At 53.9% G+C, this 57,671-nt stretch carries 52 protein-coding genes, 3 rRNA genes and 1 pseudogene (2 of these 56 cut by a window edge); 24 read left to right on the top strand and 32 right to left on the bottom strand.

Features of this window, described 5'->3' with window-relative positions; genetic code table 11:
* Window positions 1-433, bottom strand: partial view of a helix-turn-helix domain-containing protein gene (locus BWI76_RS00575; protein ID WP_024360593.1) — the 5' portion only. Its footprint begins 116 nt before the window's first position; 433 of the gene's 549 nt are visible here — the first part of the coding sequence; the start codon lies at window positions 431-433; its stop codon lies beyond the left edge, outside the window.
* Between the two features lie 100 nt (window positions 434-533).
* Here BWI76_RS00575 and BWI76_RS00570 point away from each other — a divergent pair, with 100 nt between their 5' ends.
* Together BWI76_RS00570 and BWI76_RS00565 are read left to right on the top strand one after the other, a co-directional pair.
* A complete protein-coding gene (locus BWI76_RS00570; protein ID WP_004870653.1) occupies window positions 534-1,193 on the top strand; it encodes an AzlC family ABC transporter permease in 660 nt (219 codons plus the stop codon).
* A complete protein-coding gene (locus BWI76_RS00565; protein ID WP_004870654.1) occupies window positions 1,193-1,516 on the top strand; it encodes an AzlD domain-containing protein in 324 nt (107 codons plus the stop codon). The genes BWI76_RS00570 and BWI76_RS00565 overlap by 1 nt, the downstream gene beginning before the upstream one ends.
* Before the next feature lie 90 nt (window positions 1,517-1,606).
* On the opposite strand, the gene BWI76_RS00560 is transcribed toward BWI76_RS00565, so the two are convergent.
* From BWI76_RS00560 to BWI76_RS00530, 7 genes are read right to left on the bottom strand one after another with little or no spacing between them, the layout of a single operon-like run.
* Entirely contained in the window at window positions 1,607-2,161 is a 555-nt protein-coding gene (locus BWI76_RS00560; RefSeq protein ID WP_004870655.1) for an AAA family ATPase, read from the bottom strand.
* The gene (locus BWI76_RS00555; RefSeq protein ID WP_004870656.1) at window positions 2,158-2,595 is read right to left on the bottom strand and encodes a PTS sugar transporter subunit IIA; all 438 of its coding nucleotides are present in this window, start codon (window positions 2,593-2,595) and stop codon (window positions 2,158-2,160) included. The genes BWI76_RS00560 and BWI76_RS00555 overlap by 4 nt, the downstream gene beginning before the upstream one ends.
* Window positions 2,596-2,604: 9 nt before the next feature.
* Entirely contained in the window at window positions 2,605-2,874 is a 270-nt protein-coding gene (locus BWI76_RS00550; RefSeq protein WP_004870657.1) for a hypothetical protein, read from the bottom strand.
* A 56-nt stretch (window positions 2,875-2,930) separates the two neighbouring features.
* Window positions 2,931-3,773 carry a class II fructose-bisphosphate aldolase gene (locus BWI76_RS00545; protein WP_004132840.1) on the bottom strand — a complete coding sequence of 281 codons (843 nt, stop codon included), beginning with the start codon at window positions 3,771-3,773 and terminating at the stop codon, window positions 2,931-2,933.
* Window positions 3,760-5,127, bottom strand: coding sequence for a PTS sugar transporter subunit IIC (locus BWI76_RS00540; protein ID WP_004132841.1), 1,368 nt, complete (start codon window positions 5,125-5,127; stop codon window positions 3,760-3,762). Before BWI76_RS00540 ends, BWI76_RS00545 begins: the two co-directional genes overlap by 14 nt.
* A complete protein-coding gene (locus BWI76_RS00535) occupies window positions 5,120-5,434 on the bottom strand; it encodes a PTS sugar transporter subunit IIB (RefSeq protein WP_004127154.1) in 315 nt (104 codons plus the stop codon). The genes BWI76_RS00540 and BWI76_RS00535 overlap by 8 nt, the downstream gene beginning before the upstream one ends.
* An 11-nt stretch (window positions 5,435-5,445) precedes the next feature.
* Complete coding sequence (locus BWI76_RS00530; RefSeq protein WP_004132843.1) at window positions 5,446-6,426, bottom strand: 6-phosphofructokinase; 981 nt, start codon at window positions 6,424-6,426, stop codon at window positions 5,446-5,448.
* Between the two features lie 548 nt (window positions 6,427-6,974).
* Here BWI76_RS00530 and BWI76_RS00520 point away from each other — a divergent pair.
* From BWI76_RS00520 to BWI76_RS00490, 7 genes and pseudogenes are all read left to right on the top strand, one after another.
* Complete coding sequence (locus BWI76_RS00520; protein ID WP_004132849.1) at window positions 6,975-9,578, top strand: sigma 54-interacting transcriptional regulator; 2,604 nt, start codon at window positions 6,975-6,977, stop codon at window positions 9,576-9,578.
* 175 nt (window positions 9,579-9,753) lie between these two features.
* Window positions 9,754-10,236 (top strand): PTS sugar transporter subunit IIA, encoded by a 483-nt coding sequence (locus tag BWI76_RS00515; RefSeq protein WP_024360599.1) that lies wholly within the window; start codon window positions 9,754-9,756, stop codon window positions 10,234-10,236.
* Window positions 10,233-11,411: a glycoside hydrolase family 88 protein gene (locus tag BWI76_RS00510; RefSeq protein WP_004132851.1), complete on the top strand. Its 1,179-nt coding sequence runs from the start codon at window positions 10,233-10,235 to the stop codon at window positions 11,409-11,411. The genes BWI76_RS00515 and BWI76_RS00510 overlap by 4 nt, the downstream gene beginning before the upstream one ends.
* 13 nt (window positions 11,412-11,424) lie before the next feature.
* On the top strand, window positions 11,425-11,922 hold the full coding sequence (locus BWI76_RS00505; protein ID WP_004132852.1) for a PTS system mannose/fructose/N-acetylgalactosamine-transporter subunit IIB: 498 nt from the start codon (window positions 11,425-11,427) through the stop codon (window positions 11,920-11,922).
* 11 nt (window positions 11,923-11,933) lie between these two features.
* A complete protein-coding gene (locus BWI76_RS00500; RefSeq protein WP_004132855.1) occupies window positions 11,934-12,737 on the top strand; it encodes a PTS mannose/fructose/sorbose/N-acetylgalactosamine transporter subunit IIC in 804 nt (267 codons plus the stop codon).
* Window positions 12,718-13,572: pseudogene (locus tag BWI76_RS00495) on the top strand (PTS system mannose/fructose/sorbose family transporter subunit IID). Before BWI76_RS00500 ends, BWI76_RS00495 begins: the two are co-directional and overlap by 20 nt.
* Before the next feature lie 222 nt (window positions 13,573-13,794).
* Window positions 13,795-14,493, top strand: coding sequence for an oligogalacturonate-specific porin KdgM family protein (locus tag BWI76_RS00490; RefSeq protein ID WP_004132856.1), 699 nt, complete (start codon window positions 13,795-13,797; stop codon window positions 14,491-14,493).
* Window positions 14,494-14,541: 48 nt separating this feature from the next.
* On the opposite strand, the gene BWI76_RS00485 is transcribed toward BWI76_RS00490, so the two are convergent.
* The 3 genes from BWI76_RS00485 to fdhD form a co-directional block, all read right to left on the bottom strand.
* A complete protein-coding gene (locus tag BWI76_RS00485) occupies window positions 14,542-16,053 on the bottom strand; it encodes a glycoside hydrolase 43 family protein (RefSeq protein ID WP_004132857.1) in 1,512 nt (503 codons plus the stop codon).
* 144 nt (window positions 16,054-16,197) lie between these two features.
* On the bottom strand, window positions 16,198-16,410 hold the full coding sequence (locus BWI76_RS00480; protein ID WP_004127125.1) for a YdgH/BhsA/McbA-like domain containing protein: 213 nt from the start codon (window positions 16,408-16,410) through the stop codon (window positions 16,198-16,200).
* Window positions 16,411-16,538: 128 nt separating this feature from the next.
* Window positions 16,539-17,375, bottom strand: coding sequence for a formate dehydrogenase accessory sulfurtransferase FdhD (gene fdhD, locus BWI76_RS00475; protein WP_004132858.1), 837 nt, complete (start codon window positions 17,373-17,375; stop codon window positions 16,539-16,541).
* Between the two features lie 156 nt (window positions 17,376-17,531).
* Between fdhD and fdnG the strand changes: the two genes are divergently transcribed.
* The 4 genes from fdnG to fdhE all read left to right on the top strand — a co-directional run bounded on the left by fdnG (window position 17,532) and on the right by fdhE (window position 23,402).
* Window positions 17,532-20,582: a formate dehydrogenase-N subunit alpha gene (gene fdnG, locus BWI76_RS00465; RefSeq protein WP_098140182.1), complete on the top strand. Its 3,051-nt coding sequence runs from the start codon at window positions 17,532-17,534 to the stop codon at window positions 20,580-20,582.
* A 12-nt stretch (window positions 20,583-20,594) separates the two neighbouring features.
* Complete coding sequence (gene fdxH / locus BWI76_RS00460; protein WP_004122548.1) at window positions 20,595-21,497, top strand: formate dehydrogenase subunit beta; 903 nt, start codon at window positions 20,595-20,597, stop codon at window positions 21,495-21,497.
* Window positions 21,494-22,129: a formate dehydrogenase cytochrome b556 subunit gene (gene fdoI, locus BWI76_RS00455; RefSeq protein WP_004132860.1), complete on the top strand. Its 636-nt coding sequence runs from the start codon at window positions 21,494-21,496 to the stop codon at window positions 22,127-22,129. Before fdxH ends, fdoI begins: the two co-directional genes overlap by 4 nt.
* 343 nt (window positions 22,130-22,472) lie before the next feature.
* On the top strand, window positions 22,473-23,402 hold the full coding sequence (gene fdhE / locus BWI76_RS00450) for a formate dehydrogenase accessory protein FdhE (RefSeq protein WP_004132861.1): 930 nt from the start codon (window positions 22,473-22,475) through the stop codon (window positions 23,400-23,402).
* 37 nt (window positions 23,403-23,439) lie between these two features.
* On the opposite strand, the gene BWI76_RS00445 is transcribed toward fdhE, so the two are convergent.
* Together BWI76_RS00445 and BWI76_RS00440 are read right to left on the bottom strand one after the other, a co-directional pair.
* Entirely contained in the window at window positions 23,440-23,814 is a 375-nt protein-coding gene (locus tag BWI76_RS00445) for a type II toxin-antitoxin system VapC family toxin (protein WP_049086919.1), read from the bottom strand.
* On the bottom strand, window positions 23,811-24,050 hold the full coding sequence (locus tag BWI76_RS00440) for a CopG family transcriptional regulator (protein ID WP_077265771.1): 240 nt from the start codon (window positions 24,048-24,050) through the stop codon (window positions 23,811-23,813). Before BWI76_RS00440 ends, BWI76_RS00445 begins: the two co-directional genes overlap by 4 nt.
* A gap of 205 nt (window positions 24,051-24,255) precedes the next feature.
* On the opposite strand from BWI76_RS00440, the gene BWI76_RS00435 reads away from it, so the two are divergent.
* Window positions 24,256-25,173, top strand: coding sequence for an alpha/beta hydrolase (locus BWI76_RS00435; RefSeq protein WP_024360706.1), 918 nt, complete (start codon window positions 24,256-24,258; stop codon window positions 25,171-25,173).
* A 17-nt stretch (window positions 25,174-25,190) separates the two neighbouring features.
* Here the strand turns inward: BWI76_RS00435 and fabY are convergent, their stop codons facing one another.
* From fabY to typA, 5 genes are all read right to left on the bottom strand, one after another.
* Complete coding sequence (gene fabY, locus BWI76_RS00430) at window positions 25,191-26,132, bottom strand: fatty acid biosynthesis protein FabY (RefSeq protein ID WP_004127112.1); 942 nt, start codon at window positions 26,130-26,132, stop codon at window positions 25,191-25,193.
* A gap of 44 nt (window positions 26,133-26,176) precedes the next feature.
* Window positions 26,177-26,614, bottom strand: coding sequence for a D-aminoacyl-tRNA deacylase (gene dtd, locus BWI76_RS00425; RefSeq protein ID WP_004132870.1), 438 nt, complete (start codon window positions 26,612-26,614; stop codon window positions 26,177-26,179).
* Window positions 26,611-27,471: a virulence factor BrkB family protein gene (locus tag BWI76_RS00420; RefSeq protein WP_004127107.1), complete on the bottom strand. Its 861-nt coding sequence runs from the start codon at window positions 27,469-27,471 to the stop codon at window positions 26,611-26,613. Before BWI76_RS00420 ends, dtd begins: the two co-directional genes overlap by 4 nt.
* On the bottom strand, window positions 27,465-28,064 hold the full coding sequence (gene yihX, locus BWI76_RS00415) for a glucose-1-phosphatase (RefSeq protein ID WP_004132872.1): 600 nt from the start codon (window positions 28,062-28,064) through the stop codon (window positions 27,465-27,467). Before yihX ends, BWI76_RS00420 begins: the two co-directional genes overlap by 7 nt.
* Window positions 28,065-28,197: 133 nt before the next feature.
* A complete protein-coding gene (gene typA / locus BWI76_RS00410; RefSeq protein ID WP_004132874.1) occupies window positions 28,198-30,021 on the bottom strand; it encodes a ribosome-dependent GTPase TypA in 1,824 nt (607 codons plus the stop codon).
* Between the two features lie 378 nt (window positions 30,022-30,399).
* Between typA and glnA the strand changes: the two genes are divergently transcribed.
* From glnA to BWI76_RS27975, 4 genes are all read left to right on the top strand, one after another.
* The gene (gene glnA / locus BWI76_RS00400) at window positions 30,400-31,809 is read left to right on the top strand and encodes a glutamate--ammonia ligase (protein WP_004127100.1); all 1,410 of its coding nucleotides are present in this window, start codon (window positions 30,400-30,402) and stop codon (window positions 31,807-31,809) included.
* A 188-nt stretch (window positions 31,810-31,997) separates the two neighbouring features.
* On the top strand, window positions 31,998-33,047 hold the full coding sequence (gene glnL / locus BWI76_RS00390) for a nitrogen regulation protein NR(II) (protein ID WP_004127098.1): 1,050 nt from the start codon (window positions 31,998-32,000) through the stop codon (window positions 33,045-33,047).
* A gap of 8 nt (window positions 33,048-33,055) precedes the next feature.
* The gene (gene glnG, locus BWI76_RS00385) at window positions 33,056-34,465 is read left to right on the top strand and encodes a nitrogen regulation protein NR(I) (RefSeq protein ID WP_004107350.1); all 1,410 of its coding nucleotides are present in this window, start codon (window positions 33,056-33,058) and stop codon (window positions 34,463-34,465) included.
* A 111-nt stretch (window positions 34,466-34,576) separates the two neighbouring features.
* Complete coding sequence (locus tag BWI76_RS27975; protein WP_004127096.1) at window positions 34,577-34,687, top strand: YshB family small membrane protein; 111 nt, start codon at window positions 34,577-34,579, stop codon at window positions 34,685-34,687.
* Between the two features lie 36 nt (window positions 34,688-34,723).
* Here BWI76_RS27975 and hemN read toward each other — a convergent pair whose 3' ends face one another.
* Both hemN and yihI read right to left on the bottom strand, forming a co-directional pair.
* Complete coding sequence (gene hemN / locus BWI76_RS00380) at window positions 34,724-36,097, bottom strand: oxygen-independent coproporphyrinogen III oxidase (protein ID WP_004132876.1); 1,374 nt, start codon at window positions 36,095-36,097, stop codon at window positions 34,724-34,726.
* A gap of 188 nt (window positions 36,098-36,285) precedes the next feature.
* Complete coding sequence (gene yihI / locus BWI76_RS00370; protein ID WP_004132878.1) at window positions 36,286-36,792, bottom strand: Der GTPase-activating protein YihI; 507 nt, start codon at window positions 36,790-36,792, stop codon at window positions 36,286-36,288.
* Between the two features lie 583 nt (window positions 36,793-37,375).
* Between yihI and yihA the strand changes: the two genes are divergently transcribed.
* Entirely contained in the window at window positions 37,376-38,008 is a 633-nt protein-coding gene (gene yihA, locus BWI76_RS00365; RefSeq protein WP_004127091.1) for a ribosome biogenesis GTP-binding protein YihA/YsxC, read from the top strand.
* Window positions 38,009-38,357: 349 nt separating this feature from the next.
* Here yihA and polA read toward each other — a convergent pair whose 3' ends face one another.
* Window positions 38,358-41,147 carry a DNA polymerase I gene (gene polA / locus BWI76_RS00355; protein WP_049086923.1) on the bottom strand — a complete coding sequence of 930 codons (2,790 nt, stop codon included), beginning with the start codon at window positions 41,145-41,147 and terminating at the stop codon, window positions 38,358-38,360.
* A 396-nt stretch (window positions 41,148-41,543) separates the two neighbouring features.
* On the opposite strand from polA, the gene BWI76_RS00350 reads away from it, so the two are divergent.
* On the top strand, window positions 41,544-42,443 hold the full coding sequence (locus tag BWI76_RS00350) for an acyltransferase (RefSeq protein ID WP_049086924.1): 900 nt from the start codon (window positions 41,544-41,546) through the stop codon (window positions 42,441-42,443).
* 49 nt (window positions 42,444-42,492) lie between these two features.
* Here BWI76_RS00350 and dsbA read toward each other — a convergent pair whose 3' ends face one another.
* The 3 genes from dsbA to BWI76_RS00335 form a co-directional block, all read right to left on the bottom strand.
* Window positions 42,493-43,116 (bottom strand): thiol:disulfide interchange protein DsbA, encoded by a 624-nt coding sequence (gene dsbA, locus BWI76_RS00345; RefSeq protein ID WP_004871955.1) that lies wholly within the window; start codon window positions 43,114-43,116, stop codon window positions 42,493-42,495.
* 27 nt (window positions 43,117-43,143) lie between these two features.
* Complete coding sequence (locus BWI76_RS00340; protein WP_004871954.1) at window positions 43,144-44,130, bottom strand: serine/threonine protein kinase; 987 nt, start codon at window positions 44,128-44,130, stop codon at window positions 43,144-43,146.
* A 75-nt stretch (window positions 44,131-44,205) separates the two neighbouring features.
* Window positions 44,206-44,475, bottom strand: a complete 270-nt coding sequence (locus BWI76_RS00335) for a YihD family protein (protein WP_004127077.1) — start codon at window positions 44,473-44,475, stop codon at window positions 44,206-44,208.
* 71 nt (window positions 44,476-44,546) lie between these two features.
* Here BWI76_RS00335 and mobA point away from each other — a divergent pair, with 71 nt between their 5' ends.
* Complete coding sequence (gene mobA / locus BWI76_RS00330) at window positions 44,547-45,128, top strand: molybdenum cofactor guanylyltransferase MobA (protein WP_004871949.1); 582 nt, start codon at window positions 44,547-44,549, stop codon at window positions 45,126-45,128.
* Window positions 45,125-45,631, top strand: a complete 507-nt coding sequence (gene mobB, locus BWI76_RS00325) for a molybdopterin-guanine dinucleotide biosynthesis protein MobB (protein WP_004871947.1) — start codon at window positions 45,125-45,127, stop codon at window positions 45,629-45,631. The genes mobA and mobB overlap by 4 nt, the downstream gene beginning before the upstream one ends.
* A 124-nt stretch (window positions 45,632-45,755) precedes the next feature.
* Here mobB and rrf read toward each other — a convergent pair.
* The 3 genes from rrf to BWI76_RS00310 form a co-directional block, all read right to left on the bottom strand.
* Window positions 45,756-45,871: ribosomal RNA gene (gene rrf, locus BWI76_RS00320) — 5S ribosomal RNA — on the bottom strand.
* Window positions 45,872-45,941: 70 nt separating this feature from the next.
* Window positions 45,942-48,848: ribosomal RNA gene (locus BWI76_RS00315) — 23S ribosomal RNA — on the bottom strand.
* Between the two features lie 206 nt (window positions 48,849-49,054).
* A 16S ribosomal RNA gene (locus BWI76_RS00310) occupies window positions 49,055-50,594 on the bottom strand.
* The 16S, 23S and 5S rRNA genes sit together here, the layout of an rRNA operon.
* A 480-nt stretch (window positions 50,595-51,074) precedes the next feature.
* Here BWI76_RS00310 and BWI76_RS00305 point away from each other — a divergent pair.
* Together BWI76_RS00305 and mdtD are read left to right on the top strand one after the other, a co-directional pair.
* On the top strand, window positions 51,075-51,785 hold the full coding sequence (locus BWI76_RS00305; RefSeq protein WP_004871943.1) for a FadR/GntR family transcriptional regulator: 711 nt from the start codon (window positions 51,075-51,077) through the stop codon (window positions 51,783-51,785).
* A 3-nt stretch (window positions 51,786-51,788) separates the two neighbouring features.
* Window positions 51,789-53,186: a multidrug transporter subunit MdtD gene (gene mdtD / locus BWI76_RS00300; RefSeq protein WP_004871941.1), complete on the top strand. Its 1,398-nt coding sequence runs from the start codon at window positions 51,789-51,791 to the stop codon at window positions 53,184-53,186.
* Here the strand turns inward: mdtD and rbsR are convergent.
* The 5 genes from rbsR to rbsA all read right to left on the bottom strand — a co-directional run.
* The gene (rbsR, locus tag BWI76_RS00295; RefSeq protein ID WP_004871939.1) at window positions 53,183-54,175 is read right to left on the bottom strand and encodes a ribose operon transcriptional repressor RbsR; all 993 of its coding nucleotides are present in this window, start codon (window positions 54,173-54,175) and stop codon (window positions 53,183-53,185) included. The two genes, mdtD and rbsR, sit on opposite strands and share 4 nt — an antisense overlap.
* Before the next feature lie 3 nt (window positions 54,176-54,178).
* Window positions 54,179-55,111, bottom strand: a complete 933-nt coding sequence (gene rbsK, locus BWI76_RS00290; protein WP_024360526.1) for a ribokinase — start codon at window positions 55,109-55,111, stop codon at window positions 54,179-54,181.
* A gap of 98 nt (window positions 55,112-55,209) precedes the next feature.
* A complete protein-coding gene (rbsB, locus tag BWI76_RS00285; RefSeq protein WP_004871935.1) occupies window positions 55,210-56,100 on the bottom strand; it encodes a ribose ABC transporter substrate-binding protein RbsB in 891 nt (296 codons plus the stop codon).
* A 27-nt stretch (window positions 56,101-56,127) separates the two neighbouring features.
* The gene (gene rbsC, locus BWI76_RS00280) at window positions 56,128-57,093 is read right to left on the bottom strand and encodes a ribose ABC transporter permease (RefSeq protein WP_004855792.1); all 966 of its coding nucleotides are present in this window, start codon (window positions 57,091-57,093) and stop codon (window positions 56,128-56,130) included.
* A gap of 5 nt (window positions 57,094-57,098) precedes the next feature.
* Window positions 57,099-57,671, bottom strand: partial view of a ribose ABC transporter ATP-binding protein RbsA gene (rbsA, locus tag BWI76_RS00275; RefSeq protein ID WP_024360528.1) — the 3' end only. 933 nt of this gene lie beyond the right edge of the window; 573 of the gene's 1,506 nt are visible here — the last part of the coding sequence; the start codon falls outside the window, past its right edge; it ends in the stop codon at window positions 57,099-57,101.

Raw genomic sequence — 57,671 nt, 5'->3', positions numbered from 1 at the left:
CCGTCAGGCCGACCCGCGCCCGCCCCTGGGTGACAATAATATGCTCCACCGAACCCGGCGGATGGGGGTGGGAAATGCGGTCCGCGCCCGGCTGAGTCAGCAGAAGATAGATATCGCGCCGGGCGCCCGGCGGGCAGGCGGCCAGCAAAATCGCCTGATAGTTCGCCTGCTCGGCGACCACCTTCGTCCCCTCGCCGCGGCGGATCACCTGCGTGGTGTTGACCTGCGGCTCCAGCAGCCGGGCAAAGGGAATATCAAGAGCCACGCACAGCGCCCAGAGGGTTTCCAGGCTCGGGTTGCCGTTGCCGGATTCCAGCTGCGATAACGTTGATTTGGCAATTCCCGCCCGCCGCGCAACTTCGGCAAGGGAAAGGCCGGTGCGCGCGCGCTCACGTACCAGGCTTTTGGCAATCAGGCTAATTGGCTGAGTCATACAGCCCTCCGTGTTTTTTATAACGAACGATTCGTTCGTCTTGAAATGCAATTCTGTTACGTTCATTATAATGGAAATTCGTTCGATATGGCTAAAGAGTATGAAACAGCACTTCGCCGCGCTTAAGGGCGACACCCTCAGAGCAATTGTTTTAGTCTGCCTCGCGGTAGGCATCGTCGGGATGTCCTACGGCTCGTTGGCCGTCGCCTACGGCTTCCCGATTTGGGTCCCCTTTGTGCTTTCGGTTTGCGTCCTGGCGGGCGCTTCAGAGTTTATGTTTATCGGCATTGTCGCCAGCGGCGGCAACCCGCTGGCGGCGGCGGCGGCCGGGCTGCTGGTCAACGCGCGCCATATTCCCTTCGGCGTAACGGTGCGCGACCTGGTCGGCCAGCGCGCCGCCAGCTTCCTCGGCTGCCACATCATGAACGATGAAAGCGTAGTGTTTGGTCTGTCGCAGAAAACCCCCGAGCAGCGGCGGGCCGCCTACTGGCTGTGCGGCTTGGGCGTGGCGCTGATCTGGCCGTTGGGCGCGTTGTTAGGCGCGGGCGTCGGCAAGCTGCTCCCGGCGCCGGAGACCATTGGCCTCGATGCGGTATTCCCGGCGATTCTTCTGGCGCTGGTGGTGCCGGCCTTTAAAAACCGCACCACGTTGATCCGCGCCTGTAGCGGAGCGGCGCTATCGCTGGCCGCCGTGCCTTTCGCGCCGGTTGGTCTGCCGGTTTTACTGTCGCTGTTTGGCCTGCTGACGAGGAAAAAATAATGGGCAATATGACGCTATTTATCGCCGGTATTGCGATTTTGTCGCTGGGCACCTACTTAATGCGTTTAGGCGGAGCGAAGCTCGGCAGCCGGCTGGCGTTTTCCGAGCGCTCCCAGGCGCTGCTCTCCGATGCGGCGACGGTACTGCTCTTTTCCGTGGCGCTGGCGACCACCTTTTACGAGGGCGAACATTTTGCCGGGATGGCGCGGGTGCTGGGCGTTGGCCTGGCGGTGTTCCTCGCCTGGCGCAAGATGCCGCTGATCGTGGTGATTATCGCCGCCGCCGTGGCGACGGCGCTGCTGCGGATAGCGGGTATCGCCTGACCCGGCCTACGAAACCCGCAATATCAAGTAATTACGCAATTCCTGTAGGCCGCGAAAGCGAAGCGCCGCCGGGCAGCTGCAGTTAAGGAATTACTGCATTTGTACTTCGAGCCAACGGATAACAGGCGCCATCTCCAGCGGTTTTTGCTGATCGACGATAAACACCGGCCCCAGCCGCATGGGTTCCGCCCGCTGCGCCAGCTGAGCCAGCTCCGGGAGATACTCTTCGCCCGGGTGCCCCGGCCTGCGATCCTGCAACCGGCTGGCATAGCGCGACACCGCAAGCTCGGGCGAGATGCGGTTCCAGATCTCCAGAACCTTTTCAACGCCCGCCTGCTGCAGCTGCCGCTGCAACGTTTCGCGCGGCTGAAAACCAAACCAGGCGTCGATTAACCAGATACAGCCTGCCGGAGCGTGGCCGACGATCGACCAGATGACTTCATAAGCGGCGCAGCCCAGCTGCCGGTTGAAAGATCTGTCGATTTCGCTAAAGCACGCCATAAACGGCTCTTTAATACCGTCGATAGTCAGCTGCGGCAGATTGAAGGTTGCCGATAGCTGCCGGGTGACGGTGCTTTTGCCCGAGGCGGGAATGCCGTTAATTAAAATCACCGTTTTGCAGCCGGGTGTGAGATGTCTGTTCATAACAACGCGACGACCTCCTCTCTGCTGCTGGCGGCCCGCAGCTTCGCCATGGTCTCGTTATTATCGAGCAGGGCGATAATCGCCCGGATGCCCTCCTCAATATGGGCATTGCTGTCCTGCGCGCCGAACATAATGACAATATCCGCCTTCTCGCTATCGGCAAAATGAATCGGCTTATCCAACACGACCAGGCTAAAACAGTTACGCCTGACGCCACATTCCGGCCTGGCGTGGGGGATAGCGACGCCTTCATCGAAAACGTAATAGGCGCCGTGGTTCAGGGTATTATCGATTACCGCCTGACCGTAATCCGCCGAGATATACCCTTTCGCGACCAGCGGGCTGGCCGCCAGATGGATCACTTTCTGCCAGTCGGACTCCATGACGCCGACCTGAATCGCATCGGCCTCTATCAGCAGTTCTTTTATCGTCATCATCACTCCCTAAATATTGCGGCGAATTACATTGCGTAACTCATCAATACGCACAAAGAGCGCATCTATCTCCTGCCGATGACTCTTACTTTTGGCATACACCGCCAGCGCCCGGTTATACATCAGCGTTAAGGCTTTCTGTATTTCGCCATTAGCCGGGTTGCCCTGTAGTTCCGCTTCCAGTCTGGCTATTTCCCCGGCCAGCTGACGGGACTGTTCGTCATAATCCTGCGGTGGTTGACTCTCTTTTTTCCACAACGTTTTCAAAGATTCAAACATAGCGAGCACCTCCCTGACGGACAGCAGGGCAACAAAATACGGTTTAAAATAAGCTTTTATTTAAACAGCGCGATTTTTTCTATTAATACATGGGTGACCGCGTTATTCGCCGGAATTAAAAATTTGCGTACGCTGTCGTTCACTTTGCCTTTTTCAAAGGTGGTTTTACAGCGATCGACCCACTGGACATTCATTTCAGTGCCGACGTTCACCTTGTTAATGCCTTCAGTGACGGCCTGGCGCATATCTTCATCGCTGACGCCGGTACCGCCGTGCAGCACTAACGGCACGCCGGTCGCGGCGCTAATCTCTTTTAGCCGCTGGTGCTGGATTTGCGCCTTACCGGTATACAGGCCGTGCACCGTGCCCACGGAGACCGCCAGCATATCCACCCGGGTCTCCTCCACAAAGCGTTTGGCGTCCTCCACCGTGGTGAAGCAGATATCCTCCGCGGCCACGGCTTTGCCGTCTTCCGATCCGCCGATCGCCCCCAGTTCGCCTTCTACCGTGATATTCCGCGGGCGCGCCATCTCCACCACGATGCGGGTATTGCCGATATTCTCTTCCAAATCCAGATGGGAGCCGTCGTACATCACTGATGTAAATCCGGCATCCATGGCCGTTTCGATGGCGCTAATATCAGAGCAGTGATCCAGATGCAGGCAGGTCGGCACGTTTTCACTTTCCGCTAATGAACGAACCGCATCCACCAGTAACCGGTAGCCAAGATATTCCGCCGTCCCGGTAGAGATTTGAATCATTAACGGGCTATGGCTTTGTTGCGCCGCTTTAAAAAATGCTGGCAGCATTTCAATACAGTGCAAATTAAATGAGCCAATGGCCTTAAAATTTCTTTCCTGCGCAATTTTCAGAATAGCGTTGAAGTTATACAGACTCATGAACATTTTCCCCTTTCGGCTTCGCTGATTTACCGTTTACGAACCATGCCAGTGCGGCAACAAAAACAATGAACAGGGCGACAAATAGCCAGTTATTCTGGAAAGCGTGGCCTAATACCAGACCGGAACTAATGACGTCCGAATCGCTGAAGGTGACGCCGGTAAAACCGTAGCTTTCCAGCATCGGTACCAAAATGGCGGGCAGGAAGGTGATAAACAGGCCGTGAATGACGCCGCCAATCATCGCCCCGCGGCGGCCGCCCAGCGCGTTGCCGAAGACACCCGCCGTCCCCCCGGCAAAGAAGTTGGTTAACAGGCCGGGCAGGATCATCGCCAGGCCAAACATGGGAAACACCAGCATGCCGATGATGGAGCCGACGGTGGTCGCCAGGAAGCCGACGATCACCGCGTTAGGCGCATAGGGAAACAGCACCGGGCAATCCAGCGCGGGCTTAGCGTCCGGGACAATGCGCATCGCAATCCCGCGAAATGCCGACACCAGCTCGTTAAGCAACAGGCGCACGCCGCTGTAGAGAACGAATACCCCCGCCACAAACTGAATGGACTGCATAAAGGCGTACATCAGGTAGTTAATGCCGTTGGAGAACTGCGCGATATATTCCGGGCCCGCCGCAACCGCGGGGATGAGGTACATCGGCACCATCACTACCGCCATCGCGAGATAGGTATCCTGAAGAAACTTAAAGTTATCCGGTAATTCAAGGTCTTCTGTTGAGCGAGACCCTTTCCCCACCACTTTAGCCACCGCCGCCTGCACCAGATAGCCGATAGTGCAGAAGTGCCCCAGCGCCACGTCATCGGAACCGGTAATGCGCCTGACCACCGGCTGCGCCAGGGCGGGCATCAGTACCGCCATCACGCCGCCGAAAATACCGCCGGTTAAAATCAACGGAAGCCCGGTCAACCCGGCTTTATAACCAATCACCGCGCCGATAGTCGCCATCCACAGCAGCGCCTGGCCGGTCAGAAAAATATATTTAAGCGGCGTCAGGCGGGCGATAATGATGTTGACGGCAAAAATCACCATCAGGGTCAACGCGACTTCGGAACCTAATTCACGGTTGGCTAATCCGGCAATGGCGGCGACATCGGTAATGTAGCCTTTCATGCCAAATCCCTGCGTGAAAATATCGTTAAGGAACGTTAGCGTGGCGACAATAATGTTGATCCCGGCCATCATAATTAAGAAACCGAGCAGCGTTTTAAACGTCCCCTCTGCCGTTTTACCCGCTGATTTTTTTTGCAGAATCAGGCCCAGCATCGCAATAAATGCAATTAATATCGATGCCTGGCCGAGTAAATCTTTGACGATAAACTCTACAAAGCTATTCATAGTCCGCTACCTTCAGGTTACGTTCTTTTAAGAATGCGACGATCTTTGCCTCAATCTCGTCTTTATCCGTCAGCTTATGCAGTACCACTACGCGTTTAATTTCCTCCTCGCTGGCATCCGCCGTTAATATATCGGCAAAGGTTTTTTGCGTCAGAATCATATCTGATTTAAACGCCCCGGCTTCGGAAATAGTGGTATGTTCAATCTGTGCTGGAATCTCCAGCTTCTTTAAAACCGCCTTCGCCGTCATTTCAATGGCAAAGCTTGAACCGAGGCCGCAGCCACATACGCATAGAATTTTCAGCATGTAGGGTCTCCTCAAATTATATTGAGTTGTTTGGCAAGTTTATAATGATGTCCTTCAGTGTCGACCAGACGTTTTTTCATACTAATTAAATCAATCGGAATAGGTTTGTTACTTGCATTAATTATAATGGCTTTATTTTTCATCCCTGACTGAATGCAGCGAACCACTTCACTGGCCATAATCGTGCCCTGGTAGATCTCTTCGCAGGTCGGATCGCCATTGCGCAAACCGTAGCCAACGATAGTTTTACGAATACGCACGCCAATTTGCGGTTCGAGCTGCTTAATCATGGTATCAATGGCCCCCTGAAATCCGGGAGAGTATTCCCTGGTGTAGCCTTCAGAGCACAGGATCACCACGCTGTTCTGCTGTGTCAGCTTATGCTTCACCCGCTCGGCCAGCGTTTCCAACGGCAGCTGCGATTCCGGGATCAGGGCGATATCGGCGTTACTTTTTATCGCGGATTGCAACGTTAACTCTCCACAATACCCTCCCAGAATTTCGACCATAAACACGCGGCCCGGTAATGCTCTTCCGGTATTTCTTAAGCGGGAAACTTCTTTAATAATCTGCTCGCAGGCGGTGGAGAAACCAATCGTATAATCACTGCCGTACACATCGTTATCGATAGTCATCCCGACGCCAAAGCAGTTAATATCAAATTCGCTCAGCGTATTGAGAAACTGCAGGCTACCGTCGCCGCCGGCCATAATCAGCACATCAATGCGCAGTGATTTAATTTTTTTGGCTATTGTTTCATATTCGCTGCGCAGCAACCGACGGCTGGTGCGCCCGGAGGTAATGATCGGAATAGAGGCGATGGAGAAATCGACCAGATCGCGCCAGGCCACCTCCTGATGGTTTTTATCCAACAGCCCAGGTATTCCACCATTAAAAATAGTGATATCGGCATTCGCCAGTCTGGCAATCTGGAATATAAAATTATTAATTCCTGAAACATCGCCGCCGCTAATAACAATGCCAATTTTCATTGCCCGTCTCCGCTGTTTTGCCTGCCCACATTTTTCCCTGAGTTCAAGGGCATTATTTGCAAGAGAGATCACAATATGCTGATAAATCTCTGCCAGCCTAATATTGACATCGGGTTTATTAGCGCATTTTTTGTGATCAATATCTCTTTTATAAAATGGGATCGTCTTAACAGTTACGTTTTTATTTTCTTTTATATCATTAGGTTACTTGAGGAGATAATTTCGCCGGCGGGCTGCCCCTTTTCATCTTTAAGCCCAGCGATAATGAAAAAGCAGAAATGTGATAAATAGCGCATTTTTTTACGTCAGGAAGGTTCATGGCGCGTTTATCGCCCCGTTCAGGCTGTCCGGTTCTTCGGCCGCTTGCGGGCGGGGCGCCAGCTTTTACACCCCATCAAATCGGTGGCGATCTTCATCACATTCTAATCAAAACGTAGTTTCATTTTTATCTAATGGCGTAGAAAGTACTCAGTGTCTAATAAAAATAGTAGTGTCTAGTGTCTAAATAAAATCGACGCTATTTTCTACTCTACCCAGGACATTGAAAAATGGCGCTGTCGGCAAAAGAAAAGTTATTCCAGAAAATAGTGACTCATTATGCGCATAAACCCGCGGGGTTCACGGCTCAGGACTGTGCGGACTTTATGCAGGTTAACCGCAGCGTTATCAGCCATTACCTTAACAGGCTGTGCGATGACGGCCATCTGAGTAAAGAAAATACCCGGCCGGTGCGCTTCTTTGTACAGACCAACGGTAAGGAAAGCGTTCAGGCATCACTCATAGTGTCGAAAAAGCACGACGCCTTTCAGCCGTTGATTGGCGCACACGGCAGTCTGGCCGAAGCCGTCGCGCTGTGCCGCTCAGCGGTGGACTACCCCGGTGACGGCTTGCCTATCCTGCTCTCCGGAGAGAGTGGCGTCGGCAAAAGCCACCTGGCGACGCTAATTTATCAGTATGCCCTCGAACGCGGCGTTATCGCAGCAGACAAACCTTTCGTTGAGCTTAACTGCGCCGACTACGCCAATAACCCGGAGCTGCTTTCGGCGACCCTTTTCGGCTATATCCGGGGCGCTTTCACCGGAGCCGACCGCGAAAAACGCGGCGCCTTTGATGATGCCGATGGCGGGTTTCTGTTCCTCGACGAGGTTCATCGCCTCTCGGCAGAGAACCAGGAAAAGCTATTTCTGTTTATGGACAAGGGGTATTTCTACCGCCTTGGCGATAACCGTACGCGCCATCCGGCGTCGCTGCGCTTTATCTTCGCCACAACGGAAAATATCGACACCGTCCTGCTCAACACCTTCCGTCGCCGTATTCCGGTGCGCGTCACGCTGCCAAACTATATTTCGCGTCCGCTTACCGAGCGCGTCGCGCAGGTCAGCCACTTTTTGCATCAAGAAGCGCACAGCCTGCGTCGGGATATCCATCTCGATAATCAGCTGATGCATCAGCTGGTCGCCTCACCGGTGCGCGGCAATATCGGGGAGTTAAAAAACCAGATTAAAGTGATGTGCGCCAGCGCCTGGAGCGATAATCGCGAGGCCGAGGTTATTACGCTACGCGGCCCGGCGTCCGGCGGCGAAATAATCCGTATTGCCGCTAATGCGGATAATGACGCGCTGTGCGCCAGCCAGTTTCTGCCAAAGGCGATGCGCGATGAGGTGATTTTTCGCGACTTTTGCCACAGCGGTAACGTGCTGCTGCTGAATCGCAAAATGGAACAGCTGCTGACCACCGTCAGCGGCGCGGTTGCCGCCGAGGCGCTGTACAGCGGCTATATCTGGCAGAACACCGTTCACGCTCTCGACGAACTGGAGAGTTTGACCGGCATCTTCTGTAGCCAGGAGATCCGCAAGGCGGTCTGGCTCTGCGTCAGCTACGCGCTCCATGACGCTGAGGAGACGGTCAATGCAGGCGAACTGCAAACCATTTCCGACTATGTCTCCGCGAAGGCGCGGCTGCTGGCCGAGGAGTGTCTCGCCTTGCTGAGCAAACATGTCACCCGGCAGCCGCTGCCCCTGCTGCTGCCCCTGCTAAGCTGCGCTTTTCATACTCTCGCCGGCGAAGACGATCCGATTCAGGGGATTATCGTTTCCCACGGCCGCGCCACCGCGTCGAGCATTGCCGGTATCGCCAACCAGCTGACCGGCGGCTACTACTTTAAAGCCTTCGACATGGCGAACGCGACGTCGACCAGGGAGATTATCGACCTGCTGATCGCCCATGTTTCCCGTCTTAAGCAGGGGGCGGGGCTGATTATTCTGGTGGATATGGGGTCGCTAAAAGAGATTTACGAAGAGATTAAGCTCCATCTGCATGGTGAGCTGTTGGTTATCAACAACGTCAGCACGGCCATGGCGCTGGATATTGCGGCCAAAATCCAGGACAAGCTGTCGATGGAGGCGATTATTGAGAGCGCCAAAGGAGCGTATGAGGTGGAAACGCGCTACTACGCGGGCGTGTTGCCGGGCAATAAAATCATTATCTCCTGCATCTCCGGCGAAGGGATCTCCCGCAAGCTGAAAGATATCGTCCAGCGTTTCCTGGCCCAGGAGGAGATCGATATCATTACGATGGAGTATGACGATCTGAAATGGAAAATCGCCCACGCCGATCCGGCGCTGAACGGTACGCGGCTGATCATTACGACTACCGATCTGGAGGCCGGGTATATTCCGCTACTTAGCGTAGAGCAGCTGATTAAAGAAAAGACGCTGGTGTTAAAACGTGATTATTTCAACGGGCTGCTAATGGAAGGCGGTCTGGAGCCCATGATTGATGAAGTGGTCAAGCTATTCACGGTCGAAGGCGTCGCCAGCCGGCTTAATTTCCTCAATCCGGTGGTAATCATTGATGAAGTTGAAGCGGTCATTAAACAGTATGAATCCTTCTACAAAATCCATTTTGAAAGCTATCTGCGCATCAATCTGTTTATGCATATCGCGCTGATGATCGAACGGGTGATGGTGAATAACGGCGTACGCCATCGCGAAGAAACTGCGCTGACGCTTGAACAGCAGGCCTTTGTCGCCGTCCATGACACTTTTTTCCAGGCCCTGAACCGCAAATACAATATCACCCTGCCGCTCACTGAAGTGCTGATGATTTATGAAATCATGGAGCCATGGATCGCCTTTGCCCCTGAACATTAACCCTCCGCGGTCGGCGTCGTCTGGCCGCGCGCTCGACACTGCCGAACCACGCCTTTTCAACACTGAAAACAGCGTCCAGAAAAACTATTTTATCGTTTAAAAACATAAAGATAAAAACATGGCACGGTGATTGCTAAATCTCCCTCAGCTACCCAGAACATATTAAGGAACGCAAATGCGAGAGATGTACATCGCAACTCATGGCCGCTATGCCGAAGGGATTGTCTCAGCATTAAATCTGCTGATTGGCGACGATCATGGCGTCACGCCCGTCTGCGCCTACTGCGGCGAAATTGGTTCGACGGCTGAACTGGCCACCCGCTTTGACGCTATCGCCCGGCTGGCAGCCGGTCGCGGCAATGAGCTGGTGCTGTTTACCGATATGCCCGGCGGCAGCGTCAACAATACCGCCGTACAGATGATGGTCAAATACCCTCACGCGCACGTTATCAGCGGCGCCAATCTGATTATGTTGATGGAGTTTTGCATGTCGGAACACACCGATACCGCCCAGCGGCTCCAGGACGCATTTGCCGCCGCCAGCGGAGCAATGCAGTACATGAATCTGCTGCCGGAAATCATGGCGGCGCGCCAGGCGACACAGCATAAAACGCAGGACAATATTGATGATTTCTTTGCCGGGGAGGACAGCCTGTGACTATCGCACTTGAAGCGCTTGATAGCCGCTACTTCTTACCGCAGCCGGGGCTGGATCGTGCCTGGCTTGACGGGGCCATCGGCGACGTCCTGATCCGGCTTGACGCCATGCTGCCGCGCTTTACGGCAACCTTTCCTGCCGCCAGCGCCAGCCATGGCCGCTATGAAAGCGTTGAAAGAGTCGACTGGACCGAGGGATTCTGGACCGGCATGCTGTGGCTTGCCTGGGAGGTCACCGGCGACGAAAAATATCGGGCGGTAGCGGAAAGCCTGCTCGATAGTTTTGAAGAGCGGCTCGATAAGGAAATCAAGGTTGATACTCACGACCTCGGCTTCCTCTATCTGCTCTCCTGCGTTAACGCCTGGAAACTCACCGGCAACCTGCGCGCCCGCGAACTCGCCCTGCGCGCGGCCGAACTGCTTTATCGCCGCTTCAACGCCACGGCGGGCGTGATTCAGGCGTGGGGAGATTTAAACGACCCGGCGCGTCAGGGGCGAATGATCATCGACTGCAACCTCAATGTTCCGCTGCTGTTTTGGGCCGCCAACGAAACCGGTAACCCACGGTGGCGCGAGGCCGCCAGCCGTCATCTGGCGCAGGCCGCACGCTATCTGGTGCGTGAGGACGCCTCTACTTTTCATACGTTCTATATGGATGTTCATAACGGCAAGCCGCTACGCGGGGATACGCACCAGGGGTTCAGCGATAGCTCCTGCTGGTCGCGCGGTCAGGCCTGGGGAATTTACGGTTTTGCGCTGGGATATACCCACACCGGCGATGCCTGGCAGCCCGAGCTCTCTCGCCGCCTGACGCACTATTTTCTTAACCGCCTGCCGGAAGACTTTGTCTGCTATTGGGATCTGATTTTTACTGCCGAAGATAACCAGTACCGGGATACCTCTGCGGCGGCGATCGCGGCCTGCGGACTGGCGGAACTGCTGAAGCTATTACCCCTTACCGACCCGCTGCGTCCGGCCTACGGCAACGCTATTGAACTGATGATGCGCAATTTACGCGAGCGCTACTTTGCCCACGCGCAGGACGGCCTGCTGCGCGAAGGCGTTTATAACTTTGGCCGCAATATGGGCATTAACGAACCTAACCTCTGGGGCGATTACTTCTATTTCGAAGCCCTGGTTCGCCTTTCCCGCGTCTGGACACCCTACTTTTGCTAACTGGAGCTACACCATGATTTCTTTAGTACGTATTGACGATCGTTTAATCCACGGACAGGTTGCCGTGGTATGGACCAAGCATCTGGGCGTGAACCGCATCCTGGTCGCCAATGACCAGATCGTGAATAACGAAGTGCAGAAAATGTCGCTGCGCATGGCGGCTCCCGATACCGCAAAGTGCGCCATCATGGCGGTAAAGGATGCAGGCGATGTGCTTAACGACCCGCGTTCGGAAGCCATGAAAATTATGGTGATCGTTAACAACGCCGCCGACGCCCGTCGGCTTGTCGAGCAGGTGCCGGGAATAAAAACGTTAAACGTCGCTAACTTCGGGCGCATCACCGACAATCTGGCGGCGAAAAAGCGCATTAGCGATACCGTCTACGTGACGCCGGAAGATGTGACGGATTTCCACGCCATCGCCGACAGCGGCGTTGCCGTTGAATACCAGGTCCTGCCTTCTCATCCGGTAAAAAACCTGATTGAGATGCTGGGCAACGCCGCCAGCTAAACGAGGTCGCTATGTTAACTTCCGCAATTCTTGTTGCTGTCATTATGTTTCTGGTGAAAACCGCCGACCATACGCTGGGCCAACCGCTGATCGAACGTCCGCTCATCTGCGGCGCGCTGGTGGGTCTGGTGCTGGGAGATTTGCAGCAGGGGATTATCATCGGCGCCACGCTGGAGCTGATTTTCCTTGGCACCATCACCATCGGCGGCTCGGTTCCTGCCGATCTGGCGGTGGGTTCGGTGCTGGCAACCGCTTTTACGATCCTGACCCACGCCGAACCGCCGGTGGCCGTTGCGCTGGCGCTGCCGATCAGCCTGCTGGCGGTGTTTGTTTATCAGGTGCTGAAGCTGGTCTATACCGCTCTGGTTGAAAAATACGATGCGCTACTGGAACAAGGGCGTGACCGTGCGGCGCTGGGTCTGACGCTCGGTATGACCTTCTTTTACGGCATCCCCTTCGCCCTGATCGCCTTTTTTGGCGTGCTCTTCGGCACCGAGGTCATCCGCAGCCTGGTCGAGAGCATTCCGGGTACGGTCATGCGCGGCATGACGGCGGTTGGCGGCATTCTCCCGGCTCTCGGGTTCGCCATTCTGCTGAAGGCGCTGTGGAACCGTAATATCGCCGCCTTCTTTTTTATCGGTTTTGCGATGGCGGCTTATTTGCAGCTGCCGATTATGGGGATCGCGATTATCGCGGCCTCGGTAGCGGTCTATCTGTGCTTTAACGAATTCAATCAACTTAAAGCGAATAAACAAACGGCAACGGCGGCTGCGCCCGCTTCAGTCGACGATAAGGATGGGTTCTTCAATGACTGATATCCAGACACCTGGCGTTAGCGCTTACGCCGATGATAAAAGCGAGAAAAAGCTTTTCCGTCAGCTTTTTATCCGCCAGTTTCCGCTGCTGGGGTCGATGAACTTCACCCGCATGGAGGGATTAAGCTACGGCTGGGCGCTGGCGCCGATGCTGAAGAAAATCTACGCCAACGACCCGCACCGTTATCTTGAATCGCTTAAGCGAAACAGCCAGTTCTTCAATACCAACCAGCATCTGGCGCCCTTTATTATGGGCCTGACGCTGTCGATGGAAAAGGAGAACGCCGCCAACCCGAACTTTGATACCTCGAGTATTAACGGCATCAAAGTGGCCTTAATGGGGCCATTTGCCGGGGTAGGCGATTCATTTTTCTACGGCGTGCTGCGTATTATCGCCACCGGGATCGCTATTGGCCTGGCGTCGCAGGGCAATCCGCTTGGGCCGCTGCTGTTCCTGCTGATTTACAATATTCCCAGCTATCTGCTGCGCTATTACGGCGGCGTGATGGGCTAGCGCTTAGGCTCGAAATATATCGCCGAAGCGACGCAGTCGGGACTGCTGAGCTGTATAACGAAAGCCTCGTCGATTATGGGGTTAATGATGGTGGGGGCGATGAGCGCCAGCATGGTGAAATTCACCACTACCTTTAAAACCACCATCGCCGGACAGCCCTTTGTGCTGCAGGAGATCCTCGACAAAATTTGCGTTGGCTTAATTCCTCTGCTTTTAGTCCTGGGCTGCCTGAAGCTACTGAATAAAAAGGTTAGCCCGAATAAGGTATTAATTATGCTGATTGTCTTTGGCTTTGCCGCTGCGGGTATTGGCATAATTTAACGCTTCCCTGGCTCCCTTTAATAAAAGGGAGCCGTCCTCTTACTCGTGATGTATATCGACGCAAATAAAAAAACCAACCAGTGTCGAATTAATACTCAACACATAAAAACAACTCCATGTATTTTAAGGTTTTTATATTCTGGCACAGCAATTGCTATTTAATAAGTGTCTTTTATTACTTTATCGAAATGACGGTATTCTATAAATCCTACAGGAATAAAAATGAAAATATTACGCACGCTTTTAATCGGCATACCGCTGTCCTGCTTTACACTAAATACGTTTGCCGCGGCAACCTGGGTTGATAATCGCTACGCGCATACTACGGCTTCGGAGAAAAATCAGTATAAAATTGGCCTTGGCCATATATTTGATAATGGCGCAGGGGTGCTGGCCTCAGCAATGTATGACCTCGGACAAGATTTTAATCAAATGAAAAGCTCGTTCCAGGAGTTTGAAGGCTGGTATCCGATCCCGCTTAATGAAAAATGGACGCTGACGCCGGGCGGATTAACCGATATTGATAATAAAGGAACAAAGCTGGCTCCTTATATCAGTCTCGATTATAAAATCAGTAAAACCTTAAGTTTTAGCAGCCGCTATCGCTATAACCATATGACCCATAAAGATCGCGATTACAACGGCTATATGGATTATAACGACAGCCATCAGTTTGACCTGTACCTTAATTACCAGGCGACCGAGAAACTGTGGCTCCAGCTCAACCCGGAGTTCTTTGTCAACACAAACGACTTCAATGCCTCTAACGGGCAGAAAACTCACTGGGAGCCAAGTATTGTGGCGCGCTACCGCGTCGATAAACACTGGCTCCCCTATGCGGAAGTCGCCTGGCTCGATCAGGATCAGAATCACGACGATCAGGTGCGATTCCGCCTCGGCATTCGCTATTACTTCAATTAAACGCCGTAAAGGGCAGCTTCGCTGCCCTTCTGGTGTCGCCCGCAGGGCTTACTGCAAACGCACGATAAACGGTGAGAATATGGCGCTGCCTTTGACGTTTTCACGCTCGCCACGGGCATAAATACCCATACGCGCGCCGATCCATTTTCCCGCCCCGGCGGAAAACTGCGGCGTCACCTGCCGCCATTCACGCTGCGCAAGCCGATAACGAAAATGGACCACCCCGTCATAGTCCACCTGAAACCCTAGCTCAATCTCCTTGCAACCGGTGACCTCCTCAAGTCCGATGGATTGTTGATGCGTTTCACCGCGATCGTCTATCCATCCGTGGCATAGCGCGAGCTGCAAATTCGCCGCGCGGTACGTTACGCACAGTGCGGCAAAGCGCTGACCGTAAATCGCGATCCCCGCTTCATCGCCATCCTGAGAAAACATCGGATCAACCGCGGTCTGCACGTCAAAACGTTCAGCGGGAAACTTTTGCAGCAGCAGTTGAGGTAAGCGATACAGGCTGATATCGCCTGAGGTTAGCGCGCAGCGCAAGCGTAGCCCTTGCTGATGAGGCGTGAGCCAGTGGCGCTGGGGGTTTGCCTGCCATTGCCATTGAACACCGGGCTGGCCGTGCCGGAAATCGTCGCTGGTCTGTAAACAGCACGGCGCAACGGGCAATGCGGGTAAACGATGCAGGCTGACGGGCTGGCCTTTACCGGTGTCATTAAGCCTCTGGCCAATTTGCGGCCAGCCGTCAGCGCCCCAGCAAAGCGGCTGAAGATGCACTATCCGGCCATACACGCCTTTGTCCTGAAAGTGGAAAAACCAGTTTTCACCATTCTCCAGTTCAACCCACGCCCCCTGATGAGGACCATTTATCGGCGAATTCCCCTGGTGCAGGACATCGCGACTTTGCCATGGACCAGATAGCGTCGGGGCGCGCATGACCGTTTGCCAGCCTCGCTTGACGCCGCCGGCCGGGGCGAATATCCAGTATTCGCCGTTACGCTTATACAGCTTGGGGCCTTCCAGAGTGGGATGCGAGGGCGTTCCGTCAACAACGATCCGGCCGTTATCCAACAGCCGGGATGCATCCGGCGCCATTTCAAAAAGCTGGAGCTTATTTTTCACCCCGCTGCGGCTAAAAGCAAAGGCGTGAATCAGCCAGGCTCGCCCATCATCGTCCCAGAACGGACAAGGGTCTATCCAGCCGGGGGAGGCGTTCAGACAATAGGGTTCGCTCCACTCGCCTAACGGATCCCGGGCGTGGGAAACAAAAATACCCTCGTCGGGAAAACTGTAGAAAACCCAAAACTGGCCATCATGAAAACGAATGGAGGGCGCCCAAATCCCCTTTCCCGGCTGAACGCTGTCATATTCCGGCGAAGGCAGGCGTTTAACAATATGGTTAACGATTTGCCAATGGATGAGATCGCGTGAGTGGAGAAGCGGTAAGCCGGGCAATTGATGGAAACTGGAAGCCACCATCCAGAAATCATCGCCTGTGCGAATGACATCGGGATCGGCATAATCGGCATGAATCACGGGGTTTTGATAGAACAGCGGCATAGCGGGGACCTTTTATTGTCGACTGTTCATCGCGTTGCAATAAGCGGACCATCGAATAAAAATACTTAATTAACAATGAAATAAATATTTCTGTAGACACAAAAAAAGCGCCCCTTGGGCGCTCTTTCGACAGTAGCTTTACGCTTATTTATTCAGTTCCGCAGTCATGTGCACGCGGTTACCGGTAAACGCTTCGGTAATTTTGTAAGACGATGCGCCTGCGGCCTGGGCCTGAGCGGCGATTTTCGCTTCTGCACCGTCCATCGTTGCGGCGGTTGCGGTCACGGTTTCCGCAGCGAAGGAACCAAAAGAAGCGGCCAGAGCGATAACTGCGACAAAAGTTTTGATGCTTTTCATGATATAAACCCTTTACGTTAGTTGTTTGAATAAGGCGCCGTGCCTTGATGTGATAAATAGTAGCTCGCACACCGCCAAACAAAAAGCGGAAGGATTTGTTGTCATCATTCAAAAAAATTGACTTAAATTTAACCCGCGATTAACCGCTGCGGATGCGTGTAAACGGTCGCCCTGCCCGGCTTGCAGAATCCCACCAGCGTCAGGTTGCAGCGCTCGGCGACGTCAACCGCCAGCGTGGTAGCGGCAGAGACCGCAAAAAGGATTTCCACCCCGCACATGGCCGCCTTTTGCACCATCTCATAGCTGGCTCGGCTGGAGACGAGTGCCGCGCCGTTCTGCCAGGCGCCTTCTGACTCCGCTCGGTGTCCCAGGAGTTTGTCCAGCGCCACGTGGCGACCAACATCTTCGTGACCGCCCGCGAGATCCCCGGAAGGGCGCACCCAGGCCGCGGCGTGAGTACAACCAGTAAGGCGGCCTATCGGCTGAAAATCATGCAGGTGCGCCAGCGCGCGATCGAGATTCGCCAGATCGAACGTCTGGGTAAAAGGCAGCGGCTGCACGGGCTTGCCGATATCGTTGAGCTGCTCAACGCCGCATACGCCGCAGCCGGTGCGCCCGGCCAGCGCGCGACGGCGCTCTTTCAGCCCCATAAAGCGGCGGCTGGAGAGTTCGATTTGCACTTCAAGGCCGTTACAGGCCTGAAGGACGTCCATACCATAAATCTCGCCCCGGTTTTCGATAATCCCTTCGGATAAGGAAAAGCCCACGGCGAACTGCGCCAGGTCTTTCGGCGTCGCCATCATCACCACGTGCGAGATGCCGTTATAGACCAGCGCAACGGGTACCTCTTCAGCTAACTCGTCTGGCTGAGGATGTTGCAAATTTTGGCGCTTCCAGAGCGATACCTGGCGATAACCTGTGATATCTGTCACATTTTCGATTTGTTCAAGAGGCTTCTTGTTCACTTTGTCTTAACCGTATTGGAACAGGCATACACACAATGTGGTATTCTGTTTATATCCCTTCGGGAACGAGGGAAATTACCCCTAATTCTGAACCTTTGCGGCCCTTACCGCAAAGCAAATAACTATATGTGACAATGTCGAAACAAGGAGCGAACCATGCAGGTCAGCAGAAGGCAGTTCTTTAAGATCTGCGCTGGCGGTATGGCAGGAACCACGGCAGCGGCGCTGGGCTTTGCGCCCGGTTTAGCGCTCGCGGAAACACGGCAGTATAAGCTGCTGCGCACCCGCGAAACCCGTAACACCTGCACTTACTGTTCCGTCGGCTGTGGGCTGTTGATGTACAGCCTCGGCGACGGCGCGAAAAACGCCAAAGCGTCTATCTTCCATATCGAAGGTGACCCGGACCACCCGGTCAACCGTGGTGCGCTCTGCCCTAAAGGGGCCGGTCTGGTGGACTTTATCCACTCCGAAAGCCGTCTGAAATTCCCGGAATACCGCGCGCCAGGCTCTGATAAATGGCAGCAAATCAGCTGGGATGAAGCGTTCGACCGTATCGCTAAGCTGATGAAAGAAGACCGCGACGCCAACTTTGTCGCGCAGAATAGCGAAGGCACTACCGTCAACCGCTGGCTGACCACCGGTATGCTGTGCGCCTCCGCCTCCAGTAACGAAACCGGTTATTTAACCCAGAAATTTACCCGCGCGCTCGGTATGCTCGCGGTCGACAACCAGGCGCGCGTCTGACACGGACCAACGGTAGCAAGTCTTGCTCCAACATTTGGTCGCGGTGCGATGACCAACCACTGGGTCGACATCAAGAACGCCAATCTCGTGGTGGTGATGGGCGGCAACGCCGCTGAAGCACACCCTGTTGGGTTCCGCTGGGCGATGGAAGCCAAGATTCACAACGGCGCGAAGCTGATTGTGATCGATCCGCGCTTTACGCGTACCGCGGCGGTGGCTGATTTCTATACCCCAATTCGTTCCGGTACTGACATTACCTTCCTGTCAGGCGTCATCCTGTACCTGCTGAACAACGAAAAAATCAACCGTGAATATACTGAAGCCTATACCAACGCCAGCCTGATTGTGCGTGAAGATTACAGCTTTGAAGACGGTCTGTTCAGCGGCTACGACGCCGAAGCCCGCAAGTACGATAAAACGTCCTGGAACTATGAGCTGGATGAAAACGGCTTTGCCAAACGCGATACCACGCTGCAGCATCCGCGCTGCGTCTGGAACCTGCTGAAGCAGCACGTTTCCCGCTATACGCCGGAAGTTGTCGAAAACATCTGCGGGACGCCAAAAGCCGACTTCCTCAAAGTCTGCGAATACATCGCGGAAACCAGCGCGCACGATAAAACCGCGTCGTTCCTGTACGCGCTGGGCTGGACGCAGCACTCCATCGGCGCGCAGAACATCCGCACCATGGCGATGATCCAGCTGCTGCTCGGCAATATGGGCATGGCGGGCGGCGGCGTAAACGCCCTGCGCGGCCACTCCAATATTCAGGGTCTCACCGACCTGGGACTGCTGTCGCAGAGCTTGCCAGGCTATATGACGCTGCCGAGCGAGAAACAGACTGACCTGCAAACCTACCTCGCCGCCAACACGCCGAAACCGCTGTTGAAGGGCCAGGTGAACTACTGGGGTAACTACCCGAAATTCTTCGTCTCGATGATGAAGGCCTTCTTTGGCGATAAAGCGACGGCGGAAAACAGCTGGGGCTTTGACTGGCTGCCGAAGTGGGATAAGGGCTACGACGTCCTGCAATACTTCGAGATGATGAACCAGGGTAAAGTGAACGGCTATATCTGCCAGGGCTTCAACCCGGTAGCGTCGTTCCCGAACAAAAACAAGGTTGTCGCGTCGCTGTCGAAGCTGAAGTTCCTGGTGACCATCGACCCGCTCAACACCGAAACCTCCACCTTCTGGCAAAACCACGGGGAGTCGAACGACGTCGATCCGACGAAAATCCAGACCGAAGTGTTCCGCCTGCCGTCCACCTGCTTCGCCGAAGAGAACGGTTCTATCGTCAACTCCGGCCGCTGGCTGCAATGGCACTGGAAAGGCGCGGACGCCCCGGGGATTGCGACCACCGACGGTGAGATCCTCGCCGGCATCTTCTTACGCCTGCGCAAGATGTACGCCGAACAGGGCGGACCGGCGCCGGAACCGGTGCTGAACATGACGTGGAACTACGCCACGCCGCATGAACCGGCATCAGAAGAAGTCGCGATGGAAAGCAACGGTAAGGCGCTGGCAGATATTACCGACCCGGCAACCGGGGCGGTGATCGTCAAGAAAGGCCAGCAGCTCAGCTCGTTTGCGCAGCTGCGCGATGACGGCACCACCTCCAGCGGCTGTTGGATCTTCGCCGGTAGCTGGACGCCGGACGGCAACCAGATGGCGCGTCGCGATAACGCCGACCCGTCGGGCCTGGGCAATACGCTGGGCTGGGCATGGGCGTGGCCGCTCAACCGCCGCATTCTGTATAACCGCGCCTCCGCGGACCCGGCGGGTAAACCGTGGGATCCGAAGCGCCAGCTCCTGAAATGGGATGGCGCGAAGTGGGGCGGCGTGGATATTGCGGACTACAGCGCCGCGGCGCCGGACAGCGATGTCGGGCCGTTTATCATGCAGCCGGAAGGAATGGGGCGTCTGTTCGCTATCGATAAGATGGCGGAAGGGCCGTTCCCGGAACACTACGAGCCGTTTGAAACGCCGCTGGGCACTAACCCGCTGCACCCGAACGTGGTCTCGAACCCGGCCGCGCGCGTCTTTAAAGGCGACCTTGAGCAGATGGGCAAAGCGGATAAATTCCCTTACGTCGGCACCACTTACCGTCTGACCGAGCACTTCCACTACTGGACCAAGCACGCGCTGCTTAACGCCATCGCGCAGCCGGAACAGTTCGTGGAGATCGGCGAGAAGCTGGCCAACAAGCTCGGCATCGCCCATGGCGATACCGTGAAGGTCTCCTCTAACCGCGGTTATATCAAAGCCAAGGCGGTGGTAACCAAGCGTATTCGCACGCTGAAAGCGGACGGTAAGGATATCGATACTATCGGTATTCCGATTCACTGGGGCTACGAAGGCGTGGCGAAGAAAGGGTTTATCGCCAATACCCTGACGCCGTTTGTCGGTGATGCGAACACGCAGACGCCGGAGTTCAAGGCTTTCCTCGTGAACGTGGAAAAGGCGTAACGGAGACGAATTATGGCTTATCAATCGCAAGACATTATCCGTCGTTCCGCGACTAACGGCTTCACCCCCGCGCCCCGCGCGCGGGACCACCAGGAAGAGGTGGCGAAGCTTATCGACGTCACCACCTGTATCGGCTGTAAAGCCTGTCAGGTGGCCTGTTCCGAGTGGAACGACATCCGGGATGAAGTCGGTCACAACGTCGGGGTCTACGATAACCCCGCCGACCTGACCGCCAAATCCTGGACCGTGATGCGCTTCTCGGAAGTGGAGCAGAACGACAAACTGGAGTGGCTCATCCGCAAGGATGGCTGTATGCACTGCGCCGACCCGGGCTGCCTGAAGGCCTGCCCGGCGGAAGGGGCGATCATTCAGTACGCCAACGGCATCGTCGACTTCCAGTCCGAGCAGTGCATCGGCTGCGGCTACTGCATCGCCGGCTGCCCGTTCAACGTGCCGCGCCTGAACCCGGAAGATAACCGCGTCTACAAATGTACGCTGTGCGTCGACCGCGTTAACGTTGGCCAGGAGCCGGCGTGCGTGAAAACCTGCCCGACCGGCGCTATCCACTTCGGCTCCAAAGAGGAGATGAAAACGCTGGCGGGCGAGCGCGTCGCCGAGCTGAAAACCCGCGGTTACGACAACGCGGGGCTGTACGATCCGGCAGGCGTTGGCGGCACGCACGTGATGTACGTGCTGCACCACGCCGACAAGCCGAACCTGTACCACGGCCTGCCGGAGAACCCGGAAATCAGCGCCACGGTTAAGTTCTGGAAAGGGATCTGGAAGCCTCTCGCGGCGGTCGGCTTTGCGGCCACTTTCGCCGCCAGCATCTTCCACTACGTCGGCGTCGGTCCGAACCGCGCGGAAGAGGAAGAGGACAATCTGGATGAAGAGAAAGACGAGGTGCGCAAATGAAAAGACGTGACACCATCGTGCGCTACACCGCGCCGGAACGCATCAACCACTGGGTCACCGCCTTCTGCTTCGTGCTGGCGGCGGTGAGCGGGCTGGGCTTTTTCTTCCCGTCCTTCAACTGGCTGATGCACATCATGGGCACCCCGCAGCTGGCGCGTATTCTGCACCCGTTCGTGGGCGTGATTATGTTTGCCTCGTTCATCATTATGTTCTTCCGCTACTGGCACCATAACCTGATCAACCGGGACGATATTTTCTGGGCGAAGAACATTCGCAAGATTGTGGTCAACGAGGAAGTGGGCGACACCGGGCGCTATAACTTCGGCCAGAAGTGCGTGTTCTGGGCGGCGATTATCTTCCTGGTGCTGCTGCTGGTGAGCGGGGTGATTATCTGGCGTCCGTACTTTGCGCCGGCGTTCTCCATCCCGGTTATCCGCGTCGCGCTGATGCTGCACTCCTTCTCGGCGGTCGCGCTGATCGTGGTGATCATGGTGCATATTTACGCCGCGCTGTGGGTGAAAGGCACCATTACCGCGATGGTGGAAGGCTGGGTGACGAAGACCTGGGCGAAGAAGCATCATCCGCGCTGGTACCGTGAAGTCCGCGAAAAGCAGGATAAGCGCCAGTCGTAGGCCCGAGCGCTTTGTTCGTCTCTGAAATGGCGTCGTATATCGACGCCATTTTTTTGCGGATAACGCGCTGTTTTGACAACATTAACCATAGTGCGCCGCAGGCGGGAGCGGCACGTTTCCCGGTTCGCTCAAGCCTTGGCGCAGGATAGCTAATCCTAACGGTGCATAGTCTGGGGTATCGATATCAGGTATCGTAACGCACACATTGCGATGTCATGGGTATATCCCGTACGCCGATTGCGGTTATCATTAATGACATTCACCAGAGCGGGCGCGTGATGCCCGCCAAATCACAGAGCGGACGCGACCATCGCCGAATCTGCTGAAACCAGGAAGTAACAGAATGAGCATTCGTATCATCCCGCAAGATGAGCTGGAAAAGAGCGAGAAACGCGCGACGGATATGATTCCGCCGTTGTTGTTTCCCCGGCTCAAAAATTTATATAACCGTCGCGCCGAACGCCTGCGCGAACTGGCTGAAAATAACCCGCTGGGCGATTACCTGCGCTTTGCCGCGCTTATCGCCCACGCGCAGGAAGTGGTGCTGTACGACCATCCGCTGCAGATGGATCTCACCGCGCGCATCAAAGAAGCGAACGACCAGGGTAAGCCGCCGCTGGATATCCACGTTTTGCCGCGCGATAAGCACTGGCACAAGCTGCTGCATTCGCTGATTGCCGAACTGAAGCCGGAGATGAGCGGCCCGGCGCTGGCGGTCATCGAGAATCTGGAAAAAGCCTCCGAACAGGAGCTGGAACTGATGGCAAGCGCGCTGTTTGCGTCCGATTTTGCCTCTGTCAGCAGCGATAAAGCGCCGTTTATCTGGGCCGCGCTCTCGCTCTATTGGGCGCAGATGGCCAGCCTGATCCCCGGAAAAGCCCGCGCTGAATACGGTGAACAGCGTCAGTTCTGCCCGGTTTGCGGCTCGATGCCGGTCTCCAGCATGGTGCAAATTGGCACCACTCAGGGCCTGCGCTATCTGCACTGCAACCTGTGCGAAACCGAGTGGCATGTGGTGCGCGTGAAGTGCAGCAACTGCGAACAAACGCGCGATCTGCACTACTGGTCATTAGATAACGAGCAGTCGGCGATTAAAGCCGAAACCTGCGGCGACTGCGGTACCTACCTGAAGATTCTCTATCAGGAAAAAGACCCAAAAGTGGAAGCCGTCGCCGACGACCTCGCCTCGCTGGTGCTGGACGCACGGATGGAACAAGAGGGCTTCGCCCGCAGCTCCATTAACCCGTTCCTGTTCCCTGGCGAAGGGGAATAACGGCTGGCATCATGCCGGGCGGCGCCTGCCGCCCGGCTTACAAATGATAAGGCGTAATCACTCCGGGTATCCCGAAAAAATCTTTGGTATTGCGCGTGACCAGTTCATAACGATGTATTTGCGCTGTCGCCAGTATGATGGCATCCGGCAGCTTCATCCCATACTCCTTCCTGAGATTGACGCTTCGTTCAGCAATATCCTGTGAAATATCGATAATATTAAACGCGCTCAGTGCAATACGCGTGCGGTGTTCCTGATGATACTTTTTCGCCCCCACCATTACTTCCATCCACGTGATGAGGCTAATCGCATTCTGTGGCGGATAAGCCTCCAGAACCTGTTTCGCTTCAACGCGACCGCTGAATAAATCGATGAGAATATTAGTATCAAACAGCGCCGGGCCTTTAATCATTGCCACTCCTCGCGGAGTTTCCTTTCGAATTCAACTCCCTCTTCCTCACAGCCTTGCCAAATCCCCAGCGCATTGGAAATAGTGGTGTCAGCTTGTCTTTCCAGGTACTGTTCAACCGCCTCGCGTAACAGTTCCGCTCGAGGAAGATTGCGCTGCTGTTTGAGGTCTTCAAGACGTTTAATAACGTCATCCGATAAGTCGAGTAGTATTCTGCCCATATTCGTTCCCGTCATCATACTCACATATACCTCCAGTATATCATTGACGATGAATTTTCAAACAACATACACCTGCAGTTGGTGGGGGGAAAGCCCCGTCAGCAATGAGTTTCACTTTTGCGAGCCGCTTTCCACAATCGTTTCGCAACCCAAATCGCCCATTTTCTTTTGTTAAAAATCAGGCTATAAGACTGGATATCCAAACAGGTTAAGGGATTAAAAAATGGCGCTTGAAAAAGGTATTGCAGAGCTGGTGCGGGAATTTATCGATGCAGGTCGCCCCTCATCGCGCGAACAGAATATTGATGACCGGAGAAACGGTTATGTCGCTAGTGCCGTGTTAGCCGGGGAACAAGAAAACCGCGTGTGGGTAGAGGACATCGAACTCGAGGGCATGTTTTTTCGCGTGGTCTCTCCCCTCAATGCGACTGGCGCGCTGCCTGCCGTTATCTATTTCCACGGTGGCTGCTTTATCAGCGGCGGTTTCGCCACGCATGACCATCAGCTCCGCCAGCTGGCGTACCACAGCGGCTGTCGCGTTATCGCCGTGCAATATCGGCTGGCGCCGGAGCATACTTTTCCTGCCGCCCATGATGATGCCGAAAAAGGCGCGCTGATTATTCACCGCCACGCCGGGCAGCTGGGCATCGATGCTTCCCGTATTACGCTGGCTGGCGACAGCGCCGGAGGACATCTGGCATTAGTGACCGCCCTGCGACTCAAAACCACGCAGGCCTGGCAACCCGCACAGCTGGTTTTGATTTACCCGATGCTGGATGCCACCGCCAGCATGAAGAGCTATATCGATAACGGTAAAGATTACATCATCACCGAAGATACCCTGCTCAGCGGCTATGAAATGTACCTTTCAGCGACGGAACTCCATCATCCGGAAGCCAGCCCGCTATGGCGTAAAGACTTTAACGGATTACCGCCGGTACATATTCTGACGGCAGAATACGACCCTTTGCGTGATGAAGGCGAAGCGCTTTACCAGCGCCTGCTTGAGCAGGGCGTTGACTGTACCTGTCAGCGCTATCTCGGGGTGATCCACGGCTTCTTTCAACTGGGCGGCATCAGCCCGGCGGCCGGAAGCGCGATGAGGGATATCGCCTGGCGGGTGAAGTCACCAGGCCAGTAGACCGGTATAAAGGGAGGCTACTCCTCTTCGTTACCGCCCTCTTCATACGGGCCAAACGGCTTCGCGGGAAGAACAATATAGATACCCTCAAAAACCGCGCCAAGCCGATCGTCGCCAAACAGTTCAACCTGCAGCTGAACGCGCGCTTTACGCCCGCGCGCCAGCCGGTCAAGATCGCCGCTTAACGAACCGAGATCGGCAACGGCGCTTGGGCGTCCGCTAATGGGCTGGCTGTAGCGGATATGCGCATCGGCAAGAATAATTGTGCCGCCAAGATGCCGCTCGCGCAGCATCAGCCAGATAAGCCCCCAGCCGGTTAACGTTGCCTGAGAAAACAGGCTGCCGGCAAACAGGGTATGGTGTGGGTTCTGGTTACCGGCTTCCGGCATGGTGGTGATGAATTTTTGCCCGGTATACTGCTGGATGCGCACGCCCATTTTCTCGCTGAGAGGGATATGCTGATACCAGGCCTGCTGCAGCTGAGCGCACCAGTCGCCGCGATGTAAAATATCATCCAGCGAGGCTATTGGCTTAATCATCAGAAAATGACGGATCGGCGTGGTCGTCGGCGTGGTGATTTCTCCCTGGTTCACAAAACCGAGCTTCGCAAAGAACTCCACCGCGTCTTCGCGGGCGCTACAGGTCACGCGCTTAACGCCTTCCTGGCGGGCGACGGACTCCAGCGTCATCGCCATCAGGGTACCCAGCCCTTTATCCTGCACTGACGGATGAACGGCCATAAAACGGATAGAGGCTTCGTTTTCCGCATTCACATACAGCCGCCCGACGGCAACCAGATTACCCTCTTCATCGACCACCATTTGATGGTGCGCCATCGCATCCCACGCATCGCGCTCGGACCCTTTCGGCTGATGCAGCGGCTTACGCAGCATCTCCCAGCGGAACTGGTAGTAGCTCTCTAACTCTTCTTCTGTTTGCGGTACACGAAGGTGATACATAGCTGTACTCTCTTTTGTTACCCGCAGCCTGCCCGGAAGCTGGCTCATACCTGCAACCAAAAGGTTACGGGACCATCATTCACCAGAGAAACCTGCATATCGGCAGCAAATCTCCCGGTCTGCGTATTCATTTTCTGCTCGCGGCAGCGCTCAACGAAATACGCGTACAGCGCTTCCGCTTTATCCGGCGCAGCCCCTTTCGAAAATCCAGGGCGCATCCCGCGCTCGGTATCTGCTGCCAGCGTAAATTGTGAAACCACCAGCACGCTGCCGCCAGCCTGCTGCACGTTCAGATTCATTTTGCCTTCAGCATCGCTAAAAATACGGTATCCCAGCACGCGCTCGCACAGGCGGTTCGCCTTTTGCTCATCATCGTCTCTCTCGACGCCTAACAGCACCAGAAGCCCGGGGCCGATTTCGCCCGTCACTTCACCCTCCACGGTAACGCTAGCTCGGGATACGCGTTGAATTAATGCAATCATGATTGTTCTGTTTCTTCTTTTTTCAGTTTGCGGTATTCACCGAGAGTGACAGTAATTTCAGCGCCAAGCAAGACGATACACCACGTCCAGTACACCCAGACAAACAAAATAGGCACCACGGCGAGTACGCCATAAATCAGCTGATATGACGGGAACGCGGTGATATATAAAGCAAAAGCTTTCTTACCCGCTTCAAAGAGCAGCGCAGCGACCAGGGAACCGATTATCGCATCGCGGTTACGCACCTCGGCCGTCGGCACAATGCTGTAAAGCAGCCAGAATGCCACCCAGGATAAAATGAGCGGAAAAATACGCAGCACATCGTCAATCACGCTATTCAGGTCGCTGGCCCAGCGTAACGACAGGAGATAGGAGCTGATCGCAAGGCTGGCGCCCGCCAGCAGCGGCCCCAGGGTGAGGATCATCCAGTAAACGGCAAAGGAGTAGGTTTTTGGCCGGGTTCGGGTACTGCGCCAGATGGTGTTCAACGCGCTATCAATGGAGTACATCAACAGCAGCGATGTCACAATCAGACCGAAAGCGCCCACGGCGGTCATTCGACTGGAGTTAGCGACAAACTGCTCAATGTAGCCCTGAATGACATCCCCGGTTGCCGGGATGAAATTGGCGAAGATAAAGTGGCGAATCTGGATACTGACATCAGAAAACATCGGAAATGCCGCGAACAGCGCGAAAACGACGGCAATAAGCGGCACAAGGGAGAGTAACGACACATAGGCAAGATTCCCCGCCAGCGTCGTCATATTATCTTCATCAATACGCCGCCATAGCAGCTTGAGCCAGGCCACCAGCGGTCGCAGATGGCGCGTGGTTTTTTGATGAACGGTTTTTAGCATAGCTGTTTAGCAAAATAGTTGGGGATGGTTTCCTTCCCGGTCACCAGAATGCTGGTAATGCCCAGCTGGTTAGCCCCGGCAATATTATCCGCGTTATCATCGAAGAAGACCGTATCGTCAGCGGAAAAACCTTCCGCTTCAAGGACGCTCTGATAGATCCGCGCTTCGGGTTTACGCATCCCCATTTCCTGAGAAAGATAGATATGGTCAGCCGCGGCGCGTATCTCGGGGTACTCATCCGGCCAGAAGGTGGTATGCAGGCGGTTAGTGTTGGACAGAACCACGACCCGATGCCCCTGCTCGCGTAATTTTTGCATAATCGCGATAACCTCCGGGCGCAGGGAGACAAAAACCGCCTGCCAGCCGTGGGAGAACTGCTCGTAGCTAAGCGACATGTTCATTTCATGGCACATCGCCGCCGCGAAATCTTCATCGCTGATTTCACCGCGCTCGTGCTGGTGGAACGCTTCGCCCATGGTGAAATGCTGCTGCAGCGTCGCAAGGGGAATTCGCGTTAAATCGCTCCACGTCCCGAGCACCCGGTTGAAGTCAATATCGACAATCACATTACCTAAATCAAAGATATAGAGCATGGTCCTCTCCTTTTGCACCGTGGAAAATTAACTGTAGCGGGAAAGGGGGAGTTTGACTATGGGCGGTAGGGCTTTGTACAAAAAAGAAACCCTGCCATTGAGGCAGGGTTCAGATAGCAGAAAGAAGCGTTAATTAATCTTCTTTCGCACCGCGCATCGCGCGTTTACGGTCGTTCTCGGTCAGGTGACGTTTACGGATACGGACAGAAGTCGGGGTGACTTCTACCAGTTCGTCGTCATCGATGAACTCAAGAGCCTGCTCCAGAGTCATTTTCAGCGCCGGAACCAGCGTCGTTGCTTCGTCAGTACCGGAAGCACGCATGTTGGTCAGTTTCTTACCGGTCAGGCAGTTTACCGTCAGGTCGTTAGAGCGGCTGTGAATACCGATAATCTGGCCTTCGTAAACTTCTGCGCCGTGGCCCAGGAACAGCTTACCGCGATCCTGCAGGCTGAACAGGGCGAACGCAACTGCTTTACCCTGACCGTTGGAGATCAGAACACCGTTCTGACGCTGACCCACATCACCCGCACGAACGTCGTCGTAGTGGCTGAAGGTGGAGTACAGCAGACCGGTACCGGAGGTCATGGTCATGAATTCTGAACGGAAGCCGATCAGACCACGGCTTGGGATCACGTAGTCGAGACGTACGCGGCCTTTGCCATCTGGATTCATGTTTTTCAGATCGCCTTTACGCTCACCCAGCGCCTGCATCACAGAACCCTGGTGCTGCTCTTCAACGTCCAGCGTCACGTTTTCGAACGGCTCTTGCTTACGGCCATCGATTTCGCGGAAGATAACTTTCGGACGGGAAACCGCCATTTCGAAACCTTCACGACGCATGTTCTCGATAAGGACAGACAGGTGCAGTTCGCCACGGCCAGAAACGCGGAATGCGTCTGCATCCGGAGTTTCTTCAACGCGCAGCGCCACGTTATGCACCAGCTCTTTGTTCAGGCGGTCAAGGATCTGACGAGAGGTAACGTACTTACCTTCCTTACCGCAGAACGGCGAGGTGTTAACGCAGAAGAACATAGAGACGGTCGGCTCATCAACAGACAGCGCCGGCAGCGCTTCAACATTCTGCGTATCGCAGATGGTGTCAGAGATGTTCAGTTCGCCCAGGCCGGTGATCGCGATGATATCGCCAGCTTCTGCAACGTCGCTCTCGATACGCTCAAGGCCCAGATGGGTCAGAACCTTACCGACTTTACCGTTACGGGTTTTGCCTTCGCTATCAATGATAGTGACCTGCTGGTTCGGCTTCACTTTACCGCGCTTGATGCGGCCGATGCCGATGACGCCAACGTAGTTGTTGTAGTCCAGCTGGGAGATTTGCATCTGCAGCGGGCCATCAAGGTCAACGTTCGGCGCCGGTACGCGATCGACGATGGTCTGATACAGCGGAGTCATGTCTTCAGCCATATCTTCGTGATCCAGACCCGCGATACCGTTCAGCGCAGAAGCGTAAACGATAGGGAAGTCCAGCTGTTCGTCGGTAGCGTCGAGGTTAACGAACAGGTCGAATACCTGATCGACAACCCAGTCAGGACGTGCGCCCGGACGGTCAACTTTGTTGATAACAACAATTGGCTTCAGGCCATGAGCAAAGGCTTTTTTGGTCACGAAGCGCGTCTGCGGCATCGGACCATCCATTGCATCAACGACCAACAGAACGGAATCAACCATGGACATGACACGTTCAACTTCACCACCGAAGTCGGCGTGCCCCGGGGTATCAACGATGTTGATACGGTAGTCATTCCATTTGATAGCGGTGTTTTTAGCCAGGATGGTAATCCCGCGCTCTTTCTCCAAATCGTTGGAGTCCATCACTCGCTCTTGAGTTTCGGCACGCGCGTCGAACGTACCGGATTGCTGTAGCAGCTTATCAACCAGGGTAGTTTTACCATGGTCAACGTGCGCGATGATGGCGATATTACGCAAATTTTCGATCACAACTTTGCCTCAGGCATTAGAAATAGCGCGTTATTGTACACGGATTAATCGCAGTACAAAACAGGATCACAAACATCCTCCGCAAACAAGTATTGCAGAGATTCTTTGTGATCGCTTTCACGGAGCGTTAAAAGGGTTATTCAAGGTCAATTGCACCAAATAAGTGCCCAATGTTCACACAAATGCACTATATTGGTGCAATGCATTCATTTTGGTGCAGCCCTTTTGCACGATGATGTGCATGATAACGCCTTTTGGGGGCAATTTAAAAGTTGGCACAGATTTCGCTTTATATTTTTTAAGGCAACAACGCCACTTTACGTAGTTAAAAAGTTTTCGTTTCCACGACGACAATGACCAATCCGGGAGAGTTTAAGTATGTCCGCTGAACACGTTTTGACGATGCTGAACGAGCATGAAGTGAAGTTTGTCGATCTGCGCTTCACCGATACCAAAGGTAAAGAACAGCACGTTACTATTCCTTCTCATCAGGTAAATGCCGAATTCTTCGAAGAAGGCAAAATGTTTGATGGCTCCTCGATTGGCGGCTGGAAAGGTATTAACGAATCCGACATGGTTCTGATGCCGGATGCAACCACCGCGCTGATCGACCCGTTCTATGAAGAACCGACGCTGATCATCCGCTGCGACATCCTGGAACCAGGCACCCTGCAGGGCTATGACCGCGACCCGCGTTCCATTGCTAAGCGCGCTGAAGAGTATCTGCGCTCTACCGGCCTGGCTGACACCGTGCTGTTCGGGCCAGAACCAGAATTCTTCCTGTTCGACGACATCCGTTTTGGTGCCTCCATCTCCGGTTCCCACGTTGCTATCGACGATATCGAAGGCGCATGGAACTCCTCCACCAAATACGAAGGCGGCAACAAAGGCCACCGTCCGGGCGTGAAAGGCGGTTACTTCCCGGTTCCGCCAGTAGACTCTTCTCAGGATATCCGCTCCACCATGTGTATGATCATGGAAGAGATGGGCCTGGTTGTTGAAGCTCACCACCACGAAGTGGCGACTGCGGGCCAGAACGAAATCGCGACCCGCTTTAACACCATGACCAAAAAAGCGGACGAAATTCAGATTTACAAATACGTTGTGCATAACGTCGCACACCGTTTCGGCAAAACCGCGACCTTTATGCCAAAACCGATGTTTGGCGATAACGGTTCCGGTATGCACTGCCACATGTCCCTGTCCAAGAACGGCGTAAACCTGTTCTCCGGCGACAAATACGCAGGCCTGTCTGAACAAGCGCTGTACTACATCGGCGGCGTAATCAAACACGCTAAAGCGATTAATGCCCTGGCTAACCCGACCACCAACTCCTACAAGCGTCTGGTCCCGGGTTACGAAGCGCCGGTTATGCTGGCTTACTCTGCCCGTAACCGTTCCGCGTCTATCCGTATTCCGGTTGTCACCTCTCCGAAAGCGCGCCGTATCGAAGTTCGCTTCCCGGACCCGGCTGCTAACCCGTACCTGTGCTTCGCGGCGCTGCTGATGGCTGGCCTTGACGGTATCAAGAACAAAATCCATCCGGGCGAAGCCATGGATAAAAACCTGTACGACCTGCCGCCGGAAGAAGCGAAAGAGATCCCACAGGTTGCAGGCTCTCTGGAAGAAGCACTGAACGCGCTGGACGCGGACCGTGAATTCCTGACCGCTGGCGGCGTATTCACCAACGACGCTATCGATGCTTACATCGCCCTGCGTATTGAAGAAAACGACCGCGTACGCATGACTCCGCACCCGGTTGAGTTTGAGCTGTACTACAGCGTCTAATTTTGCTGTAAATCCGCGGTATTCCGTGTTGTGGCGTGGGGTACCAAGGATGTTTTGTTGCCGTGGAAACTTTCAGCCCATCTCAGGATGGGCTTTTTTCTCCACCAACGCGCTGATCCCATGAGCTTTTTATTCATAAAAAGCTATACTGCACTAAAATGGTGCACTCTTTTTCAGGAGACTGTCGAATGGCAACAGGCACACTGCCCGATGCTGGGCAGATCCTTAACTCTTTAATCAACAGTATCTTACTGGTCGATGACGACCTGGCGGTACATTACGCGAACCCGGCGGCGCAGCAGCTGCTGGCGCAAAGCTCGCGTAAATTATTCGGCACGCCGCTGCCGGAGCTGTTGAGCTATTTCTCGCTGAATATCGGCCTCATGCAAGAGAGCCTCGCTGCGGGTCAGGGTTTTACCGATAACGAAGTGACGCTGGTTATTGATGGCCGCTCCCACATCCTTTCCCTGACGGCGCAACGCCTGCCTGAAGGCTATATCCTGCTGGAAATGGCGCCGATGGATAATCAGCGTCGCCTGAGCCAGGAGCAGCTACAGCACGCGCAGCAGATTGCCGCACGTGACTTAGTGCGTGGTCTGGCCCACGAGATTAAAAATCCGCTGGGCGGCCTGCGCGGCGCGGCGCAGCTGCTGAGCAAAGCGCTGCCCGACCCTGCGCTAATGGAATATACCAAAGTCATTATTGAACAGGCCGACCGGTTAAGAAATCTGGTCGACCGTCTACTGGGACCACAGCATCCCGGAATGCACGTAACAGAAAGCATCCACAAGGTCGCTGAGCGAGTGGTGAAGCTGGTGTCGATGGAACTACCGGATAACGTCAAGCTGGTGCGCGACTATGACCCCAGCCTGCCAGAGCTCCCGCACGACCCGGATCAAATTGAACAAGTGCTGCTGAACATCGTACGTAACGCGCTGCAGGCGCTGGGACCGGAGGGCGGAGAGATCACTCTGCGCACCCGGACGGCCTTCCAGTTAACCCTGCACGGCGTGCGCTACCGCCTCGCTGCGCGTATAGACGTTGAAGATAACGGCCCGGGAATCCCGTCTCACTTACAGGATACGCTGTTTTATCCCATGGTGAGTGGACGCGAAGGCGGTACCGGACTCGGGCTGTCTATCGCCCGCAGCCTTATCGACCAGCACTCCGGCAAAATTGAATTTACCAGTTGGCCAGGGCATACCGAATTCTCGGTGTACCTGCCTATTCGGAAGTAGAGGTGTTTATGCAACGAGGGATAGCATGGATCGTTGACGACGATAGCTCCATCCGTTGGGTGCTTGAACGCGCGCTCACCGGGGCAGGCTTGAGTTGTACAACGTTTGAAAGCGGCAATGAGGTGCTTGATGCCCTCACGACCAAAACCCCGGATGTACTGCTGTCTGATATCCGCATGCCGGGGATGGATGGGCTGGCGCTGCTAAAGCAAATTAAACAGCGTCATCCGATGCTCCCGGTCATCATAATGACGGCGCATTCGGATCTTGACGCGGCGGTCAGCGCCTATCAGCAGGGCGCTTTTGATTATCTGCCGAAACCGTTTGATATTGATGAAGCGGTGGCGCTGGTCGACCGTGCGATTAGCCATTACCAGGAACAGCAGCAGCCGCGTAATGCGCCGATTAATAGCCCGACGGCCGATATTATCGGCGAAGCGCCGGCCATGCAGGACGTTTTTCGCATTATCGGCCGCCTGTCGCGCTCATCAATCAGCGTACTGATCAACGGGGAATCCGGTACCGGTAAAGAGCTGGTTGCCCATGCTCTCCATCGGCATAGTCCGCGCGCCAAGGCGCCGTTTATTGCGCTAAATATGGCAGCAATTCCTAAAGATTTAATCGAATCAGAGCTATTTGGCCACGAGAAAGGGGCCTTTACCGGCGCCAATACCGTGCGTCAGGGACGCTTTGAGCAGGCAGACGGCGGCACGCTATTCCTCGACGAGATCGGCGATATGCCGCTGGACGTACAGACTCGCCTGCTGCGCGTCCTCGCTGATGGCCAGTTTTATCGCGTCGGCGGCTATGCGCCGGTGAAAGTGGATGTGCGCATCATTGCCGCCACTCACCAGAACCTTGAGCTGCGCGTCCAGGAAGGAAAATTCCGCGAGGATTTATTCCACCGCCTGAACGTGATTCGCGTCCATCTGCCGCCGCTGCGCGAGCGTCGGGAAGATATTCCTCGCCTGGCGAGGCACTTCCTGCAAATTGCCGCTCGTGAACTGGGCGTCGAGGCCAAACAGCTGCATCCGGAGACGGAGATGGCGTTAACCCGACTGGCATGGCCGGGTAACGTACGTCAGCTGGAAAACACCTGTCGCTGGCTGACGGTAATGGCCGCAGGTCAGGAGGTTCTGACGCAGGATCTTCCCAGCGAGCTGTTTGAAACCGCGATACCGGATAACCCAACGCAAATGCTGCCGGATAGCTGGGCCACGCTGCTGGGACAATGGGCCGATCGCGCTTTGCGTTCCGGTCATCAAAACCTGCTCTCGGAAGCGCAGCCTGAGATGGAGCGCACGCTGCTGACCACCGCCTTACGCCACACTCAGGGGCATAAACAAGAGGCGGCCCGGCTGCTGGGATGGGGTCGTAATACCCTGACGCGTAAGCTAAAAGAGTTGGGGATGGAGTAGCTGCGCGCTGGCGAGGAAAAAATAGTCATCCAGCGCAAACTGCTGCTATTTTGTACTTTACTGTTGCCATGCGTTGAGTATGATCTTGCCCGGAAAGACGGGGGAGAAATCATGCTTGAATCACTCATTAATATTATATCGAGCGGTGTTGCAGCGGGTCATACGCCGCAGACGGCGGTCGCTGCCGTTCTGTGCGCGGCGATGGTTGGCCTGTTTAGCTGATAATATCCCCTCTCCTGGCAGGAGAGGGGATATTGCTTATATGACGCGGGAAAACTGCTGCATCCGCGCTTTTTGGCGCAGATACGCATCGAAACACATGCAGATATTGCGAATCAGCAGTCGGCCTTTCGGCGTCACCTGAATGCCTTTCTCATCCACATCCACCAGCCCATCTTTGGCTAGCGGCGCCAGCAATTTCATATCGTCGGCAAAGTAGCTATCGAAGGTAAGATCCCACTGCGCGTCTACCGAAGCGAAGTCGAGACGAAAGTTACAAATCAGCGCCTTAATCACGTCGCGGCGGATGCAGTCATCGCGCGTCAACGCAATACCGCGCCACAGCGCCGTTCCGGTTTCATCAACCTGCTGATAATACTGTTTCAACTCTTTCTGGTTCTGCGCGTAGCAATCGCCAATCATACTGATCGCCGACACGCCCATTCCCAACAGGTCGGTGTCTCCCTGGGTGGTGTAACCCTGGAAATTGCGATGCAGAATGCCTTCACGTTGGGCTATCGCCAGTTCATCATCCGGACGGGCAAAGTGGTCCATGCCGATAAACTGATATCCCGCAGCCGTCAGCGAATTGATGGTTTCCTGAAGAATGTCCAGCTTCTGTTCCGCTGAGGGCAAATCGGCATCTTTGATTTTGCGCTGCGCGGCGAAGAGCGTGGGTAGATGCGCGTAGTTGAACACGCTCAGGCGATCGGGATTAAGCTCCGCCACTTTCTGTAGCGTATAAGCGAAGCTCTGCGGCGTCTGCTTCGGCAGGCCGTAAATCAGGTCGATATTGGTCGAGGTAAAGCCGATGTCGCGCGCATGGTTGAGTAGCGCGAAGATGAAGGCCTCATCCTGCTCGCGGTTTACCAGGCGCTGCACTTCTTTGTTGAAGTCCTGCACGCCCATACTCAGGCGATTAAAGCCTTCGCCACGTAAATGATCCAGCACATCGAGTTCGATTTCGCGCGGATCAACCTCAATGGAGATCTCTGCGTCCGCGTTAAAATTGAAATGGGTACGCAGCAGACCCATCAGACGACTAATTTGCGCCTTGTTTAGATACGTTGGCGTACCGCCGCCCCAGTGTAGCTGATTAACTTTGCGGCCAGAAAAAAGCGGCGCGCGATGAATAATCTCCTGCTCAAGGACATCCAGATACTGATCGGCCTTATGCTGTTGGCGGGTGACGATTTTATTACAGCCGCAGAAATAACAGAGCTTATGGCAAAACGGGATATGCACGTACAGCGAGAGGGGACGCTGCGGATAGCGGGCAACCGCCGCATCAAATTCAGCGGGGCCAAATTCTGGAGAAAACTCCAGCGCGGTGGGATACGAAGTATAACGCGGCCCGGAATAGTTATATTTCTGGATCAGGGCCAGATCCCAGTCGATTAACTGCACAGACATGCTCACTCCTTCCGATGGTACCGTCGGCGGGTACGCCGCCCCGGCCCAACCGCACCTCGGGTAATGAGCCGGTTGCGCAGCCATTTTTGACGCCGCGACAACCGTCGTAGTTTAACGAATAACCACAGCAGATAACATATAACCAGAAGGGTTATAAGCAGGACTGGGAATCCGATGGGGTGCAAACGTTAGTTTCCACCCTTCAGCAGACGCATCATATCTTCTTTGCGCTCTTCCTCTTCTTCATCTTCGTCATCATCGTAGGAGAGGCCCAGCTGCTGCATCAGCTCATCAATGCGATCCAGTTTGGCATCAACCCAGGTCTGCTCTTCAGTATTCAGGGTACCGCCCTCTTCCAGACGTTCCAGCAGCGCGTCCAGGCGCTCATCGTTCTCCAGCAAATCCAGCTCAGCCTGCGGTGAAAGCATAGGTTTCTCGCTCTTTGGTTTATGCTGCTTAATCGCCGGAGCATTTTCAGTCACGCCCAGCGGGATTGGTTTTTTACTGCCAATTCGGGGATCTTGCTGCTGGCCTTGTTTTTTGCCTGCCAAAGCGTTGTCGCCGCCGGTCGCGCGACTTCCTGCCGCATGGCCACGATGCTTCTTCTGATGCTTGCGCTCGCGGGCTTCCTGGTTCAATTCTTCACGCGTTTTGCGATTTTTTTTGCCGCGAGGTACGGATGTCGGTTTTTTCATGTTGTGTAATCTTCAGGCCGTTTTCTTCAGTATAGAATTGAGGCGGAATCTAGCAGAAAGCAAGCAAAGAAAAAAGGCGACAGATTACTCTGTCGCCTTTTTCCGCACTGACAACCCTTAATGGGCTTCTACTTTCCATGTTCGCTAACGACACACCCTGTCTTTCCTTTAGCAACTAACGGTCCCTGTTACATCCATTTCCTTTTAAAACGTCTCCAGACGTTTGTCATCCTGACAATCCGTAGTCCTCGCCTCCTGGCGCTTCCTGACTCCTCATCCTGAGTCATAATCCTGTTAGCATCCTCGCCCTTGACCGCTACTTTACTGTTTTAAGGAAAACCTACAACCGACTGTACGGAAAAAAAACAAGTTTCAGAATTTTCTTTCAGCTCAACACGATGATTTATCAGCGTTTGTATTATGTTTACTCAGTTTTTCCTCATGTATTTCTCATATAATCAATAGCCAATGTCTTACAAAGACTGTGGTTTTAACTTACAGCGATGAGGTGCGGTAAAAACAGCCTTTTTCTGCTGTTCAGGTATAATCCCCGTCAAAGCCTGATTTAACGGAGACGACCGTCTTGACCAACTGGAATTATCAACTGACGCATTTTGTCACTAGCGCGCCAGATATCCGCCATCTTCCTGCCGATACCGGTATTGAAGTGGCCTTTGCTGGCCGCTCTAACGCCGGGAAATCCAGCGCTCTGAACACGCTGACTAACCAGAAAAGCCTGGCACGCACTTCGAAGACGCCTGGCCGTACGCAGCTGATTAACCTGTTTGAAGTCGCTGAGGGCAAACGCCTGGTCGACCTGCCGGGCTATGGTTATGCCCAGGTACCGGAAGAGATGAAAATCAAGTGGCAACGCGCGCTGGGTGAATATCTCGAGAAACGCCTGTGTCTGAAAGGCCTGGTTGTGCTGATGGATATCCGTCATCCGCTTAAAGATCTCGATCAGCAGATGATCCAATGGGCGGTTGAAAGCGATATTCCGGTTCTGGTGCTGCTGACCAAAGCCGATAAGCTGGCCAGCGGGGCGCGGAAAGCGCAGATCGCTATGGTTCGTGAAGCGGTAACCGCCTTTAACGGAGATGTGCAGGTCGAAGGATTTTCTTCCCTGAAGAAGCAAGGCGTGGATAAACTCCGGCAGAAACTGGATAGCTGGTATAACGATATCCCCCCTCAGGAAGAACCTGAAGACGGCGAATAATCTCGCTAATTACCCCGGATAGCGGCGCGTGAGGCCCTGTCCGGGTAGCCCGCCTCATCAGCATCGATACGCAAAAAATTTTCTTTCGCGCAATAAAAAACGCCCCGGTCATAAATGACCGGGGCGGCTAAAATATTCAGCCAAATCCGATTACGTGAAGTAAAAGGTCTGAAAGATAGAACATCTTACCTCTGTACCCTACGTCTTTAACTCTACTCTTCTTTCGATTACGGATAAAGCATTTTTTGTAGTTTTTTTTCACTCTTTACATAGCAAATTCAAATGATCATCACAAAATACGATAAGTTATGTTACTCACTTACAAGAAATGACCCTACCTGCCGAATACTTAGTGCGCTTGATCCCAGTTTTCTCCGCTTCCCACTTCCACCAGTAGCGGAACCGCCAGCGTCGTACTGCTTTCCATCAGTTCATGGATTTTTTTCGCGACCGCCTCAAGATCGTCTTTATGCACTTCAAAGACCAATTCATCGTGCACCTGCATGATCATCCGCACGCGAGGTTTTTCACTTAACAACCAGCTGTCGACGGCAATCATCGCGCGCTTAATAATATCGGCGGCGGTTCCCTGCATCGGCGCGTTGATCGCCGCACGCTCGGCACCAGCACGACGCGCACCGTTGCTGGATTTAATGTCCGGCAGATAGAGACGACGGCCATCGAGCGTTTCAACATACCCCTGCTCTTTTGCCTGAGTGCGGGTGCGCTCCATATACTCCAACACGCCCGGATAGCGTTCAAAGTAGAGATCCATATACTTTTGCGCTTCTTTGCGTGGGATATTGAGCTGGCGCGCAAGGCCGAATGCGCTCATGCCGTAAATCAGGCCGAAGTTGATCGCCTTCGCGCTGCGGCGCTGCTCGCTACTGACGCTCTCCAGCGGCAAACCGAAAACCTCAGCCGCCGTCGCGCGGTGGATATCCTTCCCTTCAGCAAACGCGGTCAGCAGGCCCTTGTCGCGAGACAGATGCGCCATGATGCGCAGTTCAATTTGCGAGTAGTCGGCAGAGACGATGAGATAATCTTCCGGTGCAATAAACGCCTGGCGAATACGGCGCCCTTCATCATTGCGTACCGGAATATTCTGCAGGTTCGGATCGGTGGACGACAAACGTCCCGTGGCGGTAACCGCCTGGTGATAAGAGGTGTGAACCCGGCCCGTTTTCGGGCTGATCATCAGCGGCAGCTTATCGGTGTAGGTGGACTTGAGTTTTGCCAGGCCACGATATTCGAGGATGACTTTCGGCAGCGGATAATCCAGCGCCAGCTCTTCCAGCACCTCTTCCGAGGTCGAGGGCGCGCCGCCCGGGGTTTTCTTCAGCGGCTTAATACCTTGTTTTTCAAACAAGATCGTTTGCAGCTGCTTCGGAGAAGAGAGGTTAAACTCTTCGCCCGCGATGTCGTACGCCTTTTTCTCCAGCTCAACCAGGCGCTTGGCTATCTCCTGAGAGTGCACATGCAGTACGGCCGGATCGATCTTCACGCCATTGCGCTCAATGCGGGATAGTACCGGCACCAGCGGCATTTCAATATTTTTAAAAACGTTCAGCGGGCCTTCATTTTGCTGAAGTTTAGGCCACATTTTCAGGTGCAGCTGTAGCGTGACGTCGGCATCTTCCGCCGCGTAGCGGCCCGCTTCTTCCAGCGCGATTTGGTTGAATGTAAGCTGGTTTTTACCTTTACCCGCAATCTCTTCAAAGGTAATGGTTTTGTGCTTCAGCCAGCGGTCGGAGAGGCTATCCATATCATGGCGGCCCGCCACGCTGTCGAGAATGTAGGATTCCAGCATGGTATCAAAGGCAATACCGCGCAGTTCAATGTCATAGTTAGCCAGGATACCGCGGTCATATTTGAGGTTTTGCCCAACCTTCAGAACATTGTCATCTTCCAGTAGCGGTTTCAGCAGCTCAAGGACACGGTCGCGCGGGATCTGATCCGGTGCGTCCAGATAATCATGGGCAACCGGTACATAGGCCGCAACGCCGGGTTCAATAGCGAAGGATAAGCCGACCATATTGGCTGACACGTTATCCAGGCTGTCTGTTTCGGTATCAAAGGCAAAAAGCGGCGCTTTCTTCAGGCTCTCAATCCAGGTCAGCAGCGTTTCTTCATCAAGAATCGTGACATAGTTTTCAGAAGAGAGCGCCGTGGCGGTTTCCTCTTCGGCATCAGCCACTGCTGCCACAGCGGCTATCGGCTTCGCCGCAGGCTTTGCGCCTTTTGCCTGCATCCACTTGCCGGACTCGACATCAGTGATCCAGCGTTTGAACTCATACTTTTTAAATAGCGTCAGCAGTTCATCAGCGATGGGCTGTGCAACCAGCAGATCTTCGCAGCCCAGATCCAGCTCGACGTCGGTTTTGATCGTCGCCAGCTGATAAGAGAGGTAGGCCACCTCTTTATTCTGCTCCAGCTTCGCTGCCATCGTTTTTGCACCGCGGAAGGTCAGTCCGGCGATTTTTTCAGGTTCCGCATATAGCGTATCAAGGCCGCCCAGCCCCTGTAACAACGCCTGCGCCGTCTTCTCTCCCACGCCTGGTACGCCAGGGATATTGTCCGATGAGTCCCCCATCAGGGCCAGAAAATCGATGATCAGCTCCGGCGGCACGCCGTATTTGGTCACCACTTCATCCGGGCCGAGGATGGTGTTGGTCATGGTGTTAATCAGCGTAATACCCGGCGTAACCAGCTGAGCCATGTCTTTATCGCCGGTGCTAATCAGTACCGGACGCCCGACCTTTTCAGCTTCACGCGCCAGGGTCCCGATGACATCGTCAGCTTCTACGCCAGGAACGGCCATCAGCGGCAGGCCCATCGCCTTAACCATGGCATGCAGCGGCTCGATCTGCGCACGTAGATCGTCCGGCATCGGCGGGCGATGAGATTTATAGTGCTCAAACAGTTCATCACGGAAAGTCTTCCCCTTGGCATCAAACACGACGACGGCATGGGTCGGTTGATACTGCAGGATCAGGCTTCGCAGCATATTCAGTACGCCATACATTGCGCCTGTCGGCTCGCCAGCGCTATTCGTCAGCGGAGGGAACGCGTGATATGCCCGATAAAGGTAAGAGGAGCCGTCAACGAGGATGAGAGGGTTTTCTGGGATCTGAACCATAATTTCCGTGCCTGTTTATCAGATTATCGGTAAAGGATGCCACAGACGGGCATTAAATCCTGAATTTTTCCCGCATTTCGTCGAAAAGATTCAACGATCCCGTCGATCGCGCAATGCGTTAACCTGTGGATAACTTTGTGAATAGTTTTATAACGATGGCTACGTCATCATTAATAAAATAATCTATTGGTAAATTACTCTATATTTATCATGGCATTATAAATTAACAACCCGCTTTAATAACATCATGATGACTCAATGTTCCATGTGGATATAAGATCCGGATATTTTTCCGTCCGGGTAAAACCCGTCATTTGCTCTATTTTCTGGTAAAATCAGCCTCTTGCGCTGTTTAAACGCGTTCTTTGTCAGCCTAACTTTCTGAATAAATTAACTATGTCGAGATTACTCGCTGCGATAACGCTCCCGCTGAGTATCGCCCTGACTATCGTAGTCACCATTATTTGCTCCGTGCCAATAATCATCGCCGGGCTGATTAAACTGCTTGTGCCTGTTGCTGCGGTCTGGCGCTCGATATCCGTTTTTTGCAATTTCATGATGTACTGCTGGTGTGAAGGGTTGGCTCTGCTGCTGCGCCTTAATCCCTGGCTTAAGTGGGATGTTGAGGGCCTGGAAGGCCTGAATAAGAAAAACTGGTATCTGCTTATCAGCAACCACCATAGCTGGGCCGATATCGTGGTACTGTGCGTGCTGTTTCGCAAACATATCCCGATGAATAAATATTTCCTCAAGCAACAGCTCGCCTGGGTGCCGTTTATTGGCCTGGCATGCTGGGCGTTGGATATGCCTTTTATGCGCCGTTATTCCCGCGGTTATTTAATCCGCCATCCAGAGCGCCGTGGCAAAGATGTTGAAACCACCCGCCGCTCCTGCGAGAAATTCCGCTCACATCCCACCACTATCGTTAACTTTGTCGAAGGTTCACGCTTTACTGAAGAGAAGCGGCTGCAGACCCGCTCGCCTTATAATAATTTATTAGCACCAAAAGCTGCCGGTACTGCCATGGCATTAAGCGTACTGGGCTCGCAGTTTGATAAGCTGCTGAACGTTACGCTGTGTTATCCAGAGAATCATCACCGACCGTTTTACGACATGCTGAGCGGCCGATTAACGCGGATTGTGGTACGCATCCGCGTTGAACCCGTGACGGAAGAGCTGCACGGCGATTATGTGAATGATAAAAACTTTAAGCGGCGGTTTCAGCGCTGGCTAAATACGCTCTGGGAAAATAAAGATCGTCAGTTAACGGAAATCATGCAGCAGAAAGGAAAATGATGCTGGACGCTGAAAAGAGTAACGCCGGTCAGTAACCGGCGTTTATTTTTTATTTCTTCTCAACTAACTGCTTAACGGTATCGGCATACTGGGCAACAAATGCGTCCATATTGCTGGTATCCATACCCTGCGGGTTAAGCTGATATTTGCCGTTAACGTACATAGCGGGTACGCCCTGCAGCTGGAAATCAGCAGCGGCTTTCTCTTGCTGAGCCACCAGGGATTTCACTACAAAACTGTTCCAGGCTGCATCGTAATCTTCACCTTTAACGCCGGCGTCAACGAAGACCTTACGAATATCGGCTACGGTCTGAACGGTCTGTGTTTTCTGTACCGCTTCAAACATCGGGACGGTAATCTTGTCTTCCACACCCAGCGCCATCGCGACGGCCCACGCCTGGGTCAGATCCTTGCCCAACGGGCCCAGGAATTCAACGTGGTATTTCGTCATTTTGACGCCTTCAGGCAGCTTTTTCTTCACGTTATCTGACACATGAAGCACTTCTTCAAACTGATAGCAGTGCGGGCAGTAGAACGAGAAAAACTCGAGCACCTGAGGCTCGCCGGCAACGGGCTTATCGAGGGTAATATACTGCTTACCGTTGGTGATCTGGGCAGCGGATGCACTAAAAGCCAGAATCATACCAGCCAGCGCCAGCCAAATTTTTTTCATGATTAACTCTCTCCTGGATATATCACATTAATACATTGGCGTTAACTGAAGAGGCGGTTCCTGCAGAACCTTTACCTGCTCAAGAAAAGTTGTTGTCTGCCCACGCCAGTAATCTTCCCCGGTTAACCACGGGAAGTTCTTAGGAAAAGCAGGATCTTCCCAGCGTCTTAACAACCACGCCAGATAATAAACTAACCGCATTGCACGTAAAGGTTCGATGAGGGCAATTTCATCCGTATTGAAAGAGCTAAACTCTTCATACGCTTCAATGATCATCTCAAGCTGCATCCGTTGCTCGGCCTTATCACCGTTCAACAGCATCCACAAATCCTGGATAGCAGGTCCATTACGTGAATCATCTAAATCAACAAACAAAGGGCCATCGCGCCAGAGGATGTTTCCTGCATGGCAGTCACCGTGCAAACGTAAGATATTGGCGCGCCCGTGCCATTGCGCCATTACCGCATCAATCAGCTTATCAGTAGCGCCAAGAAAAGCCTCTTTCAGCCCTGCCGGTATCAGCGGGGAGAGCTCAAAGACCTGCCGGGGCTCAAGAAGGTACTCATTGGTGCCAATCTCCGGGCGCGCGACAAAACGCTGTTTGCGTCCCGTTTGATGCAGACGGCCAAGGTAGCGCCCAACCCATTCCATCTGATCGAGGTTATCCGCCTCAAACTGACGTCCACCCAGGCTTGGGAACACGGCGAAAAAGAACCCCTGATGCTGATGAAGGGTACTTTCGTTAAACGACAATGGCGCCGCTACAGGGACTTCGTCCTGAACGAGCTGAAGGGAAAACTGGTGTTCTTCGAGGATTTGTTCGGCGGACCAGCGCTCAGGACGATAGAACTTCACCACATAGCGGCGACGATCTTCGTCCTGAAACTGGTAAACTCGGTTCTCATAGCTATTAAGCGGGGTGAGACCTGAGTCCACCCGCATTCCCAGATCAAATAAACCATCAATGATGGTATCCGGGTGAAGCGTCTGAAAAGTGAAAGCCTTATCGTGCATCCTGACATCCGATAATCGTACGAATGATACAGGATATCATCTCATTACCGATTCCGCGGCAGCGCTTACAACCTTTTACTCTTTAATCACGCCCCGAGCGCGTAGCAGCGCAGTTTTAAAATCTTCTTCATAATCTTTCTGGATACCGGGGATAACAGCCTCTTTTGCCGAGTCGCGCATCTTCAGGTGATAAATCAGAATATCGTCGGAAAGATCGCTCAGTTCACCGGCATAACCGGCCTCTTTCGCCAGTTTTTGCAAAAATTGAATCAAATTCAGCTCGGGTTCTTTCTGCCAGGCTGGCTGGAGAAGTTCAATGACTTCATTCAGGCGTTTACATTTCATAGCAATGCTCCTTACTCTTGATAGGTGTACGTTAGCAGGGACAATCCCACAATGAAAGAGGCGATATTAATATGCAGGGCAAGGTAATAACCGGCGTTGTACTGGCGGGTGGGAGAGGTACGCGTATGGGAGGCATTGATAAAGGATTGCAGTTGCTGAAGGGGAAAGCTCTGTGGCGTCATGTCGCCGATAGGCTGCAACCCCAGGTCACAAAGCTGGTGATTAGCGCTAACCGCAATCTTGATTGCTGGCGAAGCAGCGGCTACCCGATTATTACCGACTCTCTGAACGACTTTCCCGGGCCGTTAGCCGGTATGCTTTCCGTTATGCATCAGGTTGAGGGTGAGTGGTTTCTGTTTTGTCCATGCGATACGCCTTTTATTCCATTATTTCTGGCTGAGCGCTTAATACTGCAAAAAAAATCATCCCCGGTCGTTTGGGTACACGACGGTGAACGCGACCATCCGGCGATTGCTCTGGTGAATCGAGTGGTGATTAGCGAACTGGAAACCTATCTGGCGGCAGGCGAGCGGCGGGTTATGGTGTTTATGCGTAAAATGGGCGGGCATAGCGTCGATTTTAGCGATGTAAAATCAGCCTTTATTAACGTCAACACTCTCAGTGACTTACAAAGTATGGAGGTGTCATCATGATCCCTCTTTTGGCCATCGCCGCCTGGAGCGGCACGGGTAAAACAACCTTATTAAAAGCGCTGATTCCAGCGCTACGCGCGGAAGGCATACGTCCTGGGCTCATTAAACATACTCATCATGATATGGATGTGGATAAACCCGGTAAAGATAGCTATGAGCTACGTAAAGCAGGCGCAGCTCAGACGATAGTCGCCAGCTCGCAGCGTTGGGCATTAATTACGGAAACACCCGAAGAGCCTCCACTGGATCTGACATGGCTGGCTAGCCGAATGGATGCATCAACGTTAGATCTCGTACTGGTTGAAGGTTTTAAACATGAAGCTGTGCCCAAGATCCTGCTCTTTCGGCAAAACAGCGGACATTGCAGAGAAGAATTAGTGTTTGATGATGACGTGATTGCCGTTGCCAGCGATACGCCTGTCGAGACGTCGCTTCCCTTGTTAGATTTAAATAATATTCCGCAGATAGCCGTTTTTATTATGCAGTGGTTAAAGAGGGCTTAATCGCGGCCTTGATTGAGATTGCAGAGATATCGCTACGCGTCATCTTGCTAAATCATTCTTGCTTTCTCAGGCCACAAAAACGCAAAAAGCCCATCCGTCAGGATGGGCTCTTCACTTAATTGATGCCTGGCAGTTCCCTACTCTCACATGGGGAGACCCCACACTACCATCGGCGCTACGGCGTTTCACTTCTGAGTTCGGCATGGGGTCAGGTGGGACCACCGCGCTAGTGCCGCCAGGCAAATTCTGTTTAATCTGTATCAGGCTGAAAATCTTTCTCTCAAATCCGCCAAAACATCTTCGGCGTTGTAAGGTTAAGCCTCACGGTTCATTAGTACCGGTTAGCTCAACGCATCGCTGCGCTTACACACCCGGCCTATCAACGTCGTCGTCTTCAACGTTCCTTCAGGACCCTTAAAGGGTCAGGGAGAACTCATCTCGGGGCAAGTTTCGTGCTTAGATGCTTTCAGCACTTATCTCTTCCGCATTTAGCTACCGGGCAATGCCATTGGCATGACAACCCGAACACCAGTGATGCGTCCACTCCGGTCCTCTCGTACTAGGAGCAGCCCCCCTCAATTCTCCAGCGCCCACGGCAGATAGGGACCGAACTGTCTCACGACGTTCTAAACCCAGCTCGCGTACCACTTTAAATGGCGAACAGCCATACCCTTGGGACCTACTTCAGCCCCAGGATGTGATGAGCCGACATCGAGGTGCCAAACACCGCCGTCGATATGAACTCTTGGGCGGTATCAGCCTGTTATCCCCGGAGTACCTTTTATCCGTTGAGCGATGGCCCTTCCATTCAGAACCACCGGATCACTATGACCTGCTTTCGCACCTGCTCGCGCCGTCACGCTCGCAGTCAAGCCAGCTTATGCCATTGCACTAACCTCCTGATGTCCGACCAGGATTAGCTGACCTTCGTGCTCCTCCGTTACTCTTTAGGAGGAGACCGCCCCAGTCAAACTACCCACCAGACACTGTCCGCAACCCCGATTAGGGGCCCACGTTAGAACACCAGCCATTAAAGGGTGGTATTTCAAGGATGGCTCCATGCAGACTGGCGTCCACACTTCAAAGCCTCCCACCTATCCTACACATCAAGGACCAGTGTTCAGTGTCAAGCTATAGTAAAGGTTCACGGGGTCTTTCCGTCTTGCCGCGGGTACACTGCATCTTCACAGCGAGTTCAATTTCACTGAGTCTCGGGTGGAGACAGCCTGGCCATCATTACGCCATTCGTGCAGGTCGGAACTTACCCGACAAGGAATTTCGCTACCTTAGGACCGTTATAGTTACGGCCGCCGTTTACCGGGGCTTCGATCAAGAGCTTCTCCTTACGGATAACCCCATCAATTAACCTTCCGGCACCGGGCAGGCGTCACACCGTATACGTCCACTTTCGTGTTTGCACAGTGCTGTGTTTTTAATAAACAGTTGCAGCCAGCTGGTATCTTCGACTGATTTCAGCTCCATGGGTAAACCACTTCACCTACATATCAGCGTGCCTTCTCCCGAAGTTACGGCACCATTTTGCCTAGTTCCTTCACCCGAGTTCTCTCAAGCGCCTTGGTATTCTCTACCTGACCACCTGTGTCGGTTTGGGGTACGATTTGATGTTACCTGATGCTTAGAGGCTTTTCCTGGAAGCAGGGCATTTGTCACTTCAGCACCGTAGTGCCTCGTCATCACACCTCAGCGTTAATAACGTTCCGGATTTACCTGGAACATCCGCCTACATGCTTAAACCGGGACAACCGTCGCCCGGCCAACATAGCCTTCTCCGTCCCCCCTTCGCAGTAACACCGAGTACAGGAATATTAACCTGTTTCCCATCGACTACGCCTTTCGGCCTCGCCTTAGGGGTCGACTCACCCTGCCCCGATTAACGTTGGACAGGAACCCTTGGTCTTCCGGCGTGCGGGTTTTTCACCCGCATTATCGTTACTTATGTCAGCATTCGCACTTCTGATACCTCCAGCAACCCTCACAGGCCACCTTCAACGGCTTACAGAACGCTCCCCTACCCAACAACACATAGTGTCGCTGCCGCAGCTTCGGTGCATGGTTTAGCCCCGTTACATCTTCCGCGCAGGCCGACTCGACCAGTGAGCTATTACGCTTTCTTTAAATGATGGCTGCTTCTAAGCCAACATCCTGGCTGTCTGGGCCTTCCCACATCGTTTCCCACTTAACCATGACTTTGGGACCTTAGCTGGCGGTCTGGGTTGTTTCCCTCTTCACGACGGACGTTAGCACCCGCCGTGTGTCTCCCGTGATAACATTCTTCGGTATTCGTAGTTTGCATCGGGTTGGTAAGTCGGGATGACCCCCTAGCCGAAACAGTGCTCTACCCCCGAAGATGAGTTCACGAGGCGCTACCTAAATAGCTTTCGGGGAGAACCAGCTATCTCCCGGTTTGATTGGCCTTTCACCCCCAGCCACAAGTCATCCGCTAATTTTTCAACATTAGTCGGTTCGGTCCTCCAGTTAGTGTTACCCAACCTTCAACCTGCCCATGGCTAGATCACCGGGTTTCGGGTCTATACCCTGCAACTTAACGCCCAGTTAAGACTCGGTTTCCCTGCGGCTCCCCTATACGGTTAACCTTGCTACAGAATATAAGTCGCTGACCCATTATACAAAAGGTACGCAGTCACCCCATAAAGAGGCTCCTACTGCTTGTACGTACACGGTTTCAGGTTCTTTTTCACTCCCCTCGCCGGGGTTCTTTTCGCCTTTCCCTCACGGTACTGGTTCACTATCGGTCAGTCAGGAGTATTTAGCCTTGGAGGATGGTCCCCCCATATTCAGACAGGATACCACGTGTCCCGCCCTACTCTTCGAGTTCACAGCCTGTGTGTTTTAGTGTACGGGAGTATCACCCTGTACCCTGCGACTTTCCAGACGCTTCCACTAACACACAAGCTGATTCAGACTCCGGGCTGCTCCCCGTTCGCTCGCCGCTACTGGGGGAATCTCGGTTGATTTCTTTTCCTCGGGGTACTTAGATGTTTCAGTTCCCCCGGTTCGCCTCGTTTGACTATGTATTCATCAAACGATAGTGCAACGAATTGCACTGGGTTTCCCCATTCGGACATCGCCGGCTATAACGGTTCATATCACCTTACCGACGCTTTTCGCAGATTAGCACGTCCTTCATCGCCTCTGACTGCCAGGGCATCCACCGTGTACGCTTAGTCGCTTAACCTCACAACCCGAAGATGTTTCGTAAAACATCATCGTGTCGCGAAAATTTGAGAGACTCGAACACACATTAGCTGTGTGTCGTTTCAATTTTCAGCTTGATCCAGATTTTTAAAGAGCAAAATTTCACAATGCACTTCACAGTACATTTTGAAATTTATCATTCATCAGACAATCTGTGTGGACACTACAAAGGCAGGTTCTTTCAGGTAAGGAGGTGATCCAACCGCAGGTTCCCCTACGGTTACCTTGTTACGACTTCACCCCAGTCATGAATCACAAAGTGGTAAGCGCCCTCCCGAAGGTTAAGCTACCTACTTCTTTTGCAACCCACTCCCATGGTGTGACGGGCGGTGTGTACAAGGCCCGGGAACGTATTCACCGTGGCATTCTGATCCACGATTACTAGCGATTCCGACTTCATGGAGTCGAGTTGCAGACTCCAATCCGGACTACGACATACTTTATGAGGTCCGCTTGCTCTCGCGAGGTCGCTTCTCTTTGTATATGCCATTGTAGCACGTGTGTAGCCCTACTCGTAAGGGCCATGATGACTTGACGTCATCCCCACCTTCCTCCAGTTTATCACTGGCAGTCTCCTTTGAGTTCCCGGCCGGACCGCTGGCAACAAAGGATAAGGGTTGCGCTCGTTGCGGGACTTAACCCAACATTTCACAACACGAGCTGACGACAGCCATGCAGCACCTGTCTCACGGTTCCCGAAGGCACCAAAGCATCTCTGCTAAGTTCCGTGGATGTCAAGAGTAGGTAAGGTTCTTCGCGTTGCATCGAATTAAACCACATGCTCCACCGCTTGTGCGGGCCCCCGTCAATTCATTTGAGTTTTAACCTTGCGGCCGTACTCCCCAGGCGGTCGACTTAACGCGTTAGCTCCGGAAGCCACTCCTCAAGGGAACAACCTCCAAGTCGACATCGTTTACAGCGTGGACTACCAGGGTATCTAATCCTGTTTGCTCCCCACGCTTTCGCACCTGAGCGTCAGTCTTTGTCCAGGGGGCCGCCTTCGCCACCGGTATTCCTCCAGATCTCTACGCATTTCACCGCTACACCTGGAATTCTACCCCCCTCTACAAGACTCCAGCCTGCCAGTTTCGAATGCAGTTCCCAGGTTGAGCCCGGGGATTTCACATCCGACTTGACAGACCGCCTGCGTGCGCTTTACGCCCAGTAATTCCGATTAACGCTTGCACCCTCCGTATTACCGCGGCTGCTGGCACGGAGTTAGCCGGTGCTTCTTCTGCGGGTAACGTCAATCGACAAGGTTATTAACCTTATCGCCTTCCTCCCCGCTGAAAGTACTTTACAACCCGAAGGCCTTCTTCATACACGCGGCATGGCTGCATCAGGCTTGCGCCCATTGTGCAATATTCCCCACTGCTGCCTCCCGTAGGAGTCTGGACCGTGTCTCAGTTCCAGTGTGGCTGGTCATCCTCTCAGACCAGCTAGGGATCGTCGCCTAGGTGAGCCGTTACCCCACCTACTAGCTAATCCCATCTGGGCACATCTGATGGCAAGAGGCCCGAAGGTCCCCCTCTTTGGTCTTGCGACGTTATGCGGTATTAGCTACCGTTTCCAGTAGTTATCCCCCTCCATCAGGCAGTTTCCCAGACATTACTCACCCGTCCGCCACTCGTCACCCGAGAGCAAGCTCTCTGTGCTACCGTTCGACTTGCATGTGTTAGGCCTGCCGCCAGCGTTCAATCTGAGCCATGATCAAACTCTTCAATTTAAGTTTGATGCTCGTGAATTAAACTTCGTAATGAATTACGTATGTTCACTCAGAGACTTGGTATTCATTTTTCGTCCGAAGACGTTAAGAATCCATGTCACTTTGAGTGCCCACACAGATTGTCTGATAAATTGTTAAAGAGCAGTGCAACGCGGCTTTCGCTCACCGTTGCGAGGTGGCGTATATTACGCTTTCCTCATTCAGAGTCAAGCGTTTAATTTCGCTTTTCTCTGTCGGTATTCATCGCTGAATCCCGCTGACCCGGCGGCTTGCGTGCCGTTGTTCCGTGTCAGTGGGAGCGCATTATAGGGAGTTATTCCGAAGTGACAAGGGCTAAATGCAAAAAACTTTTCAACCGCCTCTTTTTTCATCATTACGGCGCGTAATGTAGCAAAAAACCGGCGTTTTGCCGTTTTAACCAACGAAGCAAGCCGTCAGATGGCATACTGGTAAGGTAAAAAAGAGAAAGGAACGGCATGTATGTCTTTAAGCGCACAGCAGTTGGCGGCACAAAAGAATATCTCCTGGGTATTAGCGGAGAAGCTAGCTCAAAAAATTTTGACCGGTGAATATCAGCCAGAAAGTATCCTTCCCGGCGAGATGGAGCTGGGCGAGCAGTTTGGCGTGAGCCGCACGGCCGTGCGTGAAGCGGTGAAGACGCTAACGGCAAAAGGTATGCTTTTACCACGGCCACGCATCGGTACGCGGGTGATGCCGCGCAGCAGCTGGAACTTCCTCGATAAAGAACTCCTGGCCTGGTGGTTAACAGAAGATAACTTCTCTGATGTTGTCAGCCATTTCCTCGTTATGCGCGGCAGCCTGGAACCTCAAGCCTGTTTTCTGGCGTCAACGTCAGGCTCGCCGGAGCAAAAGGCCCAGCTTAACGCCTTGATGGAGGAGATGGTTGAGCTAAAGAGGAACTTTCAGCGCGAGCGCTGGATTGAAGTCGATATGGCCTGGCATGAACATATATATGAAATGAGCGGTAACCCTTTCCTGATCTCTTTCGCCTCTTTATTTCATTCGGTCTATCACACCTACTTCACGTCAATTACGCAGAATGAAGTGGTGAAGCTGGATCTGCATCAGGCAATCGTTGATGCCATTCTGGATAGCGACGGCTCGCGAGCGCTTAGCGCCTGCCAGGCGTTGCTGAGTGCCCCCAATCATTCCGACAAATCGCAAGGGTAACGAATGACCAAAAAGAAAGGCCGCAGTATGGCCGGGCTGCCATGGATCGCAGCGATGGCTTTTTTTATGCAGGCGCTCGACGCCACCATTCTGAATACAGCCCTTCCCGCTATCGCCCATAGCCTCAACCGTTCACCGCTAGCGATGCAATCGGCCATCATCAGCTATACGCTGACGGTGGCTATGCTTATTCCGGTCAGCGGTTGGCTGGCCGACCGTTTCGGCACGCGGAAAGTATTTATCATCGCCGTCAGCCTGTTCACACTCGGTTCTCTTGCCTGCGCCCTGTCAAACTCGCTAATGGAACTGGTTATCTTCCGCGTCATTCAGGGCATCGGCGGGGCAATGATGATGCCAGTAGCGAGGCTGGCGTTACTGCGCGCCTATCCGCGCAGCGAACTGCTGCCGGTACTCAACTTCGTCACGATGCCTGGACTGGTCGGCCCTATCCTCGGCCCCGTGCTCGGCGGCGTACTGGTGACCTGGGCCAGCTGGCACTGGATTTTCCTGATTAATATTCCCATCGGTATTATCGGGATCGTGTATGCCCGCAAATATATGCCGGATTTCACCACGCCACGTCGCCGCTTCGACACGCTCGGTTTTATCCTGTTTGGCCTGAGCCTGGTGCTGTTCTCTAGCGGAATCGAGCTGTTTGGTGAGAAAATTGTCGCCACATGGATGGCTCTGGCCGTTATCGCTCTGAGCATCATTTTACTGTGGGCCTATATTCGCCACGCTCGCCGTCATCCCACACCGCTCATTTCGCTTTCTTTATTTAAGACACATACCTTCTCTGTCGGGATCGCGGGGAACCTGGCCACGCGCCTGGGTACCGGCTGCGTTCCATTCCTGATGCCGCTGATGTTACAGGTTGGCTTCGGTTATCCGGCGATTATCGCCGGCTGCATGATAGCGCCTACGGCTATTGGTTCGATTATTGCTAAATCAACCGTCACCCAGATACTTCGCTGGTTTGGTTACCGTAAAACGCTGGTCGGGGTCACGATATTTATCGGCCTGATGATCGCTCAGTTTTCGCTGCAATCTCCGGATATGTCGATCTGGATGCTGCTGCTGCCGCTATTCGTTCTGGGCATGGCGATGTCCACCCAGTTCACCTCAATGAATACCATCACGCTCGCCGATTTAACCGATGACAACGCCAGCAGCGGCAACAGCATGTTGGCCGTTACCCAGCAGCTGTCTATTAGTCTCGGGGTCGCCGTTAGCGCGGCGGTGCTGCGGTTTTATGAAGGATTCGAGAGCGCAAATACCATTGAACAGTTCCACTACACCTTTATTACCATGGGGGCAATCACCGTGGTATCGGCGCTGGTATTTACCTTATTAAGAGCAAAAGATGGCCGCAACCTGATTAAGGAGCGGCACAAGCGTTAGGCTGAACCGCGGACCACCAGCTCGGGGGTTAACTGCACGCGCTGCTGTTTTTGCCCCGGATCGGCCATGCGGTGAATCAGCACATCGATGGCCAGCTCGCCCAGTTCATCTTTCGGTTGATGAATCGTGGTTAACGGCGGCGTCATATAGCGCGCCAGTTCAATGTCGTCATAGCCTACCAGCGCCATATCCTGAGGGATGCGCAGCCCGCCCTGATAAAGGGCCTGGTAGGCGCCCACCGCCATCGCATCGTTACCGATAAACACCGCCTGCGGCAACGCTGAGAGGGTCAGCAGCTTCTGCATGGCGCTAAATCCGCCGCCAAACTCAAAATCGCTGCTAATCACATATCCTTCAGGTACCGTGAGTCCGGCCCGAGCCATCGCTGCCTGATACCCCTCCAGGCGCAGCCGGGCAGGCGTTTTATCCAGCGGACCCGCAATACAGGCAATTCGCGTATAGCCCTGGTCGATCAGATACTTCGTCGCCATATCGCCGCCCAGCAGAGAGTTATCCTGAATCAGATCGCTATCGCCGTCGAACGGCGCCCAGTCCATCATCACCGTCGGAACAGAAGGGTAACGCTGCATAATCTCCGGCGAAGGTTGATGCGTTTCAGTGCACAACAGCAGTAAACCATCGACGCGCTTTTGCATCAGCGTCTCCAGATTACGGTTCATGCGCTGCTCATCGCCTTCGGTATTACACAGCACCAGGCTATAACCCCGCTCGAAGCAGCTGCGCTCCACGCCGCGCACCAGCTCCGAGTAAAACGGATTGGTACTGGCGGTAATGAGCATACCTATGGTGCGGGTTTGATTTAATTTGAGGCTGCGCGCCAGCGCGGACGGCGCGTAGTTCAGGCTTTTAATCGCGGCGTCGACTTTAGCGGTAATCGCTTCGCTAACGAAACGATCTTTGTTAATGACATGAGAAACCGTCGAAGTGGAAACGCCCGCGATGCGGGCTACATCCTTCATGGTGGCCAAGCGTTACCCCTGTTGACGTAAAAATTCGTCTATTTCTTTTCGCCAGGGCACGGAGGGCTGAGCCCCTTTTCGGGTGACGGCGATAGCCGCGGCTGCATGGGCAAAACGAATTGCCTCCGCCAGTTCGCGACCTTCGAGCAGCGCGGTGACCAGCGCGCCATTAAAGGTATCGCCAGCGGCAATGGTGTCAACCGCCTGCACTTTAAACCCCGGAACCCGACGACCGTTACCTTCGCTGCTCGCCCATACGCCACGGCTGCCAAGCGTAATGATCACCGTACCAATACCTTTATCATGGAGCACTTTAGCGGCTTTTGCCGCATCCTCATCGTTTTCCACGCGCACGCCGGTAAGCTTTTCCGCTTCGGTCTCGTTAGGGGTAATAATATCCACCAGCGTTAACAGTTCATCCGGCAATTCACGCGCCGGAGCAGGATTGAGTATGACCGAGGTTTGATTCTGGTGAGCGATTTTCGCCGCCGCCAGTACGCTTTCCAGCGGCGATTCCAGCTGCATCAACAGCGCCTGCGCGCTGGCAATACGCTCTTTTTCCGCATCAACCTGCGCAACGCAGAGCGCAGCGTTAGCGCCGGCGTGAATACCGATGGTGTTTTCTCCTTCAGCGTTAACAAAAATCAGCGCCACGCCGGTTGACTCTCCGGCAACGGCCCTGACCGGCGCGACGTCGATATTATCACTTTCCAGCTGACGACGAACGCGTTCGCCAATATCGTCATCGCCGGTACAGGCGATAAAGGAGATATTTGCCCCGCTGCGTCCGGCGGCAACCGCCTGGTTTGCGCCCTTACCGCCGAAAGCGACCTGATAATGATGACCGGTGACGGTTTCACCGGGCGTAGGGAAGGCGTCGAGATTAAGGATGTGATCGGCGTTGATACTGCCAAGGACGACAAGTTTGCCTGCGGTTTTCATAATCAATATTCCCGGAAATCGCGCCACCGGAATCCGGTGGCGCATGCCCTGCTTTTCTTTATTATGTTGTCCCTCGGACCGTCGCCGATCCGAATCGCACATTATTGCTTAATGACCAGTTTCAACTCAAGCGGATAGCTGGTCTCCACTTTTTCGCCCTTCAGCACTTTATCGGCTGTCTCAACGCCTTTCACGCCGATCTGCTCCGGTAACTGGGCGATGGTCGCTGCCAGTTTGCCACTATTTACCGCTTTTTCGCCATCCGGAGTGCCGTCAAATCCAACAACCATCACATCAGATTTGCCTGCCGTTTGCAGCGCACGCAGCGCGCCCAGCGCCATTTCATCATTCTGGGCAAATACCGCCTGTACATCCGGATGCGCCGTCAGCAAGTTCTGCATGACGTTCAGGCCCTTAGTACGGTCAAAATCTGCCGGCTGGCTGGCCAGCACGTTAAACTTATGCGCAGCCACGGCCTGCTGGAAACCTTCGCCACGCTCGCGCGCCGCGGACGTCCCGGCAATGCCCTGTAGTTCAATGATCTTCGCGTTTTCGCCGACTTTTTTGGCGATATAGTCACCGGCCATTTTGCCGCCCAGCACGTTATCAGACGCGATATGGCTAACCACATCACCTTTTGATGCCTGACGGTCGAGGGTGATAACCGGAATTTTCGCCTGGTTAGCCAGCTTCACGGCATTACCCACCGCATCGGAATCCGTTGGGTTGATCAGCAGCAGTTTGGTGCCGCGGACGGTTAAATCCTGAACGTTAGCCAGCTCTTTGGCCGGGTTGTTCTGTGAATCCAGAACCACCAGGTTATAGCCAAGTTTATCCGCTTCTTTTTGCGCACCCTCTTTCAGAGAGACAAAGAATGGGTTGTTAAGGGTTGAGATAACCAGAGCGATAGTGTCTTTTGCCATCGCGTTTGCGCTTACGGTCGCACTTAACGCTACAGCAGAGACCAGGGTCGCCAGTTTTTTCATATTCATAGTTAAGATGTCCTGTAGAGTTCTCAGTTACTGCTTCTTGTTATCTACCAGTACCGCCAGCAAAATAACCACCGCTTTCACGATCATCTGGTAATAGGATGAAACGCCTAATAAATTCAGTCCGTTGTTCAGAAAGCCAAGGATCAACGCGCCAATCAACGTGCCGACAATACGCCCTTTACCGCCCGCGAGGCTGGTCCCCCCCAGCACCACCGCCGCAATCGCATCCAGTTCATATCCGGTGCCCGCCGTCGGCTGCGCGGAGGAGAGACGCGCGACCTCAATAATGCCGGCCAGCGAGGCCAGCATGCCGCACAAAGAATAGACTATGATCTTAACTTTATTGACGCTGATGCCGGAAAGACGCGTTGCCGCCTCGTTACCGCCGAGGGCGTAGATATAACGGCCCAGACGGGTATGGTGCAGCATGTACCAGGCGGCCAGGAAGACGATCGCCATAATCCACACCGGCGTTGGGATCCCCAGCGGACGACCAATCCCGAACCAGCCAAACAGATCGGCATTATCGGTAAAACCGGTATTCACCGGGCTACCGTTGGTATAAACCATCGTCACGCCGCGCAGCAGCAGCATCATCACCAGCGTGGCGATAAATGCCTGGACGCGCCCTTTCGCCACAATCACGCCGGTCACGGCGCCAATTGCCGCCCCTAACGCCAGCGCAGCGGCTACGGCCACCAGCGCGTTAACCTCAATTCCGACAATTGACGCGGCAACCGCGCCGGTCAGCGCCAGCAGGGAACCGACGGACAGGTCGATGCCCGAGGTCAGGATAACCAGCGTCATCCCTACCGCCATAATGGCGTTAACTGAAGTTTGCTGCAGGATATTGAACAGGTTATTCACGGTAAAAAAGTTGGGGCTCATGGTCGAAACAATCGCAATCAGCACCAGCAGGGCTATCAGCGATTTTTGCTCCATCAGCCACGCTTTTGTGAAGTAGCGACGACCAGAAACAGCCGGGTTATTCATCTTTTTTACTCCTGATTCACACGGTTAAGCTTGCCCACAGCGGCAGCCATCAATACTTCCTGGGTGGCCTGCTCGCGTGTGAATTCACCGCCGAGATGCCCTTCATGCATCACCATGATGCGATCGCTCATGCCCAGCACTTCCGGCATCTCCGAAGAGACCAGAATGATGCTCAGGCCTTCGGCTTTAAACTGGTTAATCAGCTGGTAGATCTCTTTCTTCGCGCCGACGTCGACGCCGCGGGTCGGTTCATCAAGGATCAGCACCTTCGGTCGGGTCATCAACCCGCGGGCGATCGCCACCTTCTGCTGGTTACCGCCCGAAAGCAGCCCAATAGCCTGCTCCATCGACGGCGTTTTCACATTAAACAGGCGGATAAAATCACTTACCGCCTGCTGTTCATCTTTATGCTTGAGGCTACCGCCGCCGCGGCTGAAGTAACGCAGCGCGGTTAGCGACATATTCTCTTTAACCGACATGCCGAGCACTAAACCATCGCGCTTGCGGTCTTCGGAGATGTAAACAATGCCGTTGGCCAGGCCATCCTGCGGAGAACGAGCGACAACTTCGCGCCCATC

The organism is Klebsiella sp. M5al, from assembly GCF_002090195.1.
In the GTDB taxonomy this organism is placed as follows: domain Bacteria; phylum Pseudomonadota; class Gammaproteobacteria; order Enterobacterales; family Enterobacteriaceae; genus Klebsiella; species Klebsiella grimontii.
Note: the sequence above shows the minus strand (reverse complement) of the source record. Positions and strands in the feature narration are given on the sequence as shown.

Coding starts and splice junctions, on each gene's coding strand:
- glnL (WP_004127098.1), top strand. CDS start 31,998: ATGGCAACAGGCACACTGCCCGATGCTGGGCAGATCCTTAACTCTTTA.
- fdxH (WP_004122548.1), top strand. CDS start 20,595: ATGGCTTATCAATCGCAAGACATTATCCGTCGTTCCGCGACTAACGGC.
- BWI76_RS00515 (WP_024360599.1), top strand. CDS start 9,754: ATGCGAGAGATGTACATCGCAACTCATGGCCGCTATGCCGAAGGGATT.
- yihI (WP_004132878.1), bottom strand. CDS start 36,792: ATGAAAAAACCGACATCCGTACCTCGCGGCAAAAAAAATCGCAAAACG.
- rbsC (WP_004855792.1), bottom strand. CDS start 57,093: ATGAATAACCCGGCTGTTTCTGGTCGTCGCTACTTCACAAAAGCGTGG.
- BWI76_RS00505 (WP_004132852.1), top strand. CDS start 11,425: ATGATTTCTTTAGTACGTATTGACGATCGTTTAATCCACGGACAGGTT.
- dtd (WP_004132870.1), bottom strand. CDS start 26,614: ATGATTGCATTAATTCAACGCGTATCCCGAGCTAGCGTTACCGTGGAG.
- BWI76_RS00435 (WP_024360706.1), top strand. CDS start 24,256: ATGGCGCTTGAAAAAGGTATTGCAGAGCTGGTGCGGGAATTTATCGAT.
- BWI76_RS00485 (WP_004132857.1), bottom strand. CDS start 16,053: ATGCCGCTGTTCTATCAAAACCCCGTGATTCATGCCGATTATGCCGAT.
- rbsB (WP_004871935.1), bottom strand. CDS start 56,100: ATGAATATGAAAAAACTGGCGACCCTGGTCTCTGCTGTAGCGTTAAGT.
- BWI76_RS00565 (WP_004870654.1), top strand. CDS start 1,193: ATGGGCAATATGACGCTATTTATCGCCGGTATTGCGATTTTGTCGCTG.
- fdhE (WP_004132861.1), top strand. CDS start 22,473: ATGAGCATTCGTATCATCCCGCAAGATGAGCTGGAAAAGAGCGAGAAA.
- BWI76_RS00340 (WP_004871954.1), bottom strand. CDS start 44,130: ATGCACGATAAGGCTTTCACTTTTCAGACGCTTCACCCGGATACCATC.
- BWI76_RS00530 (WP_004132843.1), bottom strand. CDS start 6,426: ATGAAAATTGGCATTGTTATTAGCGGCGGCGATGTTTCAGGAATTAAT.
- fabY (WP_004127112.1), bottom strand. CDS start 26,132: ATGTATCACCTTCGTGTACCGCAAACAGAAGAAGAGTTAGAGAGCTAC.
- BWI76_RS00480 (WP_004127125.1), bottom strand. CDS start 16,410: ATGAAAAGCATCAAAACTTTTGTCGCAGTTATCGCTCTGGCCGCTTCT.
- polA (WP_049086923.1), bottom strand. CDS start 41,147: ATGGTTCAGATCCCAGAAAACCCTCTCATCCTCGTTGACGGCTCCTCT.
- glnA (WP_004127100.1), top strand. CDS start 30,400: ATGTCCGCTGAACACGTTTTGACGATGCTGAACGAGCATGAAGTGAAG.
- BWI76_RS00420 (WP_004127107.1), bottom strand. CDS start 27,471: ATGCTAAAAACCGTTCATCAAAAAACCACGCGCCATCTGCGACCGCTG.
- mdtD (WP_004871941.1), top strand. CDS start 51,789: ATGACCAAAAAGAAAGGCCGCAGTATGGCCGGGCTGCCATGGATCGCA.
- mobB (WP_004871947.1), top strand. CDS start 45,125: ATGATCCCTCTTTTGGCCATCGCCGCCTGGAGCGGCACGGGTAAAACA.
- BWI76_RS00305 (WP_004871943.1), top strand. CDS start 51,075: ATGTCTTTAAGCGCACAGCAGTTGGCGGCACAAAAGAATATCTCCTGG.
- BWI76_RS00490 (WP_004132856.1), top strand. CDS start 13,795: ATGAAAATATTACGCACGCTTTTAATCGGCATACCGCTGTCCTGCTTT.
- dsbA (WP_004871955.1), bottom strand. CDS start 43,116: ATGAAAAAAATTTGGCTGGCGCTGGCTGGTATGATTCTGGCTTTTAGT.
- BWI76_RS00500 (WP_004132855.1), top strand. CDS start 11,934: ATGTTAACTTCCGCAATTCTTGTTGCTGTCATTATGTTTCTGGTGAAA.
- glnG (WP_004107350.1), top strand. CDS start 33,056: ATGCAACGAGGGATAGCATGGATCGTTGACGACGATAGCTCCATCCGT.
- BWI76_RS00545 (WP_004132840.1), bottom strand. CDS start 3,773: ATGAGTCTGTATAACTTCAACGCTATTCTGAAAATTGCGCAGGAAAGA.
- BWI76_RS00555 (WP_004870656.1), bottom strand. CDS start 2,595: ATGACGATAAAAGAACTGCTGATAGAGGCCGATGCGATTCAGGTCGGC.
- BWI76_RS00560 (WP_004870655.1), bottom strand. CDS start 2,161: ATGAACAGACATCTCACACCCGGCTGCAAAACGGTGATTTTAATTAAC.
- BWI76_RS00540 (WP_004132841.1), bottom strand. CDS start 5,127: ATGAATAGCTTTGTAGAGTTTATCGTCAAAGATTTACTCGGCCAGGCA.
- BWI76_RS00535 (WP_004127154.1), bottom strand. CDS start 5,434: ATGCTGAAAATTCTATGCGTATGTGGCTGCGGCCTCGGTTCAAGCTTT.
- BWI76_RS00445 (WP_049086919.1), bottom strand. CDS start 23,814: ATGATTAAAGGCCCGGCGCTGTTTGATACTAATATTCTCATCGATTTA.
- BWI76_RS00440 (WP_077265771.1), bottom strand. CDS start 24,050: ATGATGACGGGAACGAATATGGGCAGAATACTACTCGACTTATCGGAT.
- fdoI (WP_004132860.1), top strand. CDS start 21,494: ATGAAAAGACGTGACACCATCGTGCGCTACACCGCGCCGGAACGCATC.
- BWI76_RS00350 (WP_049086924.1), top strand. CDS start 41,544: ATGTCGAGATTACTCGCTGCGATAACGCTCCCGCTGAGTATCGCCCTG.
- BWI76_RS00550 (WP_004870657.1), bottom strand. CDS start 2,874: ATGTTTGAATCTTTGAAAACGTTGTGGAAAAAAGAGAGTCAACCACCG.
- BWI76_RS27975 (WP_004127096.1), top strand. CDS start 34,577: ATGCTTGAATCACTCATTAATATTATATCGAGCGGTGTTGCAGCGGGT.
- BWI76_RS00335 (WP_004127077.1), bottom strand. CDS start 44,475: ATGAAATGTAAACGCCTGAATGAAGTCATTGAACTTCTCCAGCCAGCC.
- hemN (WP_004132876.1), bottom strand. CDS start 36,097: ATGTCTGTGCAGTTAATCGACTGGGATCTGGCCCTGATCCAGAAATAT.
- BWI76_RS00520 (WP_004132849.1), top strand. CDS start 6,975: ATGGCGCTGTCGGCAAAAGAAAAGTTATTCCAGAAAATAGTGACTCAT.
- yihX (WP_004132872.1), bottom strand. CDS start 28,064: ATGCTCTATATCTTTGATTTAGGTAATGTGATTGTCGATATTGACTTC.
- mobA (WP_004871949.1), top strand. CDS start 44,547: ATGCAGGGCAAGGTAATAACCGGCGTTGTACTGGCGGGTGGGAGAGGT.
- BWI76_RS00570 (WP_004870653.1), top strand. CDS start 534: ATGAAACAGCACTTCGCCGCGCTTAAGGGCGACACCCTCAGAGCAATT.